This window comes from Bosea sp. PAMC 26642, from assembly GCF_001562255.1.
Lineage (GTDB): Bacteria > Pseudomonadota > Alphaproteobacteria > Rhizobiales > Beijerinckiaceae > Allobosea.
In genome coordinates this window covers 4103015-4158330 of the sequence record NZ_CP014301.1, presented here as the reverse complement: position 1 = coordinate 4158330, position 55316 = coordinate 4103015, and the positions used below count along the sequence as shown (strand labels likewise).

The window sequence follows — 55316 nt, the reverse complement described above, 5'->3', positions numbered from 1 at the left end:
GACAACTGCTTTGGCACCGGCACCTTGCCGTACTCGAAGAGAGACGTCGTGAACGGTATCGGCAATGCAGCGCCATATCGAATGATGTGAATTTGAACCGGTTTGTTGTGCAGGAAGCCGAGATGGAAAGGCAGAAGGCGGAAGTCCGACCCACCGTCGCGCCATAAGGCTTTGTCCCGGCGAAACCGAATTTCCCTGTAGCTGTCATAGGTCAACTTTGAGAGTTCGGCTGGGACGGCAAGTCCTTCCGCATCGAAGGGCCGCTCACCAAGGGTGCGCGCCTGGTTGACCACATCTTCGTACCCAAAGCTCTTTTGCGCCGGATTATCGCCCGGCGCTGCGAATGCGATAGCCGGGGTCAGCCCCACGGCCGACGAGGAAAGGAGCAGCGCAAGTGCTCTGCGGCGGGAGAGCGACAGTGAGCTGACGACTGGACGCTGCAACTGTCCGGATGTGAGCGCTCCCGCATAAAGGCCTTTGCGCGCGCTCATGGGTTTGCAGGCGCCGGATAAACGATCCTGACCTTACGAATTGCGGCAGGGGTCGATTTGGAAGGCTCAGACGGGAGAACCACCACATTCTGCTCGGGCGGGGCGGTTTTGCCGTTCGAAGCCTGCTGTTCGAGCAGGAGCCCGCCAAGGGCGATCGGCATTGCATGCTCCCGCACTATCGCCGTCAGCCTTTCTGCCGATGCAGCGTGCGGCGATAACAACGTCCCGGCGATCGTAAGTCGTACAAGTGTTTGACGGATTGTCATGGCGGGCCCCCGTGGTGCATGTCGAACCATCGAAGACGGCGGATGTTCCGCAGTGAGACCGCGCGGAAGGCCCGCCAGCCGAGGCCGCGATGCGCACCTGTTTGCCGAGCCGGATTCTTTCAAAATCGGCGGCGCCGGCCGCCTCCCAACCTGCAACCTGACGCTGCAATTTCTGCGCGAATACGCTGTTTCTGAATTTAATATGAACAGTTAACAGATAATTCGAGTATAGATACCTTTCAAAGATCCCATACTGAAGGAACATTGGCTGGCAACGTGTGTTTACCCAACCGTTGAACCGAGCGCGGGATCCACCCGTAACCGGAATCACCTGGGAGATTATACCATGTTCAAGAAAATTGCTGTCGTTGCCGCGGTGATGTTTCTTCCCGCAGCCGCATTGGCTCAGAATGCTCCTGCGGCACAGGGGGGTGCCCTCGGCGGAGCTGCAACCGGCGCTGTTGGCGGCGCGATCGTCGGCGGTCCGATCGGGGCGGTTGTGGGTGGTGTCGGCGGAGCCGTCGTTGGTGCCATCATCGGAGACAACACGCCAAAGTTCCAGCAATATGTCGTCCAGCAAAACGTGCCGTCATATGCTTACGCCGAACCGGTAGCTGTCGGCGCGGTGCTGCCGCCCCAGGGTATCCAATACCGCGAAGTGCCCCGTGAATATGGGGAGACCCAGTATCGGTACACCGTCGTGAACAACCGCACCGTTCTCGTCGACCCTCAGACCCGACGCATCGTGCAGGTCATCAATTAGCATCCCCGCTCGCTGCCGGCGACATGCCCAATTGCGCGTTGCCGGCAGCGCTTCGGCCGGGGGGTGAACTGGCTTGGAAACATATGTCGATGCTGATCATAGACGAGGTGCCTCCTGCACCTGCGACAGACGACGTGCCGCCCGATGACATCGACCCGCGTACAGTCGAAAAACTGCTTCTGGGGTCGTTGGCGGCGTTCATGATCATGTGGCTCGCCGCACTTGCCTGGCTCGTCTGGTGGCTATTGCAATGACAGAGAAGGCGCCATCGTTACCTTTGACGATGCTTGCCCTGTCTTCTGAATCCATGGCGACGTGCTCGACTACGCCGAGCAAATTCCGTTGGGACGGCTGCCGACCGAGTCACGTCTGGGATTCTGCAATCCCGAGCGTGGCCCAAAGCTGTTGCTTGTTCATGCATGAAATATCGTAAGTCACCTGCCGGCCCTTGAACTCCGGCCTTTTCGCAAACTGGCTGGTCATCGAACCGACGATCTCATCGACTCGTGCTTCGCAGGCGTCGGCGGTCGTGAAGGTACTATCGCTTATGCGGGCCGACGTGCATTTCATCTCGCCCGAAACGCAAGCGAGAACGACCATCGTAAAGGCATCCATGTGTGCGGCTCCGGATCAATGGTGATGTCCCTGTCGACGCCCGGATCTCCAGCAAAACTCGCGCCAGTATGGGAACCTTCGTGACGCAGTCGTGTTCTGTGGGACGTCGCTGGCGGGGGCCGCATGAAAATTGCCAAACATCCGCTTGCCATCGCGGTTCTGTCAGCCGCTGCCGGCGTGGCCGTTTGGCTGATCGTTGCCAACCTGATGCCTGAGCGGCGAGAGCTGCAACAGCCGCTGCCTCACCATCTTGCATCCTCCGACCCCCAGTTCAAAATCTCGATGGGCGCGTTATTCGGCTCCAACACCGTTCCCGGCAACAGGGTGGAGACGCTCGTCAACGGAAACCAGATTTTTCCGTCGATGCTTCAAGCTGTTCGAAACGCCAAGAACACAATCACTTTCGAAACGTACATCTACTGGCGAGGCGATATCGCGGATCAATTTGCGGATGTGCTTTCTCAAAAGGCGCGCGACGGCGTCAGCGTCAAGGTTCTGCTCGATTGGGTCGGCAGCGTCCCGATGGAGGATAGTCTTATCCGGCGGATGCAGACGGCCGGCGTCGAATTGGTCAAGTTCCGGCCCGTCAAGTGGAACACGCTGGACCGGATCAACAACCGAACCCACCGCAAGCTCCTGATCGTCGATGGACGGATTGGTTTTACCGGCGGCGTCGGAATCGGAGACGAATGGAACGGTGATGCCCGGACGGCGGCCGAATGGCGCGACAATCACTATCGCCTCGAAGGCCCCGTTGTTTCGGAACTGCAGGCAGCGTTTGCGGAGCACTGGATCGAGGCTACCGGCGAATTACTGATGGGGGACCGGTTCTTCCCGGCCATCAAACCCGATGGCGAGCAGGATGCGCAGGTCGTCGTGAGCTCGACGCATCAGCGCAATGCCATGCATCTCATGCTGATGACGGCGCTCGCCGCCGCCGAGAAGACCGTTCGAATTGCCACCCCTTACTTCGTTCCGGACGCCATCACGCGGCGGCAATTGCTGGAAGCGAGGCAGCGCGGCGTCGACATCGAAATCATCGTGCCTGGCCACAGGACGGATGCGCGCGTCGTCCAGAAGGCGTCACGGCATTTCTGGGGAGAAATGCTCGACGCCGGAATCAAAATCTACGAATTCGATCCGACGATGTATCACTGCAAGCTCATCATCGTCGATGATGTCTGGACCTCGGTGGGATCCACGAACATCGACGAGCGCGCCCTCCGCTTGAACGACGAGGCCAATATCAATTTCTACGATAAGCGGTTCGCTGGCCATCAAATTGAAATCTTCAAAGCCGATATCGCGCGCTCGACGCTCTACACAAACACACAGTGGCAACAAAGATCCACTGGCGAGAGACTGACTGATTGGCTCGCGAGCCTCTTGCGATCCCAGATTTAAGTGTCGATCCCGGATGGGGAGGGTGCGGGTCTGTTGACGTTGTCATCTGATGCCGTCTTACGGCCGATGATGCGAACAAGGTAGCCGGCGCGATCGTTGACTCGTCGGTCGGCTCGAAGGAATGCCGCACCCACCTTCACGCGCGGAGCGAGGCCTGCGTCACGGACGCACTTCCTGCTTCCGGCGCGAGCGCCTATGATCTTGCTATGACGCAGGTCAACGACAGACAGGACGCGGCTCATCCGGCGCCCTCGCGCATGAGCATCGCGCTGCTTTCTATTGGTGCCTTCTCGCTGCTGGCGGCCGGCTTGCTGCTGTGGTGGCGCGAGGGCGACCGGCTTTTCACCGACGGTCTCATCGCCGCCCTGATCGCCTGTTTCTGAACCACCACCACATCGGCCGTCTCGCCGCCATCAGGATATTCCGACCGTGAACCGCCGTCTCGTCCTTCCGCTCGTCGTTTTCCTGCTCGGCGCGCTTGCGCTTGCCGCCGCGGCATTCGTTACCTTCTCGCCGCCGCGTACCGGGCAGAGCGGCGTCGCCAGCGTCGGCGGGCCGTTCACCCTGACCACCCAGGAGGGCAAGGCCCTGACCGACCGGGATCTGCGCGGCGCGCCCTTCCTGGTCTTCTTCGGCTTCACCCATTGCCCCGACATCTGCCCGACCAAGCTGTTTGAGATTTCCGAGGCGCTGCGCGCCGCCGGAACCAAGGGCGGAAAGCTCAAGGCGCTCTTCGTCAGCGTCGATCCCGAGCGCGACACGCCGGAGGTGATGAAGAACTATCTCGGCAGCTTCGACCCGCGGATCATCGGGCTGACCGGCGACAGGGCGGCGGTGGACGCCACAATCAAGGCCTATCGCGCCTATGCCAAGAAGGTGCCGCTCAAGGATGGCGACTACACCATGGACCACACGGCCCTGGTCTATCTGATGGACAAGGAGGGCGGCTTCGTCGGCGCCTTCAATATCGAGCGGCCGCCGGCCGAGGCGGCAGCGGAATGGCTGCGGCATCTGTGAGCGGCCGATAGGTCGAACTCCGCTTCAGCCCGTGCGTGGTCTTGTTCCAGGCGTGAGGGCGCCGGACATAGTCGTAAAGCGCGATCCAGGCCGCGATCGAGACCAGTCCATAGTAGAGCGGCAGCAGCGGCAGCCATAGCAACAGGCGCGGCGCCCCGTGCCGCAGCGCGCCGAGGGCTGGCGGCAGAAACAATGCGAAGACGCCGGACACCGAGACGACCAGCGCCAGCGCCGAAGCCAGGCTGCCAACCGGGCCATCCGGCCGCAGGAAGGAGCCGTCATGCCAGGCCACGACCAGTGCGGCGGCGAAGACCGGGTAGCCCAAGGCGGTGAAGACACTGCCAAGCGCCAAGGCAAGGAAGGTCAGCGTCGGGACGATGCCGGCCTCGCGCAGCAGCGTCACGGGGTCGCGCAAATGCGTGACCAGCGTCTGGATATAGCCCTTGATCCAGCGCGAGCGCTGTCTGAACCAGGCCGACAGGGTGATCGGCGCCTCTTCCCAGGTTCGCGACGGCAGGTCGTCCATGCGGTAGCCTGCCCGCGCCAGCCGCAAGGCGAGATCGGCATCTTCCGTCACGTTCCAGGCATCCCAGCCGCCGACCGCGCGCACGGCCTCCGTCCGGAAATGGTTCGAGGTGCCGCCCAGCATGATCGGAAGCTGGCAGCGCAGCAGGCCGGGATTGATCACCTCGAACAACCCGGCATATTCGAGAGCAAACAGCGCCGGGAGCGGACCGTCTCCCGGATTGTCGATGACGAGCCTGGCCTGCAGGCAGGCGAGTTCAGACGGTGCGTTCAGGAAGCGCGCCGCCGCCAGCCGCAGCTGCCGCGGCTCGGGGATGTCTTCCGCGTCGAAGATCGTGAACAGCGTGCCGCGCGCCTCGAGCAGCGCCAGGTTGAGCGCACGCGGTTTGGTGCGCGGCGCGCCGGGAGGCACGATGACGGTGGCGACATGGGCGGGAAGTCCAAAACGTAGCAGTGCCGCGCGCAGGCCGGCATCGTCTTCCTCGACAAGCAGGCGGATATCCAGCTTCGCCGGCGGATAATCCCGGCATTGGGTAGCAAGCTCACCTAAGAGAACGTATGCCAACGTTTTCCGTTGGTCTAGTGTTTTCTGATGTCGGACCCCAACGTTCTCCTCACCCTTCGCCGCCGCCGCGACGCCATCAACGACGCGATCAAGGCGTATGAGGACAAGCTAGAGACAGCACGCCGCGACCTGGCCCATATCGCCGCGACGATCCGGCTATTCGAGGTGGGAGACGAGCCGCTTCAATTCCCGGTCTACATGGACATAGGAAGGCTGTTCAGGCCCCGCGAGATCGGGAAGCTCTGCCATGAGGCGCTGGCGATCGAATCGCCTCTGGACACGCGCGAGTTGGCGCTGCGAGTGATGCGCGCGAAGGGCATGGACGAAAGCGACAAGGTGCTTCGCAGTACCGTCGCGCATCGCGTCGTGCAGACGTTGAGCATGCGGCTTAAGCGCGGGCTGATCGTCTCAGAGGGTAAGCGCGATGGCGTACGGTTATGGACTGGGATCAAGCTCTAGGCCAATGCCCTTTGCATACCTAAGCATCGAAGGCCTTGTATCATCGGAAGACCATAGTCCATTAATGACCCTCTCAAGGACAGCTTTGCTCAAGTCTTCTTTAGGAACATAATACTTCTTATCGACCATCTTCTGAATGTGATGCGCCGGCGATTGAGTCGCAAGACGATACAGCAAGTAGCTTGGATGAACGACAAATGGGTGATCACCAGCCTGCAAAACGCATGCGCCGTCGTGTAACTTCTTAGGATTTATTGATGTCACCATTACTAGGAGGCAGAAGCCATCCTTGCATGGCTCGTTGAGAACGAAAAATAGATGAGGGACGTTGTTATAAGGTATCAGCAGCGTTGCGCCTTGATACGGCTTATATGACATCACTTACCGGCGAGATGAATAAACAGTTCTCTCTCGGCTTGGATGTCATCTGCCAGTTCAGCAGGCGATTCTTTGCTCAAGTTTTTGAAAACCGTCGAAAAATCGATTGGTATAGAGGAGCCGCCAGGGTCTCTCCACTCAGGGCAATATCTATGCGTCCACTCGGCTAATTCAAAGCGATCTACCTCTTTGAATTCCTCCCACGTATCGTCAAGAATTTTGAGGTCTGACCGGCTCAGCTCGTCAAGATCGCCAATATCAATCCTCTTGGTCAGCTCAAGCTCGTTGCCGTTTCGCGGCGCTACGAATTCCGTCCAAGCGTCGGAGTGAGCTGCCCCGTCCATGTAGCTGTAAGTAAACGTATTGACGGGTCCAAACGGCATCGAAACGAAATTGTCCCCCGTAATCGGGTGATCGCGTCGGGACATACTGAGCCGGTCAGACAGGTAGACGAGCTTGGTCGCCTTAAGAATGTTGATTTTGCCACCGGATTTAAGCGCAAAAAACGCCGTCACCTGCGCCGCTCGGCGCGGTTCAAACCATTCCGGAATATTGGGTACAAATCGCTTCATTTAGCTGAAGGTAACACGGCGTGATTCGCCTGGGAATCCCCCCGGGCAAATGTCAACCCGTGCGGCGCTGCCAATAGCCTTTCCACAGCCGGCTGACGGGGTGCGCGAGCGCCGCGCTCGCGATCATCAGGTACTGTTCGCCATTGCTGACACGACGGTGATCTTCGCGCCACGCCATTTCTGACGAGTAGGCGTTGAGGTACGGGCCGGCGATGTGGTGATGCGTGCCGATCTCGGCGCGACGCAGGCGGGAGAAAAAGCTTTCCGCCATGTTGGTGCAGGATTGGCCGTCCGAATAGGCCTCGCTGTGGTTGATGCGCTTCGTCAGATAGAACGTGTGAAGCTCATCCCAATGCAACGCCTCGTCAGCGTGAACCGTAGCCGAGGGGTGCACGCGTCGGCCGATGGTCGCCAGCGAGGCGCCCTCAGACTTAAATACGAATGGCAACGTGCGACCGGCGCGCTCGCGCATGATGACCACGACGCGGCGCTTGCCGTTCTGGTTCTTGGCGAGACGGCGATCGACGCGGTTCTCTTTGAAGTTGGCCGGGCGAACGTGACCACCGAAATAGGCGCCGTCGATCTCGACCTCACCCGAGACAGTCATGTCGGCCATTTCGGCGGACATCGCCTCGCGCAGCTTGTGCGTCAAGACGAAGGCCGTCTTGTACTGGACGTTGATGTCGCGGGAGAGCTGCAAGGCCGAATGGCCCTTGGCGCCGTTGACGAAGATCGCGATGGCCAGGAGGTAGTCGCGGATAGCCAGTTTGCGGCTGGCGAAGATCGTACCAGACGTGACCGAGAACTGGTGCGTGCAGGCTTTGCACTTGTAGAGCTTGCGGGTCTTGAACGTGTAGACCGCACCGCAGTTGCAACGCGGGCAAACCGGCTCGCCGCCAGTGTCGCACCAACGGATCTGGCGAAAGGCGCTATGCGCTTCGTCGTCCGACATGCGGGCGACCGTCACCAAAGAGAGGGTGCGGGCCGCTGCGGAAAGGAGGAAATGCTGTGCCATGCCCACGCCAACGAATATCGTTGACATCAGTGATATCCATGGAAATCAGCGACGTCAACACTTTTCGTTGGGGTTGACTGAAAAACTTTTTGTCACTAGTCATCGTGTATGTCGCCAGAACAGAGCCGCGCCGCGCGCGGGTGGTTGGATTGGACGCAAGATCAGCTAGCGAGCGCTGCAAGCGTATCGCTTTCGACCGTGCGGGATTATGAGAAGGCGCGTCGCGTCCCAATCGCCAATAATTTAAACGCGATGAGGCGCGCCCTCGAAGGCGGCGGGATCAATTTCACAGCGAGTGGAATCACTTACGCCCCGCCAACGAAAAGCGTTGAGGCGCTAGACGCCCCTGCCTAGGTTCGCTATATAAAGGGCGCCCACTTTGCAGTTACCTGCAAAGCGGGCGCTGTGGTGGAGGTAAGGGGACACGAACCCCTGGGCTCGCTGGTGGGAGACCGTTAGCCCGACCATCTACCCCCGCAGAGCGACCCGGATGCGCGAACACCCGAGCCGCCGCGTGGTTATTCAAGTGGGTCGACGGTCAACGTCTTCTCATGTGCCACCTCCCCGACCGGCTCCACGGTCGTGCTGTTGGTTTCAGGAACCTGAGCCCGCTCATTCGTCCCCTCGGACGTTGGATGAGCGGGCTCATTCGTTTCTGGCGCATCGGGCGCCAAACTCCACAAGTTACCCAAGCGGGTAATTTTCCCCTCTGCCTTCAGCCGCGACAACTGCGGGCTCAGCGAAGTCCTAGGGTAGTCAGTATCGAATTTGGCGTTGATGGCCGACAACAGATCCAACGCTGTAAGGCCTGTGCCTAGAACCCCAAGGACTTCCAACACAGCTTCCTTAATCGTCTTCTCGGGGATTGGCCGCCGCGAGACTGTCATGCCTACCCCTTGGGTAGTCGCGCGCCCTTGGGAGGTTCCGACCGACAAGACATAAGTAGCCGGCGGCGGTGGCGGCGCTTCGGTAATGGGCTTAAGGTGCAGCCCTGCCGCTTTTGCAGCCTTTTGAAGCTGCTCTCGCTCTTGTTCATTGAGCGCAAGCTTGCGCCTTAAGCTAGCATCGTCGGTTGCAAGCTCGTTCATCCGGCCGTGTAAGAATTCTTGGAGCGTAGTCATGGCTGCCTCTCCTTGAGTCAACCCATACGTCGAGTCGGCAGCCAAGGCAAGCGCCCAAGCCAAGATTGGGAAGTCTCAGAAAGTTATCCACAGGCACTCTATGGTTAACGGACTCAGCAGTTGGTGAGCTTGCTACCTAATGCCGGATAATCCAGGGCGCACAGAGCCGCGATCAGCTGCGTCAGAACCGCCTCTTCGCGACGCAGCGGGACTGCGACCGTGTAGACCGGAAGGCGACTGTCATCGACGCGCCAGCGATGCGTCCGCCAGAGATCGGCCGTTGCGGGCTCGAACACGGCTGCGAGCCGCAGCACGATCATGCCCAGAAAGACCGGCCCGACCAGCAGCGCCAGAACGGCAAAGGTCTGCAGCGGGGCTCGGGCGCCGAAATACGCGGCGAATCCGATGCAAAGGGCAGCCGCGATACGCTGGCCGCGGCTGGAACCCGTGCGTGCGCTTTGCCGAGCCTTTCCGGCTCCATCGAGCCCTGCGATATGGCAGGCGAGCGCGGCTCCATTGGTCTCGCGCAGGCTGTTCGCGAAGGCTTCAGGCGTCGTCACCGCGACATCCGTGCGGCCCTCCAGCCCTGCGACGAGCATACCACGTAGCGCTTTGCCGGTCGGCGCGATGACGAAGCGCAGGCTGCCCATGGTGTCGGAAGCGACCGCGGCGACGCCTTCGCGCAGGAGCGCGCCATAGCTGCCGCCCGGCCGCAGCTTCAGCTGGCCGTCGTGGAAAGGCAGCCGCAGTTCGGCGGCCAGCGCCCGATAGAAGCGGACCTCGGTGATCAGCCCCGAGGCGATGAGCTGCTGCGCCGGCTCGACGCCCAACCGTTCCGCCTGTCGCGTCGCCGCCGCCAGCGCCTCGACGGGAACGCCATGCCGGGTCAGAAAGGCGATCTCGCGCGGAACCGAAGACGCCGCATCCAGCACCAGCCGCCCCCCTTTACACAACGCTACAAATCAGTGCTCCACATGGTTAGCGGAGCGTTACGACAACCCATGGTTGCCGATTTTGCGAGATGCCGCAAGGTCATGCTGAGGTGTGGCCGGAAGCCATCCTACCGTGTTCCGCCTCACGCCACCCGTTTGTCGGGAGAATCGCACAGGTCGTTCAGCAGGCAGTGGCCGCATTCGGGCCGCAGCGCCTTGCAGGTGTAGCGCCCATGCAGGATCAGCCAGTGATGCGCGTGCCTGCCGAATTCGCGCGGCACGGCCTTCTCAAGGCCGAGTTCGACCTGAAGCACGTTCCAGCCCGGCGCGATGCGCAGCCGGTTGGAAACGCGGAAGACATGGGTATCGACTGCGTGAGTGATTTCGTCGAAGGCGATGTTGAGCACGACATTGGCGGTCTTGCGGCCGACGCCGGGCAAGGTTTCGAGCGCCTCGCGATTGCCCGGAACCACACCGCCGAACTGCGCGATCAGTTTCTCGCTCAGTGCGATCACGTTCTTCGCCTTGGTCCGGAACAGGCCGATCGTCCTGACCAGTTCGCGCACCCGATCCTCGCCGAGACCCAGCATCTTTTGGGGGGTATCGGCGAGTTCGAACAGCTTTCGCGTCGCCTTGTTGACGCCCGCATCCGTCGCCTGCGCCGAGAGCACGACCGCAACCAGCAGGGTGAAGGGATTGACGTGTTCGAGTTCGCCCTTCGGCTCGGGTTCTGCGGACCGGAAGCGCTCGAAGATCTCGCGGATTCCGGCCGCGTCGCGGGCGCGCGCGTTCGTGATCCCGGCCGGGCCCGGGGCGCGGCGTTTGGGCCTGTTCTCTGGCGTCATCGGCGCGTTATAGTGAGGCCATGATCCCCGGCAAGCCCGATTCAGGCGAGAGCGGTGCAGGCCCTGATATGGCGGCCGAGCGCCCTGTCTTCGACGCGACGATCACGCCGCATCGCTCGCTCGGCCAGAACGGCATTCGCATCGTAATGACGCTGGTCTGCCTGTGCAGCGTCGTCTCGTCGATCCCCTTCATCGTGCTCGGCGCCTGGCCGGTGGCAGGCTTCTTCGGCATCGACGTGCTGGCGCTGTTCATCGCCTTCCACGTCAATTTCCGCCACGCCCGCGCCTTCGAGCGCGTGATCGTGACGCCGCTCGAAGTGCTGCTGCGAAAAGTCTCGCATCATGGCCGCGAGGCGGTCTGGCGCTTCAACCCGGCGTGGACCAAGCTGGAGCGCCAGGACGACGAGGATTACGGACTGCTGCGGCTCAGCCTCGTCTCGCGCGGGCAGAGCGTCGCGGTCGCCGCCGCATTGTCGCCGGGCGAGCGCGAGGGCTTCGCCGAAGCGCTGGGCACTGCGCTGGCCAGCGCGCGGCGCGGCGCCGATTTCGGCCCGGCGTAAGCCTCCCTCAGGGTCTGGCGTCCAGAAAGGTCCGGACGAGCTTCACCGTCGCGGTCGGGTTCTCCTCCATGATCCAGTGACCCGAGTCGGGCACGACCGCGCCCTGCACATTGGTGGCTGCGAACTTCATCACCTCGGCCATGGTCAACCCGAAGGACTTCTCCCCGCCGAGCGCCAGTACGGGCATGGTGAGCTTGCCCTCCGCCAGGAACGCCTTGTTGTCGATCGCGTCCTGGTCGAAGGCGGCGAACTGGGCAAAGCCCGCGTGCATCGCGCCCGGCCGGGCGTAGAGCGCGGCATAATGCCTGCGTGAAGCCTCGCTGAAGCGGCTCGGCGTGGCCGAGAACTCGTTCCAGAAGCGGTCCAGATAGATCCGCTCGCGTCCGGCGACGAGGCGCTCCATATCGGGCCCGCCGAAGCGGAAATGCCAAAGCAGCGGGTTCTTGAGGATCTCCTCCCATGGGCCGACGCCCGGCAGCGGCGCATCGATCAGGACGAATTTCGTCACCCGGTCGCGATAGGCGGCGGCAAAGGCGTAGCCGACCATGTTGCCGATGTCGTGGGTGACCAGATCGGCCTTGCCGACCTTCAGGGCGTCGAGCACGCCGGCGACATCTCCGGCCTGGGTTTTCTTGTCGAAACCCCCCTCGGGCTTGGTGGAGAGGCCCATGCCGCGCAGATCGGGAACGATGACGGTATGGTCGCGGACGAGCTCGGTCGCGAGCGGCCCCCACATGTCGCCGGTCTCGCCATAGCCGTGCAGCAAGACCACGGCCGGCCCCTTGCCGCCGACGCGGACATGGATCGTCGTGCCGTTGGTCTCGATCTCCTGAAGGCGGAAATCCGAGGGGAACGGCACGATGCCGTCAGCAGCGAGCGGTGCGGTAGACATGTCGGTGTTCCCCTGGCTGTGATCAGCAGCGGCGTCGGCCGCGATGCTGCCGGAGAATGCCCGCCCCGGAGCCCCAGGGATAGCCGTCCTCTGTGACGAGCAGCGCAGTTCGCGAGCCGGACGGTGCGACTTGCCAGCTTTCGGGTGGAGTCCGCATGGTGCCGGACCTAATTTCGCGTCATGACGAATGATGCGAGGTTCACGACGATGAATGTCCATGGCTCCATGAAAACCGCGATGACGCCGACCCGTTTCTCCAACGCCGTGCTGGCCCGCGCCACCGAGGCGATGCCGGCCGAAGGCGATTTCCCGATGGCAGCGCCAGGCTCCGACTACGACACGGTGCGCAAGATCCTGGCCTTCATCACGGAGCGGTGGCGCGAGCAGCCGACGATCGAGGCGATCGCCGATGCAGCTGGCGCGACCCCGACCGACGTGCACCATCTCTTCCGGCGCTGGTGCGGCCTCACCCCGAAGGCCTTCCTGCAGGCGATCACGCTCGATCATGCCAAGGGCCTGCTCGGCGCCTCGGCCAGCATCCTTGACACCAGCTATGAGGTCGGTCTGTCGGGACCGGGCCGGCTGCACGATCTCTTCGTCACCCATGAGGCGATGTCGCCGGGCGAATGGAAGGCCGGCGGCGGCGGGCTGAAGATGTCCTATGGCTTCCATGCCTCGCCCTTCGGGGAAGCGCTGATCGTCGCGACCGAACGCGGCCTCGCCGGCCTCGGCTGGGTCTCGACCAGCGTCGATGGCGGCAAGGCCATCGGCGGGCGGGCGGAGGCGCTGGCCGACATGATGCGGCGCTGGCCCCATGCCGATTACCACTTCGACCCGGCCACGACGCGCCCCTACGCTGCCCGTGTCTTCGATCCGAAGGCGTGGTGCGAGGAGACGCCTTTGCGGGTGGTGCTGATCGGCACGGATTTCGAGGTCCGGGTCTGGGAGACGCTGCTGCGCATTCCGGTTGGCCGGGCAACGACCTATGGCGATGTCGCGAGCCGGATCGGCAAGCCGAGCGCCGCGCGGGCGGTGGGGGCGGCCGTCGGCAAGAACCCGATTTCCTTCGTCGTGCCCTGCCACCGCGTCATCGGCAAGTCCGGCGCGCTCACAGGCTACCATTGGGGACTGACCCGCAAGCGCGCGATCCTGGGCTGGGAAGCCGGGCAGACGGCGGGTGTGTAGCAGCGGTTCTCAGGGCCGCAGCCACATGTCCCAGCATGGCGACAGCTCCACCAGCCGCCGTCCTTGCAGCGCCGGGGCGAAATGCTTGGCGATCATCGAGCGCGCCGTCGTCGGCGGGCATTTCGGCGCCAGGATCGCGTCCGTCGCGGCGATCGCGGTCAGCGTCGGCGGCGCCAGCGCAGGGGTGCTACGGCCGGGGTCGATCCCGATCGGCACATGGCTTGGAGAGATACGGCCCAGCAGGGGATTGATCGCATCGACGAAGTCGAGCGTGAAGACCCCGTTCAAATGACGGCCGCTGCTGGCCTCCCAGGTACGAATGGCGGTGATGCCCTGCTGGAGTTCGAGCAGCCAGACGCCCTGGTAGTCGATCTCGGAATACAGGATCGGCGAGGGCAGCACGTCGCGTGCGACGAGGTCGCGATAGCTCGCCTGCTGCACGGCATAGTGCGCCAGCATGTCCTTGGCGCGTTCGGCGCTCTCGTTCTTCATGCTGATGCGCCCCAGCGGACCAAGGTCCGGCAAGGAAAGCCCGACATAGGTGGCCGCACCCAAACCCGCCCGCGCACTGCGCTCGATGAAGATCACGGCGCTAGGCAGCGCGACCGCCAGCGCCATGACCAGCACGACCGGCCGCAGCGCCTCGTCACGGCCGCGCCATTCCATGATGACCAGAAGCAGTACCGGCCAGAGCCCGATGAATTCGAGCGAACCGGTGTTCTGCGTCTCGAAGAAGGTCAGTGCCAGGAGCCCGGCGGCGAGCCAGCCGAGCGGGGAGTCGGCCTGCTCGCGCACGCTTGCAACCGAGAGCGCCGGCCGTTGCCGCCAGGCCGCGAGCGCGAGCACGCCGATCAGCAGCAGGCAGGGGCCGACGACATTGAACTTCACCGAGGCAACGGTGAGGAAGCGCGGCAGCAGCGCATTGGTGTTGAGCAAAAGCAGCGTCAGGATGTCTTCGACATAGGCTCGTACCGCCCCGGTTCCGAGATCGACGAGAACCAATGCGGCGATAACCCCCACGGCTGCTAGCACCCCGTCGCGCAGCCGCAGCCGCCCGATCAGCACGGCGTAGCCGACCAGCAGCGTTCCGGTGACCGCGCCGGTGATCTTGACCAGGAACAGCGTCAGCATCAGCGCCCCGACCAGCCCCGCCATCAGCGCGCGGCCGCGCACGAACAGCAGCGTCGCGATCAGCAAATAGAGCAACAGGCTGACATGGCGGTTGTAATGGCCGTAGCCGTCGAAGCCCGGTGCTGGAAAAAGGCTGTGCAGGTTCACCGGCAGCGAGGCGAAGAGCAGGAATGGCAGGAGCAGCGCCAGCGCCTGTCCGCGCGAGCGGGCATCCACATGGGCGATCAGGGCCGCGAATAGCGGCAGCAGCACCGGCAGCAGGGCCCAATTGACCAGCAGCATCGGCTGCGCCTGCGGAAAGAGCGCCTCCAGTCCCGCCGCCAGATAATAGCCGAGCGGCCCGACCGGCGCGAAGAAGTCGAGGCTGGGGACCTGGCCTAGCCCGATCCGGTGGATCGCGTCGAGATAGACGGCGGTGTCCCAGGCATTGGGTCCGAGCGGCAGGCGCAGCGGCAGTACGAGGCCCGCCAGCACGACGAGCGTGAAGGCGGCGAACCAGAACCGGGGCAAGCCGAGCAGGCGGGTGACGGCGCCCGTCGTCGCAGCGCTGCCCGCAACCCCAGCCTTCAGATCGCTCAACGCCATCACCGCCCCGGCATTTGCCCACCGGGAGCTTGGCAGAAAATCCTTACCCGGAGCCTTCCACGATCTCCGAGAACCGGTGCGGCAGTTCAAATCCCCATCCGAGCGGGTCGTCGGCCTCGATCGTGAACATGCCCTCGCCGGAGAAATAGCTGGTGCCGCCGACCTCGACGGTCACCGCGCCGGCCGCCGGGAAGGTCGCCGGCCCGACGACGCGGCCTGAAAAGGTTCCGCCGGTGATGCTGCGGAACAGCCGCTCCTGCCCCTGCCCGATCAGCCCCTTGGCATGGTCCAGCGCCATTCGGGCGGTCACGCCCGAGCCGGTCGGCGAGCGATCGATCTGGCGTTCTGCGAAGACGCAGAGATTGAAGCTCGTCTCGGACGGCCCGGCCTCGTCGGTGACGATCGTGCCGTAGAGAAAGCCGAGATCGGGTTCGGTCGGATGCATGATCGGCGGCCCGGCCCGCACCGCGTCGGTCATCGCGCTTGCCGCCGCGACGATCTCGGCGATGGGCGTCTCGAAGAGGTCTAGCCCGAAACGAGAGGCCGGCAGGATGCAGTAGAACGCGCCACCATAGGCGATGTCGGTGGTGATGGGCCCGAGCCCCGGCACCTCGACGACACGGTCGCGCGCCTGCACGAAGGCCGGTACGCTCTCGAAAGAGACGTGGCCGACCGTGCCGCCCTCGACCTCGCAGGCGAGCCGCACCAGCCCGCAGGGTGCTTCGATCGCGAGGCGCGTCATCGGCTCGACCGTCTCGACGAGGCCGGCCTCGATCGCGTAACGGCCAAGCGCGATCGTGGCGTGGCCGCACATGGTCGAATAGCCTTCGTTATGCGTGAACAGCACGCCGAACGCTGCTTCCGGATGCGAGGCCGCGATCGGGATCGCGCCATACATCCCGGCATGGCCGCGCGGCTCCAGCATCATCGCGCGGCGTAGATGATCGTGGTTGTCGCGGGCGTCGCGGCGCTTCTCCAGGATCGTCGCGCCGCGCAGCACAGGATAGCCGCCGGTGACGATGCGGACCGGCTCGCCACAGGTGTGATAGTCGCGATAGCTCAGGCGGGTCATTCGAGGTTCTCCACCATCATTGCGAGCGTCGCGGCGGATCGCAGCCCGGTTTGGTGCAGCTGTCGGCAGCCACCTCGCAGGCGAATGCGAGCGCCGCTTCGAGATCGCCTCTGGCCGCCTTGGCCAGCCCCGTCCCGAGCCTGTCTCGCGCCGCAAGCACGGCCAGGAAGCCGCCGATGAAGGTGTCGCCTGCTCCCACCGTATCGGCAACCACGACCGAGGGAGACGGCATAGCGAATGTTCCGGCCGGCCCGTCATGGACTGCTCCGTCCATCCCCCTGGTCATCAGGACGATGCGGGCGCCAAGACCACGCCAGTCCATCGACACTTCGTCGGCCGTCTTGCCGGGGTAGAGCCAGTCCAGATCGTCGAGGCTGACCTTGACGATGTCGGCGCGCGCCACCCGCTGCTCGATCAACCGCGTCGCTTCGTCATGCGGCGGCAACGCCGAGGGACGGATGTTCACGTCGTAGCTGGTGCTGGCGCCCCTTCTCCGGGCGCTCTCGATCAACGCCAGCGTCGCTTCACCCGATGGACCTGCCGTCGCGCCGAAGGAGGCGGCGTGAAGATGGAGGACAGCTTCGGGGCACTCGCGCGGCACGCCGTCGGGTTCGCCGTGAGCGGTGCCGTCGAGATAGAGACCGAAGGCCGGCACGCCGTCCGCTCCCAGCGGCGCGACGATGGCGACGGCACTGGGGCGGTCGCTCGCGACAACGCGCCTATCGTCGATGCCCTCCACCGCCAGAGCCGCGCGAAAGCGCTGCCCAAGCGCATCGGTCGAGAGCGCGCCCGCATAGCCGACATCCGCTCCGAAGCGGGCCAGTGCCAGCGCGGCGTTGAAGCCCGAGCCGCCGAGCACCGCCTCGTAGTGCCGGCCCTCGCCGTCGCGCGGGATGAAATCGCCGATCGCCTCGCCAACGACGAGGATCGCCGGACCGCTCACAGCAATCCGCGCTTCGCCAGATTGCGCATCAGATGCGAGGTGCCGAAGGTCCAGTGCTCGCAGGCGTCGCAGCGGCGCATACGATTGACGAGCGCACCCAGCTCCGGCGCAGCGATGGTGACGATGTCGCCCTGCTTGTGGGTAAAGCCGCCGCCGGGCGTGTCGCGGTCCTGGATCGGCGCGAACATGGTGCCGAGATAGAGCGCCGCGCCGTCAGGATACTGGTGGTTGGCATTCAGCATCTGGCCGGCGAGATCGGCCGGGTCGCGGCTGATCTTCGCGATCGAGGACGAGCCTTCGAGCCGGAAGCCGTCCTCGCCTTCCACCGTCAGCGTCACGGTGGTGTTGCGGACATGGTCGAGCGTGAAGCCGGAATCGAAGAGGCGAATGAACGGCCCGACCGTCGCCGAGGCATTGTTGTCCTTCGCCTTGCCGAGCAGCAGCGCCGAACGCCCCTCGACATCGCGCAGGTTGACGTCGTTGCCGAGCGTCGCGCCGACGATGATCCCTGTCGAGGCGACGATCAGCACGACCTCCGGCTCCGGGTTGTTCCAGGTCGAGGCGGGATGGAGGCCCGCGTCGTAACCGGTGCCGACCGAGGACATCGACGGGGCCTTGGTGAAGATCTCGGCGTCGGGCCCGATGCCGACCTCGAGATACTGGCTCCAGGCGCCCTGCTTGATCAGCACCTCCTTGAGATGCATTGCCTCGGGCGAGCCAGGCTTCAGCTTCGAGAGATCGTCGCCGATCAGCTTGCCGATTTCTTCGCGAATGGCGACGGCGGCGGCCGGATTGCCGCGCGCCTTCTCCTCGATGACGCGCTCCAGCATCGAGACCGCGAAGGTGACGCCGGCCGCCTTCACGGCCTGCAAGTCGAGCGGCGAGAGCAGCCAGGGCCTTCTGGCATCGCGGGCATCGACGGGTGTGTTCGCCAGGATGTCGGCAAGCGGACCGATGGGCGTGCCGCTCGCAGCCTTTGCAGCGCCGGCCGGATCTTTCGCCTCGCACAGGTCGCGCGTCGTCGGAAACGTGCGGCTGATGTCCATCAGCTGGCCCTCGCGCAGGACGACCACGGCGGGGCCTGCAACATCCGGCAGCCAGGCGCGGCCGACCAGTGTCGCGCTTGCGGCATCTGCCGGCAGCGTGTTGGCAGGTGTGAGGGATAGCGACATGGCGGACATCCATCGTCGTGGAAAGGAGGGTGCGGAGAACAGCCGCTTCCGGCGCAATGTGCAAGAGCCGAGAGCGCACATCGCATCATCGAGGACCGTCGTCATTTTGTCATTGAAACGTCACCTCGGCTTCATGCTAGCTTGCGCACCAACGACAAGAGCCACCCAAGACGATGCAGGGTGGAAAGGGAGACGAAGATGACCGTGAAATCGATGATCCTGATGTCCGTCGCGACAGTCGCGATGGCCGCTTCCGCTCCGGCGCTGGCGCAGACCGAGATCCAGTGGTGGCACGCGCTGACCGGCGCCAACAACGATGTCGTCGTGAAGCTGGCCGAGGACTTCAACGCCTCGCAGAAGGACTACAAGATCGTTCCGGCCTATAAGGGCTCCTATCCGGACACGCTGAACGCCGGCATCGCCGCCTTCCGCGCCAATGCCGCGCCGCACATCCTGCAGGTCTTCGAGGTCGGCACCGGCACGATGATGTCCGCCAAGGGCGCCGTGAAGCCGGTCTTCGAACTGATGAAGGAAGCCGGCGAAGCATTCGACCCCAAGAGCTATCTGCCCGCCATCACCGGCTACTATTCGACGGCCAAGGGCGACATGCTCTCGATGCCGTTCAACTCGTCGTCGATGGTGATGTGGTACAACAAGGACGCCTTCAAGAAGGCCGGCCTGAACCCCGACGCGCCGCCCAAGACCTGGCCTGAGGTCTTCGAGGCCGGGAAGAAGCTGAAGGCCGCCGGCTTCGACAAATGCGGCTTCACCAATGCCTGGGCGACCTGGGCCAACATCGAGCAGTTCGGCGCCTGGCACAACATCCCGATCGCCACCAAGGCGAACGGGCTCGACGGCTTCGACACGGTGCTGAACTTCAACAGCCCGCTCTTCCTCAAGCACTGGACCAACCTGGTCGAGCTGCAGAAGGACAAGACCTACGACTATTCCGGACGTACCAACACCGGCGAGGGCCGCTTCACCTCGGGCGAATGCCCGATCATGCTGACCTCCTCGGCCTTCTTCGGCAATGTCCGCGCCAACGCCAAATTCGACTGGGCGAATGCGCCGATGCCGTATTATCCCGAAGCCGCCGGCGCGCCGCAGAACTCGATCATCGGCGGCGCCTCGCTGTGGGTGATGGGCGGCAAGTCGGCTGCCGAATACAAGGGTGTCGCCAAGTTCTTCACCTTCCTCTCGGATGTCGATCGCCAGGTGAAGCTGCATACCGAGTCGGGCTATCTGCCGATCACCAAGGCGGCCTACGAGAAGGTCAAGGCCTCGGGCTTCTACAAGGACAAGCCCTATCTCGAAACGCCGCTGCTCGAGCTCAACAACAAGGAGCCGACGGAAAATTCGCGCGGCCTGCGTTTCGGCAGCCTCGTCCAGATTCGCGACATCTGGTCCGAAGAGCTGGAAGCGGCGCTGAACGGCCAGAAGACGCCCAAGGCGGCGCTCGATGCCGCCGTCGAGCGCGGCAACCAGATGCTGCGCCAGTTCGAGCGGACCGCGTCGCGCTGACCCCCTCCTGTCGTTCCGGGGCGGCCCGAATGGGCCGAACCCGGAACCCACGACTGGGCGGAACCTTCAGGTTGCGCCTTTGACAACTCTCACCCGGTCGTGGGTTCCGGGTTCTTCGCTACGCGAAGCCCCGGAATGACACGAGCAGTGCTTGCCATGCAGAAGAACGCCTACTTCACTGGATTGACGGTCCCTCTCCTGCTGCTGGCCCCGCAGCTGGTGATCACCGTGCTGTTCTTCTACTGGCCGGCGAGCCAGGCGGTCTGGCAGAGCTTCCTGCTTCAGGACGCCTTCGGCACCTCGACCGAGTTCGTCTGGTTCGAGAACTACCAGCTGCTGTTCTCCGATCCCGGCTATCTCAAGGCTTTCTGGAACACCGCGATCTTCTCGTCCTTCGTCTGCGTCCTGTCGCTTGGCCTGGCGCTGCTCTTCGCCGTGATGGCCGACCGGCAAATCCGGGGCGCCGAGATCTACAAGACCCTGCTGATCTGGCCCTATGCGGTCGCGCCGGCCGTGGCCGGCGTGCTCTGGCTCTTCATGTTCGATCCGTCGCTCGGGATGCTGGCGCGCGGGCTGTCCAATCTGGGCATCGCATGGAATCCGCGGCTGAACGGCAACGACGCGATGCTGCTGGTCATTCTGGCAGCGACCTGGAAGCAGATCAGCTACAATTTCCTGTTCTTCCTCGCCGGCCTGCAATCGATCCCCAAGAGCGTGATCGAGGCCGCCGTGATCGATGGAGCGCGGCCCTGGCGGCGCTTCTGGACGATCGTCTTCCCGCTGCTCTCGCCGACGACCTTCTTCCTGCTCGTCGTCAACATCGTCTACGTCTTCTTCGACACCTTCGGCATCATCGACACCGTCACCGGCGGCGGCCCCTCGGGCCAGACCGAGACACTGGTCTACAAGGTTTATTCCGACGGCAAGGGCGGCTCCAATCTCGGCGGCTCGGCGGCGCAGTCGGTCATCCTGCTGATCATGGTGATCGGCATGACGGCAGTGCAGTTCCGCTTCATCGAGCGCAAGGTGAGCTACTGATGGCCTCGGTGCTGTGGAGCGAACTCACCGCCGAAGAACTGCGCGCCAGGGCTGCGGCCGACGCCGTCGTGGTGCTGCCGGTCGCCTCGATGGAGCAGCACGGGCCGCATCTGGCCGTCGGCGTCGATACCATCCTGTGCGGGGCGGTCTGCAAGACGGCCGCCGAGCGCGCCGGGGATGTCGAGGTCGTCGTGGCGCCGACGCTGTGGTGCGGCATGGCCGAGCATCACATGGCCTTCGGCGGCACCTTCACCTTCGACATCCCGACCTATCGCGCGGTCCTGCTCGCCCTGCTGAAAAGCATCGAGCGGCACGGCTTCCACCGCGTCGTCATCGTCAACGGCCATGGCGGCAACATCGCGGCCCTCTCGGCCTTCCTGCCGGACTTCGCGAGAGAGACGAAACTGCGCATTCTGGCGACAACCTATTTCCTGCTCGCCCAGAAAGACATGGCGCCGACGATGCAGGACCAGACCAGCGTGATGCATGCCTGCGAGGTCGAGACTTCGATGATGATGGCGTTGGCGCCCGATCTCGTGCGCGAGGATCGCCTGAGCGAGGCGTTCGGTATGCGCGATGCCGACCCGGCCGCCTTGATGGCTCCCACCGTCGTGCGCTATCGCCCGTTCCGGGACATGACGCAGACCGGCGTCATCGGCGATGCCCGCCGCGCCACACCCGAAAAGGGACGAACCTTCATCGACGCGTCGGCCGATGCGCTGGTGCGGCTGTTGCGCGAAACCGGAGGAACGGCCTGATGGTCGAGGACCGCCGCCTGGGCGACATCATCGCCTACATCATCCTGACGATCGGCGTGCTGATCGTCGCCTTCCCGGTCTGGCTCACCTTCGTCGCCTCGACCTGGGATGCGTCCACCATCATCAACGGCCAACTGCCGCTTTATCCGGGACCGTATTTCTTCGAGAACTACTACAAGATCCTCTTTGTCGGCACCTCTGGCACGACGCGCGAACCCGTCGCCGGCATGATGCTGAATTCCTTCATCATGGCGATGGCGATCGCGCTGGGGAAAATCCTCATCTCGGTGCTGTCGGCCTATGCCATCGTCTATTACCGCTTCCCGTTCCGGATGGCGGCGTTCTGGATCATCTTCGTCACGCTGATGCTGCCGGTCGAGGTCCGCATCTTCCCGACCTTCAAGGTCGTCTCCGACCTGCGGATGCTCGACACCTATCAGGGGCTCGCCATCCCGCTGATCGCGTCGGCCACCGGCACGCTGCTGTTCCGGCAGTTCTTCATGACCATCCCCGACGAACTGCTGGAGGCCTCCAGGATCGACGGCGCCGGCCCCTTCAGGTTCTTCAAGGACACGGTCATCCCGCTCTCGATCACCACGATCGCGGCGCTGTTCGTGATCCAGTTCATCTATGGCTGGAACCAGTATCTCTGGCCGCTGCTGGTGACGACCAAGGACTCGATGCAGACCATCGTCATCGGCATCAAGAAGATGATCGTTACCTCCGACGCCCTCACCGAATGGCAGCTCGCCATGGCCACCGCCATGCTGGCGATGCTGCCGCCCGTCCTCGTCGTCGTCCTGATGCAGCGGCTCTTCGTCAAGGGCCTGGTGGAGACGGAGAAGTAAGTTCGGCAATGGGCAGTCGGCAGTAGGCAGTCGAGCGCCCATCCTTCCAACCCGACTGCCTACTGCCGATTGCCTACTGCCCAGGAATCCCATGGCCCAGGTCACCCTCACCAACGTCAAGAAGGTCTATTTCGGCGGCGTCGAAGCCGTGAAGGGCGTGTCCTTCGACATTCCCGATGGCGGCTTCTGCGTGCTCGTCGGCCCGTCCGGCTGCGGCAAGTCCACGCTGCTGCGCATGGTGGCGGGTCTGGAGACGATCTCGGCCGGCGAGGTCTCGATCGGCGATCGCGTCGTCAACGAGATCGGGCCGGCGGAACGCGACATCGCCATGGTCTTCCAGAACTACGCGCTCTACCCGCATATGAGCGTCTACGAGAACATGTCCTATGGCCTGCGCAATCTCGGCACCCCCAAGGACGAGATCGACAGGCGCGTGAAGGAAGCCGCGCGCATTCTCGCCATCGAGCCGTTGCTCGACCGCCGCCCGCGCCAGCTTTCGGGCGGTCAGCGCCAGCGCGTCGCCATGGGCCGCGCCATCGTGCGCAAGCCGCAGGTCTTCCTGTTCGACGAGCCGCTTTCCAACCTCGACGCCAAGCTGCGCGTGCAGATGCGTGTCGAGATCAAGAAGCTGCAGCGCGCGCTCGGCGTCACCGCGATCTACGTCACGCACGACCAGGTCGAGGCGATGACACTGTCGGACAAGCTCGTGGTGATGAATGGCGGCCAGGTCGAGCAGATCGGACTGCCGGCCGAGGTCTACAAAAAGCCCGCCAGCAAGTTCGTTGCGACCTTCATCGGCTCGCCGCCGATGAACATCCTGCCCGGCACGATCGACGGCCCCGGCATCGTCGCGCTCGGCGATGCGATCCTCGAGGCGCGCGACCTGCGCGAGGATCTGACGACGGGGTCCGCCGTCGAGGTGGGCCTTAGGCCCGAGGATGTCGAGATCGCCTCGGAGGGCGCCGCCGGCTCGCTGCCCTTCGACGTCGAGTTCATCGAGGAACTGGGCGCGACGCAGCTTTTCCACGGCCAGTTGTCTGGCCTGCCCTTCGTCATGCAGGCGGCGACCGACGTCGTCTCGGCCAAGCCCGGCCGTCTGTGGATCACGGTCGACCCCGACCGGGTGCACGTGTTCGACGTGACGACGGGTGCAAGGCTGGGGCGGACGTAAGCTCGCTGCCGCTCGACAAAAACTTGCCGTCATTCCGGACAAGCGGCGAAGCCGCGCCGATCCGGAATCCATCGAAGGGCATTGCGCTCTACGATGGATTCCGGGTCTCCGCTTCGCTGCGCCCGGAATGACGGCGCGTATGAATGCAGTCGTTGGTCCTTACGAGACCGGCGCGTACTTCACCGCGCAGCCATAGGACTTCGTGCTCGCCTCGCTGACCGGCTTGCCAGCCTTCAGCTCGGCTACGGCCTGCCGGACATAGCTCTTGGCGCCGGTCAGGCTCGCGGCGCTAGAGGACGGCTTGTCGTCGATCGCGCCCATATAGGCGAGCGTCCCCTTCGGATCGACGATATACATGTGCGGCGTCGTCGTTGCGCCATAGGCGCGGGCGACCTTGCTGTCGGGGTCGAGCAGCACGGCGGCAGGAGCGGCGTCACGCTTGGCGGTCAGCTCCTTGGCCATGGGTCCCTCGACATGGCCCTGCTCGCCGATGGGCGAGGAGATCACCGAGAGCCAGACGACGCCCTCCTTTGCCATGTCCTTCTGCAGGCCCTGCATGGTGGCGCTGTTGTAGTGCTTCCGGACATAGGGGCAATCGTGGTTGGTCCATTCCAGGATCACGGTCTTGCCGGCGAACTCAGCAAGATTGCGGGTCTTGCCGTCGGCGTCGATGGCCTGGAAGGCGGGGGCGGGCGCCCCGACCTTGGCGGCGCCTTGCGCCAGAACAGGGCCAGCTGCGAATGCGAGACTGGCAAAAGCGAGGCCGGCGATGAAGGTCTTGCAGGTCTGATGGGCCGTCATGGTGCGTCTCCTCCGGTTTGGGGTGAAGTTCAAGGCCGGTTCGCGACCGTCTTGAGATCGAGCCCGGCCGCGCGCCTTGCGGCCGTGATCAGCGAGTCGGGTGTCAGCAGTTGCGGCAGGATCTCGGCCTGACCGTCGCGCTTGCCCGGATAAAACAGATAGAGCGGCACGCCGGCCCGGCCCTGCTCTGCCAGCGCCTGGGCGATCGCGGAATTGCGGTTGGTCCAGTCGGCCTTGAGATAGGCGACCTTGAGTTCGGCGAAGGCCTCCTTGACCTCCTGCCGCGAGAGCGCGACGCGCTCATTGGCCAGGCAGGTGATGCACCAGGCGGCGGTGAAGTTGACGAAGACCGGCCGCCCTTCCGCCTGCAGCGCCATGACGCGCTCGGGCGTCCAGACCTGCGTATCGGCGGCGCGCGCCTCGCTCGTGGCGCTCGGCACCGCGCTCTGCAGCACGAACCAGCCCGCGCCGAACGCTGCGACGACGCCGAGAGCCGAACCGATGAGACGGGCCCGGCCGGAGTCGCGCGACACGCCCGACAGCCAGACGATGAAGCCCGCCGCCAGCACCGCGACCAGCGCCGCCAGCACGCCGCCCGGACCACTCTGTACCGAGGCGACCCAGATCAGCCAGATCGCGGTCGCAAACATCGGGAAGGCGAAGGCCTGTTTCAGGACGACCATCCAGCGGCCCGGCTTCGGCAGTAGCCTCAGCAGCCCCGGCGCGAAGGAGAGCGCAACGACGGGCAGCGCAAAACCCAGCGCCAGCGCCATGAACACGGCAAGCCCCAGCGCAGGCGGCTGCGTCACCGCATAACCCATCGCCGCGCCCATGAACGGCGCCGTGCAGGGCGTGGCGACGACGACCGCGAGCGCTCCGGTCATGAAGGCGCCGACACGCCCCCCCCGGCTCGCCAGCCCATGGCCGACACCCTGCACCGAAGTGCCGACCTCGAAGGCGCCAAGCAGATTGAAGCCGATCAGCGTCATCACCACGGCAAGCGCGATCACCAGCGGCGGCGACTGCAGCTGGAAACCCCAGCCGACGCCCGAACCGAGCGCCGCGAAGCCGATCACGATGCCGGCCAGAACCATGAAGGTGGACACGACACCAGCGAGGAACAGCAGCCCCTGCTCGCGCACCTCGCTGCGGCTGGCCCGCGCCAGCTGCGCGAAGCCGAGCGCCTTGATGAACAGCACCGGCAGCACGCAGGGCATCAGGTTGAGGATCAGCCCGCCGAGAAAGGCAAAGGCGAGCGCAGCCCAGAGCGTCAGATCGGCGCCCTCGACGGGCATCGGCAGGCGCACTACGGCCGGACGCGGCGCGGATGCGGCTTGTCCTGCCGCCGTCACCAAAGCAGGCGCCGCCTCGGCGGTGAGCGCGAGCGAGCGCGGCACGCCGCCGTCCTTGTAGGTCAGGACACCCGACAGCTCGGCATTCGTCAGCTTGAACGCGCTCGATCGCGCCAGCTGCAGCGTCACGCCATTGCTGTCCGCCGTCATCGGCTGCGGCGCGGCATGGTCGATCAGCGTGTCCGACAACGGAAAGAAGCGCAGGTCGCGGATATCGGCGGCGATGCCCGGCAGCGCCAGCAACAATGACTCACCCTCTGCGCTCAGCCTCCCCTTGAAGTCGGCCGGTTGCGGCAGAATTGCCCGTGCCTGATCGATGCGCGCCTGCGCTGACTCGTCGACGACCGCGGCCTGCGCCACCGGCAGATCGAGCGTGAAGGAGCCCTCTTCGGGAATGCAGATCTTTTCGCAGACCAGCCAGGTCGCGTTCGCCTTCAGGGTGATCGTCTGCCCGGGCTTGGCGTCGGCCGGCACGGCAATCTCGACCGGCAGCAGCAATGTGCCCTCGAAGCCAAAATTCACCAGCGGCTCGACCGGCAGCGCCTTCGGCGCCGGCCACTGGATCTCGCCGGCGCTCAGGCCCGCCGGCAGCGCCCATTCGATCCTCGTCGCCTCGCCCGAATCGCCGGGGTTCTGCCAATAGGTGTGCCAGCCCTTGGAAATCTTCTGGACGAGCGCGACCTGGAAGCGCTCGCCGGGAGTCACCGTATCGCGGCTCGACAGCAGCGTCGCGGAGACGCGCGGCGTCGTCACGGCCGCCGATTCCGCCGCCGGCGCAAGGCCGGGCGCCAGCAGCGCGAGGACGAGCGCCGCCTGCCGCAAGAAACCGTGTCGGGACATCAAGGCCATGAGCTGCGTCGTCATCCTGTCGAGTTCAGCGTCCAGATGCCGGATTTCACGCCTGAAATCCAATGACAAGCCGGTGATGCCCGAAAAACGCGGTCATTTTCAGGCAATGCGGGCGATCGCGCAAAGCGCCATGATGTCGCCGCGCGCCATGGTCTTAGCTGCGTGTCCCGACAGTCCGAGTCGTGAAAGCCATATCATGACCGCATCGCTCCCGGCCCTTGCTCCAGACCATGTCGCCGTCGTCACGGGCGCGGCCTCGGGCATCGGCTTTGCCGCCGCGCGCGCCTTCGCCGGCCGCGGCATGAAGGTCGTGATCGCCGACCGCGACGCCGAGGCGCTGAAGGCGGCCGGCCAGATTCTGGAAACGCTGGTCGGCGCGGAAAACGTGCTCGCCGTCCCGACGGACGTGGCCCGCCGCGAAGCGATCCAGGCGCTGCACGAGCAGGTCGTCGCCCGTTTCGGGGCGGTCCATGTGCTGATGAACAATGCCGGCATCCAGCCTGGCAGCACGATCTTCGGCCCGTCCGAGAGCTGGGAACAGATCCTTGCGGTCAATCTCGGCGGCATCGTCCATGGCACGCAGGTCTTCGCGCCGGCCATGATCGCGTCGGGCGAGCCCGGTCTGATCATCAACACCGGCTCCAAGCAGGGCATCACCACCCCGCCGGGCGACCCCGCCTACAACGTCTCGAAAGCCGCCGTGAAAGCCTTCACTGAGGCGCTGCAGCACGAACTGCGCGAGACGGAAGGCTGCGCAGTCACGGCCCACCTGCTGATCCCCGGCTTCGTCTTCACGCCGCTGACCGCCAAGGGCCGCATCGAGAAGCCGGCCGGCGCCTGGACGCCCGAGCAGACGGTCGATTTCATGCTGGAGCGGCTGACAGCCGGCGATTTCTACATCCTCTGCCCTGACAATGACGCGACCCGCGCGCTCGACGAGAAGCGCATGGCCTGGGCGATGGGCGACATCATCGAGAACCGCCCGCCGCTCTCGCGCTGGCATCCGGGCTTCGCGGAGGCGTTCAAGGCGCATGTCGAGGGGCGGTGAGCGCCTGCCGTCATTCCGGGGCATCGCGCAGCGATGAGCCCGGAACCCATAACCACTGCCCTCGGCGAGCCATGCGACCGGCCTCGGTACCATGTCCGGCACGCTCCGAGGTTATGGGTTCCGGGCTCAGGCCTTCGGCCTGCCCCGGAATGACGGCAAGCTCAGATCGCAGCCCCGTCCGTCACCGTATCGGCACCGAGCCCGAGCCGCACCGCCCGAACGATCTCGGCTTCCGCCGCCTCGCCGCGCTTGCGCGGACGGGCTGCCGAAATCCGGTGCTCGGCGATGATCTGGCCCGGCGCGCCCGAGAGGATCACCACCCGGTCGGCGAGATAGGCCGCCTCGTCGATGTCGTGGGTGACGAACAGCACCGTCTTTCCGGTCCGCTGCCAGACCCGGATCAGCTCATCCTGCAAAGTCTCGCGCGTCAGCGCGTCAAGCGCCGAAAAAGGCTCGTCCATCAGCAGGATTTCGGGATCGACCGCCAGCGCGCGGGCCAGCGAGACGCGCTGGCGCTGCCCGCCCGAGAGCTGATGCGGCCAGCGCTGCGCTTGCGGTGCCAGTCCGACGAGATCGAGCATCTCATGCGCCCTGGCCAGCCGCTCGGCGCGCGTCATCTGCCCTTCGAGTCCGAAGCCGACATTCGAGACGACCTTGCGCCAGGGCAGCAGGCGCGAATCCTGGAAGACCAGCGCGACCGGCCGGCGCGTCGAATCGTCCGCGTTGATCACGACCTCGCCGCCGCTCGGCTGCGCCAGTCCCGCGATCACCCGCAGCAGCGTCGACTTGCCGACACCGGACGGCCCGACGATCGCTAGGAACTCGCCGCGCGCCACCTGCAGGTCGAGCTTGCGCAGCACTTCGGTCTGCTCGCCATCGCGCGTGAAGGTCAGCGACAGGCCCAGAATCTCGATCACGGTCTTCTCGATCACGCTTTCCATCGCAGCACCCATTTCTGGAACGCCACGAACAGCGTGTCGAGGAAGCCGTAAAGCCCGGCCATGGTCAGCATGTAGACCACGACGATATCGGTCGCGAGCAGGCTCGATGCCTGCATCATGCGCTGGCCGACGCCGGCGACGCCGAAGATTTCGGCCGCGACCACCGCCATCCAGGCCTGTCCCAGCGCCGTGCGTACTCCCACGAGAATGCCGGGCATGGCGGCGGGCAGCAGGATCTTGGTCAGCCGCTGCCAGGGCGAGCGGAAGCCGAAGGCGTCCGCCACCTCGATCAGGTCGCGGTCGACGCCGCGGATCGCGCCCTGGGCCGCGAAGAAGACGATCCAGAACACGCCGATCGCGATGATGAACACCGCAGCCGACGGGTTCACGCCGAACCAGATGATGGCGAAGGGCACCCAGGCGAGGCCGGGGATCGGCCGGAGCACTCGCACCACCCAGGCCGTCGCCTCCTCGGCGATGCGCGACATGCCGACCAGCACGCCGAGGCCTGCACCGAGCACCGAGCCGACGATCAGGCCGGTGAAGTAATGCCCGAGCGAGCCGAGGATTGCGGTGAGCCAAGCGCCCGAGGTGACCTCACGCCAGAACGCCTTCGGAAGCACGCTCGGCCCCGGCAGGAAAGCCGGATTGACGATGCCGAAAAAAGGTATCGCCTCCCACAGCAGCAGGAAGGCGACAAGGCCGAGACAGGCGAGGGCCGGAGCCCGGAGGGAATGCGCAGTCAACTCACTCTGGCCTCAAAATCATACCGCCGTCATTCCGGACCAGCGGCGAAGCCGCGCCGATCCGGAATCCACCATAAGGCACAGTCGGCTCTATACGATGGATTCCGGGTCTCCGCTTCGCTGCGCCCGGAATGACGGCGGGTTTCCGCTCAAAGGCCGAATGCTAGCCGCCCGCCTTGATCGCGCGCTCGTAGTACTGCGTCTCGAACAATCCGTCGAACGGCAATTCCTTCTCGAGCGAACCGAGCTTGACCTGATAGGTCTGCATCGCCCGCGACGGCTCAATGATCTTGCGCGGATCGATCTCGAAGGTCGACGCCGGCGATGTCAGCGCCTGCCGGATCAGGCCCGGATCGACGATGCCCTTGCCGAGCGCGGCGCCGATATGCGGCGCCGCCCGGTCCGGCTCCTTGGCGATCAGCGCGGCGGCACGTACCAGGCTGTCGACGATCTTCTGGACGGCTTCGGGGTTCCTGGTGACGAAGGCGCCCGAGGCGGCAAGGACGGTGCCCGGCTGACCCGGAAACAGCTCCTGTCCGCCGGCGATCAGCTTGATGCCGGGATTGCGGGTCTGGACGATGGTCAGCGCCGGCTCGCGCACGATCGCGCCCTCGACCGCGGCGGCGAGTACCGCCTGCTGCGTCGCGTCGATGCCCATGGGGACGATCTCGACATCGGCCTTGTCGGCCTTGGCGACCTCCCAGAGCCAGTATTGCAGCACCGTGTTGGGCACCGAACCGGCCGGCTGGGTGGCAAGCCGCGCCGCCTTGCCGGTGGCAGCCTTATGCGCCTTGAAGGCGGCGGCGGGCGCTGTGCCGGGCGTGAAGAACTTCGCCAATGCCGGCGCCGCGACGAAGACGTTCTCGGCGATCGCGGTCGCGGCGACGACGCGGACATCGACATTGCGCGAGCGCGCCACCGCCAGCGGCGCGATGCCGGCGAGATAGAAGTCGATCGTGCCCGAGGCGAAAGCCGCGATCATGTTGGGGCCGGATTCGAACACCGTGAAGGTCGGCGCGATACCGGCCTCCTTCAGCCAGCCCTCGCCGTTGGCGACGAAGACCGGAGCCGTGCCGATGATAGGGATGTAGCCGATGCGGGCCGCGACCGGGGCCTGCGCACGCGCCGGGGCGAGCGTCCCGGTTGCGAGAAGCGAAGAGCCGGCGAGCAGGAACTGGCGGCGGTCCATCGATAAAATCCTTCGTGGCGGCGGCGCCAAAACGCGCCCTCTTGACTGTTTGAGAAAAGGATTTTCTATCTGAAAACAAGAGAGCAACCTCAAAAAGATAATTATTCTACCTAAGTGGCAGACGGCAGAATAATTCATCTCCTAATCGACGGATTGCAAGATGGATCAGATCGACCGAAAAATCCTGACGGTGCTGCAAGGCGACGCCAACATCTCGATCGCCGAACTGGCCGACAAGGTCGGCCTCTCGCAGACCCCGTGCTGGAAGCGAATCCAGAAGCTCGAGCAGTCCGGCGTCATCATCAAGCGTGTCGCACTGGTCGCGCCGGAAAAAATCGGGCTGGGGCTCACCGTCTTCGTGCAGATCGAAACGGCCGACCATTCCGGCCCATGGCTCGATAAATTCGCCGAGATGGTCTCCTCGATGCCCGAGGTGATGGAGTTCTACCGGATGGCGGGCGATGTCGACTACATGCTGCGCGTCGTGGTCGCCGACATGGCCGCCTATGACGGCTTCTACAAGAAGCTTATCGAGACGATCCCGCTCAAGAACGTCACCTCACGCTTCGCCATGGAGCGGATCAAGTCGACGACGGCCTACCGCGTCCCGGATCTGCCGAAACCCTGAGCGCCGCCCGCAGGGAGCGCGTCGCGGCCGTGACGTCGTCGCCTCCGAACATGGACCCGATGACGGCGATGCCGTCGGCGCCGGCCGCCATAACCGACGCCGCATTCGCCGCGGTGATCCCGGCGATCGCGCCGATGGGGAGCGTTCCCAGCCCCCGGCGCGCCGCATCGCGCAGGGCATAAAAGCCGTCGAGACCGAGCGGTGCACCGGCATTGTCCTTGTGCTGTGTCGGAAACACCCCGCCGATGCAGGCATAGTCGATCCGGGCGGAGGCCAGATACGGCAGTTCGCCGGCATTCTTCAGCGTCGCACCGATGATGGCGTCCTCGCCGAGCAGCCGGCGCGCGTCAGCGAGGTCCATGTCGTCGGCGCCGAGGTGGACGCCCTCGGCGCCCGCCGCGAGCGCGACGTCGATGCGGTCGTTGATGAGGAGCGGCACAGCCGTGCCCGCTAGCGCCGCGCGAATCGCCCGGGCCTCGCGGACCATCTCGCGGGTAGAGGCCTCCTTGGCGCGGTACTGGATCAGCGTCGCGCCACCAAGCGCTGCCGCCCGCGCCAGATCGGCGAGCGGCCGTCCTTGCGCGATCTGCGGATCGATGATGCCGTAGAGGAGGATGTCGAGGATCATGCCGCCATTCTCGCCTGTAGTGTCGCTTCGTCCATCGCCGCCACCGCGTCGATCAACTCCATCTCGAACGAGCCCGGCCCCCGGCAGCGCTCCGCCGCGATCTCGCCGGCGATCCCATAGGCCGTGAGCGCGGCCGTGGCGGCGAAAGCGAAATCGCTCTCCACCGCGCAAGCCGCTGCGATCAGCGCGCCCGCCGCGCAGCCGACGCCGGTGACCTTCGTCATCAGCGGGTGGCCATGCGCGACGGAAAACGAGCCGCCCGCGCCTTCGATCCGGTCGACCTTTCCCGTCGTGACCAGCGTCAGATTGCGGTCGGTCGCCGCCTCGATCGCGGGCGCGATCGCGGCCATCTCGGTCGCGTTGCCGCGCACCACGATATCCTTGAGCCGCAGCACCTCGCGCGCCACATGCTGGCGCAGGGGCGAAAGTTCGACGAAGACCGGGTCGAACACCAGCGGCTTTCCCCTGTCGCGCGCCACCTCCAGCAGCTTGGGGATGGCGAGTTCGCTCTCGGCGTTGATCGTGCCGATGTTGATCAGGATCGCGCCGGCACCATCGGCCATCGCCGCGACCTCGTCGACATGGATGGCCATGGACGGGATCGCGCCGAAGGCCAGCAGCATGTTGGCGGTGATGTTCTGCGCTACGGTGTTGGTCAGGCACTGCACGCGCGGCCTCTGCGTCGCCACGCGCCCCAGGATGGCCGCGACGGCTGCGGCGTCGAGGCGGTTGGTCGTCATGCTCATGCTCATTCGGCTGCCGGCAGGTAAAGATTGCCGCCCTTCGAGAGGAATTCCCTGGACTTGTCCGCCATCCCCTTGGCCGCCATGCCTTCCAGCGCCGCGCGCTCATTGTCGCCCATTGCCAGCACCTCGGCGCGCAGATCCTGCGTGATCTTCATCGAGCAGAATTTCGGCCCGCACATCGAGCAGAAATGCGCGACCTTGTGCACGTCCTTCGGCAGCGTCTCGTCGTGATAGGCGCGGGCCGTATCGGGATCCAGCGCCAGGTTGAACTGATCCTCCCAGCGGAAGTCGAAGCGGGCGCGGCTGACCGCGTCGTCGCGCAGTTTGGCTGCCGGATGGCCTTTTGCGAGGTCGGCGGCGTGGGCCGCGATCCGGTAGGTGATCACGCCGGTCTTGACGTCGTCGCGATTGGGCAGGCCGAGATGCTCCTTGGGCGTGACGTAGCAGAGCATCGAGCAGCCGAACCAGCCGATCATCGCCGCGCCGATGCCCGAGGTGATGTGATCGTAGCCCGGCGCGATGTCGGTCGTCAGCGGTCCCAGCGTGTAGAACGGGGCCTCGCCGCATTCGCGCAGCTGCTTGTCCATGTTCTCCTTGATCTTGTGCATCGGCACATGGCCGGGGCCCTCGATCATCACCTGGCAGCCCTTGTCCCAGGCGACCTTGGTCAGTTCGCCCAGCGTCTCCAGCTCGGCGAACTGGGCCCGGTCGTTGGCGTCGGCGATCGAGCCCGGACGCAGGCCGTCGCCGAGCGAGAACGAGACATCGTATTTGCGCATCAGGTCGCAAATCTCGTCGAAGCGCTCGTAGAGGAAGCTCTCCTTGTGATGCGCCAGGCACCAGCGCGCCATGATCGAGCCACCGCGCGAGACGATGCCGGTCACGCGCGATGCCGTCAGCGGCACGTAGGGCAGGCGGACGCCGGCATGGATAGTGAAGTAGTCGACGCCCTGCTCCGCCTGCTCGATGAGGGTATCCTTGAACACCTCCCAGTCGAGCTTGACCGGGTCGCCGCCGACCTTCTCCAGCGCCTGGTAGATCGGGACCGTGCCGATCGGCACCGGGGAGTTGCGCAGGATCCAGGAGCGGATGTTGTGGATGTTGCGGCCCGTGGACAGGTCCATCACGGTATCGGCGCCCCAGCGGATCGCCCAGACCAGCTTCTCGACCTCCTCGGCCGCGCCCGAGGTCACGGCGGAGTTGCCGATATTGGCGTTGATCTTGACCAGGAAGTTGCGGCCGATCGCCATCGGCTCGAGTTCGGGATGGTTGATGTTGGCCGGGATGATGGCGCGGCCGCGCGCGATCTCGCTGCGGACGAATTCCGGCGTGACGAACTCCGGCACGCTCGCGCCAAAACTCTCGCCATCGGCATGGCGCTCGCGGGCACCCTCCAGCATCGCGGCGCGTCCGAGATTCTCGCGATGGGCGACATAGATCATCTCGGGCGTGACGATGCCGGCCCGGGCGAACTCGAACTGCGTCACCATCTGGCCGTCGCGGGCGGTCAGCACCGGGCGCTCTGCCGGGCAGGCCGGGACCAGTGCGTCCGCCGAGATGTTGCCGTTGTCAGCGGCGGTGACGATGCGGCCGGGGATCGTGTCGAAGCCGCGGCGGCTCAGCCAGTCGCGCCTGACCTGCGGCAGGCCGGCATTCAGATCGATCGCAACGTCGGTCTCTGTGAACGGCCCGGAGGGATCGTAGATCCGCACCGGCGGTTCGGAGTCGGTGGTCAGCTGCACCTCGCGAAACGGCACCCGGATCGCGGGGTCTTCCGGCGTCGGCACATAGATCTTGCGCGAGCCGATGATCGGCCCGGTGGTGACGCCGGTCGGCGCGCCGAATTTGCCCGCGGCCTGGGTAATGTCTTTAGGAAGTTTGGTATGGCTGTTCATGGGGATCTCCGCCTTGGTTCAAGGGTCAGGAGATCCGGCGTCGAAGCGGTTCGTCGCTGTGATGCGGACGCAAGGGTGCCGGCGCCGCGTTCCAGTCCCTCCGCCGGTATGACCCGGATCAGGTTCGATGGGTTCGGCGGTGAAGCCGTCTCAGCTCTTGCGAGCACCCCTCGGAACGGGAACGAAGTTATGCGGGATGAGCTGCGGGCGCAACAGGCAAGGGATCAAGCCGTCATTGCGAGCGAAGCGAAGCAATCCCGGAGGGTGTAAAGCGCCAGTCTGGATTGCCTCGCTTCGCTCGCAATGACGGGTGGCGCTCAGGCCAGAATATCCACGGCCTGCCCCTGCCCGCCCGGCAGCAAAGCCTTCGCCTGCTCGGCGCTCTGCTGCAGCAGTTCGACCACCGCCTGGTCCTGCCCGGCCTGCTGACGCAGCATTTCGGTCTGCAGAGCCTGCTGGGTCAGGGTCGCCTGCGTCACGGCCGCGCTTTGCGCAATCGCCAATGCGTCGCTCATGACAACCTCCGGTTACTCTGCGAACTGATCCCGTCCTAGACGCAATTCCTTGCCCAAGCCTGAACGAAAGCAAGACAATGCGCTCCGGCGCGGCCTAGGACCGCCGCGCCGGGCTTACAGCCACTATTGCGGCGCGTTCTGGCCGGCCAGCAGCGGCGTGATCCGGCGCAATGTCACGCGCCTGTTCTCGCGCGCGGCCTCCTGCGTCGCGACCTTCAGGTATTGCTCGCCATAGCCCTGCGTCGTCAGGTTCTCGGGCGGCACGCCGAAATCCTTGGTCAGGATTTCCGCGACCGACTGGGCCCGGCGGTCCGACAGCGACAGATTGTCGATGTCGGGGCCGACCGCGTCGGTGTGTCCCTCGACCAGGAAGACCTCGTTGGGCGAGGCCTGCAGCGCCTGCCGGATCGACTGCGCGAGCACCGAAAGCCGCTGCACCTGTCCCGGCGCGATATCCCAGGACGCGGTCTCGAAGGTCACCGTATCGATATCGACGCTGCGCATCCGCGCCCTCAGATCGGGCGAATAGCGCACCTCGTCGAGCGTATAGCGACGCGGGATCGGCGCGATCGGCGGCGCGATGATCGTCTCGTAGATCAGGCGCTCATCGGCCTGGTCGGCATCGACGACGTAGCGGTCGCGCGGGATGGCCAACGGCGGACGCTCCAGCACGACGATCTCGTCGGAGAAGCGGTCATTGGGCCGGTCGCGACGGGTGTTGTCGATGATGACGAACTCCTCGCCGCCGCGCGTCTGCCGGGTCCGGCGGATCAGCCGACCCTCCTCGTCGGTGATCGTCACAACACGCGTGCCGTCCGGACGCTCGAAGACCGTGCGATTTTCGTCGCCGCGGCGTTCCGTGCGGCCGTCATAGCCAAGCTCGCGGAAGCGCTGCGACTCGTCGCGCCGGATGATGACCCGGTCGTCGTCGCGGATGATCGTGCGGCCGGGCTCGCGGATGATGGTGACGTCGCCCTCGCGACGCTCCTCGCGCCGGCTGCGAACATCGTCGAGCCTGTCCGCTCCTTGCGTCGCCATGATGCCGCCGAGCACGCCGGCACCGAGACCGATCGCGGCCGCGCCGCCCAGACCGATGCCGCCGCGACGGCCCTGACGGTCGGGCGCGGGCGGAACGGCAGGCGGCTGGCCGGGAGCCGGCTGCGGGCGCGCATCGCCGGGCACGCCTTGGCGCAGACCGTCCGGAGCGACAATCGGCGCGGCGGGACGCGGCATCGCGGGCTCAGCGCCAAGCGGACGCTGCGCCGGCGGGATGGCCGGGGGCTGACCCGGAGCGGGATCGGTCCGCAATCCGGGCGGAACAGCCTGGCGCTGCGCATCCGGAGCGACTTGCGGTGCAGGAGCAGCTTGGGGCGCCGGTGCCGTCTGAGGCGCAGGCGGAACGACGGGTGCGCGGTTGGCCGGCGGTACCGGTGCTGCCTGCGGCGCGGCGGAGGGCGGCGCAGGCGGCGCCCGATTAACCGGCGGAACCGGAGCGGCTTGCGGAGCAGCGGGCGCGGCCTGCGGGGCGACGGGCGGAATCGGACGTGCGGGTGCCGCGGCGGGGGGCACGGGAGCAATACCCGGCGCCGGGCGCGGCTGTGCCGGATCGGCTCCCGGCGGGCGCGGCGGCGTCGGACGGACGGCCGGAACCTCGCTGGCGGGGGGCACGGGAACCGGCCGCGCGGCCGGAGCACCTGGAACCTGCGAGCCCGGCGCCATGACGGGCGGGGCCGGGCGCGGCATCGGCGGGGTGCGTTCCGGCTGCGGCGCAGGCGCTGCGCCGGCGGGCGGGCGGGGAGCGACGGGCGGGGCGGCGTTCGGCACGGCGGGAGGCATGGGCCGCTCGGCGCCGGGCTGGCGCTGCGGATCGGGCGCACGGGGCACTCCGGGGGCGCGCTCGCGAGCCGGCTGGTCGGGACGCTGCTGGCCGGCGGGGCCTCTTTGCCGCTCGCGTGGATCACGGCCCGGCTCGTCGGCGGGTGCGGGAGCCTGCGCGAGTCGAATGTCGCCTGGCTGCAGGGCGAAGCCGCTTTGCGACAGGGCAAGAGCCGGCAGGATGGTGCCGACCAGAAGCCAGCTTTTGGTACGCGTCATGAGATCCGTTTCCGTTTCAGCGACGGGCATCAGCGCGTCTGCGTGCTGAACCCGGCATGAAGCGAAAACGGCCGAAATCGGGCAGTGTTCCCTCCGACCCTGCTACAGCCCGGCCTGGGCCTTCACATAGGCCGCGATCTCGGCATGGGTGGCGAACCAGACATCGCCCTTCGCCTTGGCATGGCGAACAAGCTCCTCGAGCAGCCAGAACCGCGAGCGATAGGTGATGACATGCGGGTGCATCGTCAGCAGGAACAGCCCGCCGTCACGATAGGCGCCGTCGAACTCGCGGCGGAATATCTCCAGCACGGCTTCGGGCGCCGTATAGGGTCTGAGCGCCTGGAAGCGGTTCATGTTGAAATAGACCGCGTCGTCCCGGATCCATTCGACCGGCAGTTCGACCATGCCGGTCGGCTCGCCCTTGTCGATCAGTTCATAAGGATCGTCGTCGGCGAAGAGCGACGTATCGTAGAGGAGCCCCAGCTCGCGCTCGATCGCCAGCGTGACCTCCGAGAAATCCCAGGATGGCGTTCGCATCCCGACCGCCCTGACGCCGGTCACCTTTTCCAGCGTATCGGCCGCGCGCAGATGCAGCTCGCGCTCATTGGCAGGCGGCACCGCGGTGTTGACCTCGTGGATCCAGCCATGCAGGCCGATCTCGTGGCCCTCGGCGATGACGCGGCGCTGTTCGTCCGGGTAGAGCAGTGCCGTCACCGCCGGCACGAAAAAGCTCGCCTTGATGTCCTCGCGCTTCATCAGATCGAGAATGCGCGGCATCCCGACGCGATTGCCGTACTGGCCCCAGGACAGGCGCCCGACCGACTTGCCACCGTCGCGCAACTCGTTGGTCTCGTGGTCGACGTCGAAGGACAGCGCCACCGCGCAGCGCGCCCCGCCGGGCCAGCTTGTCGGCTTCAGATTGCGACCGGCCCGCACGAGATCGACCTTAGCGCGCCAGGTCTCTTCCGGCCATTGCCAGGGGAGAAGTTCGGATTCGGTCATCGCTGTCGTCTCCTTGCTCGCGTTTCTCCGTCATTGCGAGCGCAGCGAAGCAATCCAGGGGGACGTCGAGCACAGCGGCTCTGGATTGCTTCGCTTCGCTCGCAATGACGTTTCGGTATGCTCACGCCACCGGCAGCACCGGCACGGCGGCGAGCAGCCTTTGCGTGTAGGCGTGCTGCGGGTTGTCGTAGATCTCGGCGGCGCTGCCCTGCTCGACGATGCGGCCGCGATACATGATCGCGACCCGGTCGCAGAGATGGCGCACCACGGCGAGGTCGTGGGAGATAAACAGAAGGGTCAGGCCGAGCTCCGCCTGCAGCTTCATCAGCAGGTTGATGATCTGCGCCTGGATCGAGACGTCGAGCGAGGCGACCGGCTCGTCGCAGACCACGACCTCGGGCTGCATGGCGAGCGCGCGCGCGATCGCGACGCGCTGGCGCTGGCCGCCCGAGAACTGGTGCGGGTAGCGCGCGGACAGGCCGGGATCGAGCCCCACGGCGGCAAGCCACTGCGCGACATAGGCCGCCGACTGCGCCCGCGTCACCAGCCCATGGGCGAGCGGCCCCTCGGCAATGCTGTCGCCGATCTGCTGGCGCGGATCGAGCGAGGCGAACGGGTCCTGGAAGATCGTCTGCACATGGGTGGTGATCTTGCGCGCCGGCGGCCCCGCCGCCATCACCGGTTCGCCCTGGAGCAGCACGCTGCCGGCGCTTGGCGCATAGATGCCCGCCGCCATCCGCCCCAGGGTCGATTTGCCCGAGCCCGATTCGCCGACGAGCCCCAGTGCCTCGCCGCGCAGCAGCGTCAGGCTGACCCCGTCGACTGCCTGCACCGCGGGCAGTGGCTGCACCACGCCGATCCGCTGCGCGAAGAGCCGCACCATGCCGGGCGTCTGGCTGAAGCGCTTTTCGAGGCTGTCGAGCACGAGATGCGGCGAGCCGGGCGTCGGCTGTGTGTATCCCGGCGCGACGGCCTTGCGCGGCGGCGGCGCGGCGTCCACCTCGTCGCTGCGTCCCAGCGGCTGGCCGGGCGTGCCACGTGAGGGCAAGGCGTCGAGCAATGCCCTCGTATAGGCGTGCGTCGGCCGCGTCAGCACGTCGAGCATCGGCCCGGTCTCGACGATGACGCCCTTGCGCATGACCGCGACCTTGCTCGCGATCGTGGACACGGTGGCGAGGTCGTGGCTGATCCAGATCAGCGCAGTGCCGAGTTCCGCCACGATCTCGCGCATCTCGCCGAGGATCTCGGCCTGGATCGAGACGTCGAGCGCCGTCGTCGGCTCGTCGCAGATGATCAGCCTGGGGCGATGCAGCAGCGCGATGGCGATGGCGACGCGCTGGCGCATGCCGCCGGAGAACTGGTGCGGATAGAAGTCGATCTTGCTCGCCGCATCGTCGATCCGGACCTGTTCCAGCGCGGCGATGGCACGTGCGCGCGCCGCCTCGCGCGGGACGTTCTCATGCGCCTGCAGCGCCAGGTCGATCTGCTCGCCGATCGTCAGGACCGGGTTCAGCGTCATCAGCGGGTCCTGGAAGACCATCGAGATCGCCTTGCCGCGGATCGCGCGCAGCTCGCGCGAGGCCAGGCCGATGAGTTCGCGCCCCTCCAGCTTGACCGAGCCCGAGACGATCCGCCCGGGCGGATCGACCAGGCCGATCAGCGAGAAGCCGGTGATGCTCTTGCCCGAGCCCGACTCGCCGACGAGACCCATCACCTCGCCCCGTTCCAGCGAGAAGGAGACGCCATCGACCGCCTTCACCACGCCGGCGCGGGTGAAGAAATGGGTGGCTAGGTTCTCGACCTGAAGCAGGGGGGCGATCATGAGCCGACCCTCTCGCCGTCATTGCGAGGAGGCGTAGCCGACGAAGCAATCCAGAGGTCGGCGCGAGCCCTCTGGATTGCTTCGCTTCGCTCGCAATGACGGGATGGCCTCATCGCTTCAGCCTCGGATTGACCTGGTCGCGGATCTGGTCGCCGACGAGGTTGATCGCGACGATCAGCACGATCAGCGCGATTCCGGGATAGATCGAGATCCAGTAACGCCCCGACAGCATGTACTGGAAGCCGTTGGCGATCAGCGCGCCGAGCGACGGCTCGGTCACCGGCAGCCCGACGCCGAGGAACGACAGCGTCGCCTCCAGCGCGATGGCGTTGGCGACCTGCACCGTCGCCACCACGATCAGCGGCGGCAGGCAATTGGGCAGGATGTGGCGCCAGACCACGCGCAATCCCGGCAGCGGCGTCGAGAGCGCGGCCTCGACATAGTCCTTGCCGCGTTCGGCAGCGGCTGCACCATGGGCGGTTCGGGCGAAATAGGCGTATTGGGCCGCTACCAGTGCGGTGATCAGCTGCGCCTTGCCCTGTCCGAGCAGGGCCGAGAGCACGAGCGCCAGCAGGATCGCCGGGAAGGCGAGCTGCAGGTCGATGATCCGCATGATGAACGCCTCGCGCCGGCCCCCGACATAGGCCGCCCCAAGTCCGAGCGAAACGCCGATGACGAAGGCGACGAAGCCGGCGATCAGCCCCATCTGCAGCGAGATCCGCAGGCCGTAGAGGATTGCCGAGAACAGGTCGCGTCCCTGGGCGTCCGTGCCCAGGAGATGCGTATAGCCGTTCGAGCCGACGAAGCCCGGCGGCCGGCGTGCATCCATCAGCACGAGACCCGCGAGATCGTAGGGGTCCTGAGGCGCGATCAGCGGCGCCGCGAGCGCGACCGAGATCATCGCGACGACGACGACGAGCGCGACGAGCGCGATCCGGCTCTCGCGGAATTCGGCCCAGAACAAGGCGAAGGGAGAGGCTGGCTTCATCAGGCGCGCGCCTTGCGCAGGCGCGGATCGAGCGCGAGATAGGTCAGGTCGACCAGGAAATTGATCGTGATGAAGACGAAGGCGACCAGCATCAGATAGGCGACCATCACCGGCCGGTCGAGCGAGGTGATCGAATCGATGATCAGCTTGCCGATGCCGGGCCAGGAAAAGATCGTCTCGGTGACGACGGCGAAGGCCAGAGTCGAGGCGAATTCGAGGCCGAACACGGTGACGATCGGGATCGCGATCAGTCTCAGCACATGCCGGCGCAGCACGGTCCATTCGGACAAGCCCGCCGCACGGGCGAACTTCACCGTGTCTGTCAGCATCACCTCGCGCGTCCCGGCCCGCGAGAGCCGCGTCATCAAGGCGAGCTTGAAAAAGGCGAGGTTCAGCGCCGGCAGCAGCAGATGGGAGAGCCCGTTCAGCGTCAGGAAGCTCCACTGCACGCCGAAGAGCGCGACCGTGTCGCCGCGCCCGCCTGCCGGCAGCCATTGCAGTTCGACGGCGAAGGCCAGGATCAGCACGAGGCCGATCCAGAATGTCGGCACCGAGAAGCCGAGGATCGAAACCGCCATGATGATTTTTGCGGCGATACCGTCGGGCCGGTAGCCGGCATAGATGCCGGCCGGGATGCCGATGAGCGCCGCCCCGCACACCGCCAGCAGCGTCAGCTCCAGCGTTGCCGGCAGCCGCGACAGGATCAGGTCGAGCACCGGCATGCCAAAGACGAAGGAGCGCCCGAAATCACCGTGCAGGATGCGCCCGAGGAAGGTGAAGTACTGGCGGTAGAGCGGCTGGTCGAGCCCGTAGCGCGCGATCGTGTCGAGCCTGATGTCTTGACTGACATCGGGCCCGATCAGCACGTCGATCGGGTTGCCGATGGCATAGACGCCGACGAACACCAGCGCCGACATCACCAGCATGACGGCAAGCGCCTGGACCAGCCGTTCGAGGATATGGCCTAGCATGGGGTGGGCCGATGCCGGGCGGCGCGTAAATCGTCATTGCGAGCGCAGCGAAGCAATCCAGGAGGGCGTAGCGCGAGACGCTGGATTGCTTCGCTGCGCTCGCAATGACGGCGGAGCCGGTCGCGAGGGCAGTGGGAGGGGTCGTCCCTCAAGGCCAGTCCTCCACCATCACCGCCCGCGTCTCCTCGACGCCGACCTGCCAGAGGCTGAGCATCTCGCTGTCGGGGCGCTGGTAGCGGCCTAGGAAATTGCCGTCGCCGAGAATCTCGCGCTTCTTTTCCGGATTCGCGGCCTGATAGAGGGCAGCGTTGAAGGGCGGCTTGGCGCCATCGGGCATCGCCACGCCCTCCAGCCGCGTCCATGGGAAATTCTCCATCCATGAGGCGTGCGAGGCGTCCGGGTCGATCGCCTTCACTGCTACCTGGAAGCGCGGCCCTGCCCACCAGTTGTGCATCTTGACGCTCGCATCGGGACGCGCACCCATCCATTCCGTGCAGAATGTCATCACCGGCGCATTGCCGCCATGGCCGTTGACGAGAACGATGCGGCGGAAGCCCGAGCGGTAGAAGCCTTCGAGCATGTCCTCCAGCAGCGCGACATAGGTGCTCATCCGCAGCGAGATCGTTCCCGGATAGGCGGCAAAGCCGGGCGTCATGCCGTAGGCGAGCACAGGGAACACGGGGAGGCTCAGCGGCCCGGCGGCATCATTGGCGACCTTTTCGGCCAGGATCGCGTCGGTCGCCAGGCTCAGATAGGCGTGCTGCTCGACGCAGCCGAGCGGCAGCACGCAACGGTCGTCGCGCCTGGCTTGCGCCTCGACCTGCATCCAGTTCATTTCGGCGACGCGCACGGCCTGATCCTTGCTGTAGAGCGGAAGCCACCTGCTATGCGCGCTGGCAAGCTATTTTGAATAGTGAAATCGGCCTCTACTTTGTTATCCTTGACTCCCGCCATCATCGGGGTCAAGTTCCATTTGGAACTAAAAAGGGGGCCAAACGATGCGCCGCGCGCCGACAGCCCTATCGCGAGTCGATCACGAGCGCGAGGCTGCGCTGCGCGATCTTGACCCGCTGACCATCACCAAGCTCTGGGACAATCCCTGCTGGCTGTCCTTCCGGCTCAACTTTATCGCCTTTCGCTTCAACGATCCGGTCTATCGCTGGATCGAGACGCGCTACGGCCTGGTCCGGCCGGAATTCGTCGCGCTTTATGCGGTCGGCCTGAAAGAGGGCGTCGCGGCCAAGAATATCGTTTCCTCCTCGGGTTTGCCGAAGAACACGTTGTCGCGCGCCATCCAGAAGCTGCTGCAGCGCCGGCTGCTCAAGCGCGAAACCGACCGCGACGACCTGCGCAGCTACGTGCTGCGCCTGACGAGCGCGGGCCGCGCCATTTTCGACGAAACCATGCCGCTGATGGTCCGCCAGCAGACCGCCATGCTGTCGGGCCTGACCGATGCCGAACAACGCCAGCTCTGCGAACTGATGGACAAGCTCGTCATCGACTCGCCGACCTGGCCAAGCGATCTCGAACCAGAGGGAACATCACCATGACCATCGCAAGCGGCTTCCGTCTCGCTGCCTTCGCCGCCCTGCTCGGCGCCTCGGTGTCAGGCGCCGCACTGGCACAGAACCTGACCATCGGCGTGCGGGCCGGGCCGGATTCCATCGACCCGCACTTCACCGCGACCGGCACCCATGCCGAAGCGCTCAAGCATGTCTTCGACACGCTGACCTGGTCGGGCGACAAGCTCCAGATCGAGCCGCGGCTGGCGACGAGCTGGAAGGCGATCGAGCCGACCGTGTGGGAGTTCAAGCTGCGTCCCGGCGTGAAATTCCATGACGGCTCCGATTTTACCGCCGAGGACGTCAAGTTCTCGATCGAGCGCATCCCGGTCGTCGCCGGCCCCAACCCGACCACTATCTATGTCCGCCGCGTCAAGGAGGTGAAGATCGTCGATCCGCTCACCGTCCACATCGTCACCGACGGCCCGGCGCCCAATCTCCCCAACGATTTCATCCGCCTGTTCATCGTCTCGGCCAAGGCCGCCGCCGGCCTGACCAAGGACAACGCCAACGAGGCCTTCAATTCGGGCAAGGCCGCCCTCGGCACCGGGCCCTACAAATTCGTGTCCTGGACGCCCAAGGACCAGATGATCATCGATCGCTTCGACGGCTACTGGGGTCCCAAGGAGCCCTGGGCCCGCGTCATCCGCAAGGAACTGCCCAACGACGCCGCCCGCGTCGCCCAGCTCAAGGCCGGCCAGGTCGACATCATCGTGCGGGCGCCGTCCTCGGACGTCGCGACGCTGAAGCGCGATCCCAAGCTCTCGGTCTCGACCATCGACACGGTCTACGTCTTCAACATGGAGCTCGACATGCGGGACAAGTCCCCGCAGATCAGCGCCAAGGACGGCTCGGCCCTGGCCAAGAATCCGCTGCAGGACCCGAAGGTGCGCGAGGCGATCGACCTTGCTATCGACCGGCCGGCACTGGTCGAGATCGCGATGGAAGGCCTCGGCGCTGCGGTCAACCAGCTCGTCACCTCCAGCATCGCCGGCTTCAACACCTCGCTGCCGCCGCTGAAGCCGGATCTCGCCAAGGCCAAGAAGCTGATGGAAGAGGCCGGCTATCCCAACGGCTTCAAGGTGACGTTCTCCTTCACCAACGACCGCCTGCCGGGCGACCGCCAGGTCGGCACCTCCATCGCCCAGATGCTGGCCCGCATCGGCATCGAGGTGAACGCCAACGCGCAGCCTGGCGCCGTCTTCTTCCCGGCCCGCACCCGCGCCGAATTCTCACTCGCCATGTCGGGCTGGGGCACGCTGACGGGCGAGGCGAACTACACGCTCTCCTCGGTGGTGCATTCGAACGATCCGGCGAAGAAGCTCGGGCCCTTTAACGTTCTCGGCTACAAGAACGAGACGCTCGACAAGCTGATCGAGGACGCCGGCATCGAGATGGACGAGGCGAAGCGCAACAAGCTCCTCTCCGACGCCAACGCCATCGTCGCCACGGACCGGCCGCGCCTGCCGATCGTCGCCGTCGGCTCGGCCTGGGCGATGCAGAAGGACAAGGTCACGATCGCCCCGCGCGTCGACGAGGACACGCTGGCGATGGACATCAAGCCCGCGAAGAAGTGACCTGAAATCCTTCTCCCCTCGGGGGAGAAGGTGTCTGCGAAGCAGACGGATGAGGGAAGTCTCGTACCGACCTCATCCGTCCTTCCCTCATCCGTCAGCGCTGCGCGCTGCCACCTTCTCCCCCGAGGGGAGAAGGATTCCCCGTCGAGGTTTCCCATGCCAATCGCCCTCGCCATCCATGGCGGCTGCGGCACGCTGCCCAAGGCCGAGATGACCGATACCGAATGGGCCGAGGCGAAGGCCGATCTCGCCAAATCCCTGCGCGCCGGCTGGGCGATCCTGACCAAGGGCGGCCCGGCGGTCGATGCCGTCGAGGCGGCCGTGCGCGTCATGGAGGATTCAGCCCATTTCAACGCCGGCCACGGCTCGGCCTTCAACACCGAGGGCGAGCATGAACTCGACGCCTCGATCATGGACGGCGCGACGCTGGCGGCAGGCGCGCTCGCCGGCGTCAAGCGCATCAGGAACCCCATCAGCGCCGCCAAGTCGCTGATGCTGCGCGGCGACCCGCTGCTGCTGGCCGGCGCGGCCGGCGACGTCTTCGCCGATCACGAAGGGCTCGACATGGTCGAGAACGAGTATTTTTCGACCGACCGCCGCCGCAAGAACCTGTCCTCGATGAAAATCCGGGAGCTGGTCGGCACCGCATCCGACGCCAGCGAGGCCGAGAAGCACGGCACGGTCGGCGCAGTGGCCTGCGATGCGAAGGGGCATCTCGCCGCCGCGACCTCGACCGGCGGCTACACCAACAAACCAGCCGGCCGCGTCGGCGATTCCCCGATCATCGGGGCCGGCACCTATGCCCGCGACGGCCGCTGCGCCGTCTCGGGTACCGGCAAGGGCGAATACTTCATGCGCTACTGCGTCGGCCACGAGATCGCGTCGCTGATCACCTATAAGGGCTTGAACCTGAAGGACGCGACCGACACGGTGCTCGCCGAATTGACGCAGCACGGGATCGGCGCGGGCCTCGTCGCCGTCGGCGCCGACGGCGGCATCGTCGCGCCCTACAACTCGGAAGGCATGTACCGCGGCTGGGTCTCGCCGGACGGCCTCGCCTATGTCGCGACCCATGCCGACGTCGAAGTGGCGGGGCAGGCGTGACCCCCGAACCCATCCTGATCTGGGGTGCCGGCGCCATCGGCGGTACGCTCGGCGCTTACTGGGCACGCGCCGGCATCCCCGTCCTGCTCGTCGATATCGTGCCCGAGCATGTCGAGGCCTGCCGCACCGTTGGGCTCGCAATAAGCGGCCCGATCGAGGAATTCCGCCAAATCGTGCCGGCTGTAACGCCTGCCGAACTGACCGGCACCTACAAGCACATCGTGCTGGCGGTGAAGGCCGGCGCCACGGAAGCCGCGCTTAGCGCTCTGAAGCCTCATCTCGCCGATGACGGCTTCGTCCTCTCCGCCCAGAACGGCCTCAACGAACTGACCATCGCCGAACATGTCGGCGCGGCCCGCACCATGGGCTGCTTCGTCAATTTCGGCGCCGACTGGCACGGCCCCGGCGACATCCTCTACGGCAATCGCGGCGCCGTCGTCGTCGGGGAACTGGACGGCGCGACGACCCCACGCGTCCGGGAGATGTTCGAGCTTCTGACGCTCTTCGATGCCGATTCGATCCTGACCGACAACATCTGGGGCTATCTCTGGGGCAAGCTCGCCTATGGCGCGATGCTCTTCGGGACGGCGCTGACCGACGACTCCATGTCCGCCAACTTCGCCGATCCGCAGCGTCTGCCGGTCTGGCTCGCGCTCGGCCGCGAGGTCGGCGCGGTCGCCGCCGCGCGCGGCGTGAAAAGCCTCGGCTTCGGCGAATTCGATCCGATGGTCTTCGCGCCCGGCGCGCCCGAAGCGCCGCAGATCGCCACCATCGCCTGGCTCGCAGACTACACCTCGAAGACCGCGAAAACCCATTCCGGTATCTGGCGCGACCTCGTCGTGCGCAAGCGCAGGACCGAGGTCGATCCGCAGATCGGCATCATCGCGACGCTCGGACGCGAGGCTGGTGTCGCGACGCCCGCGCTGGAAACCCTCGTTTCCCTCATCCACGACATCGAGGACGGCAGGCGCCCGCTCTCCCTTTCAACCCTGAAAGTGCTGCTCGACCGATGCAGATCCGTTTCGACGACCGCGTAGCCCTCGTCACCGGCGCGGCCCAGGGCATCGGCAGGGCCATCGCGACCGCCTTGGTCGAGGCCGGAGCCAACGTCCATCTCGCCGATATAGACGATCAAGGCGTGACCGCGACGGCCAAGGCGATCGGGGCCACGGCCCATGCCGTCGATCTCGGCTCGCCCGAGGCGGCGCAGACCCTGGTCACCGACATCGTCTCGGAGAGGGGCCGGCTCGACCTGCTCGTCCATGCCGCCGGCGGCGTGCGCGGCCAGGTCGGCCGGCCCATCGCGGAGATTTCCGAGGCCGACTGGCGCGTCATCTTCGCCGCCAATGTCGATGCGGCCTTTTTCCTGGCGCAGGCAGCGGCGCCGGTGATGAAGCAGGCTGCTTACGGCCGCATCGTCACCATCTCGTCGGGGGCGGGGCTGAGACCCAGCCTGACCGGCATCCAGGCCTATGCCAGCGCCAAGCACGCGCTGGTTGGGCTGACCAGGCAGTTGTCCTGGGAGCTCGGCCCTCATGGCATCACCGTGAATTCGGTCGCGCCCGGCTTCGTCCGCTCTAATCCGGCAACCGAGAGGCAATGGGAGGCGTATGGCGCGGAGGGCCAGAAGCGCCTGGTGGAGGGCATCCATACCCGCCGGCTCGGTTCGGCCGCCGATATCGCGGCGGCGACCCTGTTCTTCCTGAGCGAGCAGGCCGGCTGGATTTCCGGGCAGGTGCTCTCCGTCGATGGCGGGCGGTCCTGACCGGTTGCGGCGCTATTGCGTCGGCGCCAGTTGCAGCGGCGGCGGGGCCGTCGGGCGCGGTCTCGGCTTCGGCTTGGCCGCAGCTTTCGGCGGCGGATTGCTGCCGCCGAGCCGGGCCCTGATCGAGGCGGCCTTGGCCTCTGTCAGGCGCGCGCCGCAAAAGCCGAGCGTGCCCTCGCGCTGGAAATCGCGGCAGGTCTGTTCGCGCTCGGCCGAGAAGCTGGCCTGCTCGCGGGCGATCGCCCGCTGCTCGACCGCATCGGCGCGCGCGGTCAGGACGCGATAGCCCTCGCGCACCGCCTTCTCGGCGGTGACGCGCGCCGACTCGATCTCCTTTGCGCGCGACGTTAAAGTGCGGGCGTCCGGCCCCCACAGGCCGCGCGGATCGATCCGGCAGGCGGCCGCCTCGACCACGCAAGGCTGAACCGGCTCGACGACGAGGATCGCGCCGTCCAGCACATCGAAGACGATCGGGCAGATCGGGGCCTCGAGCTTGTAGCGCGGTACGCCGGCCGGCCGGCCCTGCGGCGTCACCGGCAGCGGCGTCTCGCCGAAGGAGATGGCGCAGGGCTCGACGAGATCGGCCGCCTGGAACCCCTCGGCATTGAGCTTGAGGCCATAACCGGCCGCGGTCTTCTCGAACACGGCCTCTCCGAAGCCGCCATTGCGCCGGAGCGGGCGGCCGATGATCGCCTCCTCGCCCACCACCTTGATCGCAGGCATCTTGGCCTGTCGCGGCGCGGCCGGGGCTGCACCCGGGGGCGCGGCGCTCTGGGCCCCGCTGGAGTTGAAGGGCTGGGCGCCGGGCAGCTGCAGCGGCTGGGCATCGGCGCGCATGGCGCTGCCGGCCATGGCCAGAACGGCCAGGAGCGGAGCGGCGAGCCTGAGAGCGGGGGGCGTCGATCGTGTCACGTGGAGACCATGAGGCAACCGGAACAGGGCTCTTGCATGAAATGTCATGGCCTTGCGCGCAAGAGCACATTCGCCACACCGCCCCCGGAATGATCGGCCGACCCGGTCCCGCCACGCGGCAGGGCTGCGATTCTTAATCGGCTCGCGTGTCTTGCAAGCGATGGAACACCCTCCCTATATACGCCGCCAAGAGGCGGTTTCACCACCGCTCGACGTGGAATGCCGGTTTCGCTCGCCGCAGCAGGCGGGGGTGGCCCGGTCCATGGGCCGGAAGGTGACGTCCAGGCGTCGCGGGCCGGCGATCTGCTCACTCGAAAGGGATCCCCTCCATGGGTAAAGTTATCGGTATCGACCTCGGCACGACCAATTCCTGCGTCGCAGTGATGGAAGGCTCCACGCCGAAGGTCATCGAGAATTCTGAAGGCGCGCGTACCACGCCCTCCATCGTCGCCATCACGGATGACGGCGAGCGGCTCGTCGGCCAGCCGGCCAAGCGCCAGGCCGTTACCAATCCCGAGCGCACCTTCTTCGCGATCAAGCGCCTGATCGGCCGGACCTTCGACGATCCGATGACGCAAAAGGACATGAATCTCGTCCCCTACAAGATCAAGAAGGCCGCAGCCGGCGACGCCTGGGTCGAGGCCGACGGTACCGATTATTCGCCCTCGCAGATCTCGGCCTTCACCCTGACCAAGATGAAGGAGACGGCCGAGGCCTATCTTGGCCAGCCCGTCACCCAGGCCGTCATCACGGTCCCGGCCTATTTCAACGACGCCCAGCGCCAGGCCACCAAGGACGCCGGCCGCATCGCCGGCCTCGAGGTGCTGCGCATCATCAACGAGCCGACCGCCGCGGCGCTCGCCTACGGCCTCGACAAGAAGTCGAACGGCATCATCGCGGTCTACGACCTCGGCGGCGGCACCTTCGACGTCTCGATCCTCGAGATCGGCGACGGCGTCTTCGAGGTGAAGTCGACGAATGGCGACACCTTCCTCGGCGGCGAGGATTTCGACATGCGCCTGGTCGAATACCTCGCGGACGAGTTCAAGCGTGAGCAGGGCATCGACCTCAAGAAGGACAAGCTCGCGCTGCAGCGCCTGAAGGAAGCGGCGGAAAAGGCCAAGATCGAGCTCTCGACCACGGCCCAGACCGAGATCAACCTGCCCTACATCACGGCCGACGCCTCGGGGCCGAAGCACCTCGCCATCAAGCTCTCGCGCGCCAAGTTCGAAAGCCTGGTCGATGATCTGGTCCAGCGCACCATCGAGCCGTGCAAGAAGGCGCTCAAGGATGCCGGCCTCTCGGCCGGGCAGATCGACGAAGTGGTCCTGGTCGGCGGCATGACCCGCATGCCCAAGGTCCAGGAGGTCGTGAAGCAATTCTTCGGCAAGGAGCCGCACAAGGGCGTCAATCCGGATGAAGTCGTCGCCATCGGCGCCGCGATCCAGGCCGGCGTGCTGCAGGGCGACGTCAAGGACGTGCTGCTGCTCGACGTGACCCCGCTCTCGCTCGGCATCGAGACGCTGGGCGGCGTGTTTACCCGTCTGATCGACCGCAACACCACGATCCCGACCAAGAAGAGCCAGGTCTTCTCCACCGCCGAGGACAACCAGCAGGCGGTGACGATCCGGGTCTTCCAGGGCGAGCGCGAGATGGCGGCCGACAACAAGATGCTGGGCCAGTTCGACCTGATGGGCATCCCGCCGTCGCCGCGCGGCATGCCGCAGATCGAGGTGACCTTCGACATCGACGCCAACGGCATCGTCTCGGTGACCGCCAAGGACAAGGCGACCAACAAGGAGCAGCAGATCCGGATCCAGGCATCCGGCGGGCTCTCCGAGGCCGACATCCAGAAGATGGTCAAGGACGCCGAGGCCAACGCGACCGAGGACAAGAAGCGCCGCGAAGTCGTCGAAGCCAAGAACCAGGGCGAAAGCCTGGTCCATTCGACCGAAAAGTCGCTGAAGGACTATGGCGACAAGGTCTCGGCGGCCGACAAGGCTGCAATCGAGACCGCGCTCGACGCGCTGAAGTCGGCGCTCGCCGAGGATGACGCCGAAGCGATCACGGCGCGCACCACCGAGGTGATGCAGGCCTCGATGAAGCTCGGCGAAGCCATGTATGCGGCAAGCCAGGCCGAGGGCGCCGAGCCCGGAGCCGAAGCCGAAGGCGCCAAGAAGGACGACGTCATCGACGCCGACTTCAAGGATGTCAGCGACGACAAGGGCGACAAGAAGAAGAGCGCCTGAGCGCGCTCGTTCTCACCATCACGACGACATGGCCGGGCTTGACCCGGCCATGTCATTCGGGGATGGCCTCGTGAAGACAAAGTCGCTGTCCTGCGGGAGGTACCGGGTTGAGTCCCGGCCTGACGTGCAAGGGAGCGAAGGGGCGGCTGTTTGATGTCCAAGCGCGACTACTACGAAATCCTGAGCGTCTCGAAGACCGCCGGCGAGGCTGAACTCAAGAGCGCCTTCCGCAAGCTCGCGATGCAATGCCACCCCGACCGCCACCCCGGCGACAAGGAGGCAGAGGCCAAGTTCAAGGAGTTGAACGAGGCCTATCAGGTGCTGTCGGACGAGCAGAAGCGCGCGGCCTATGACCGCTACGGCCATCAGGCCTTCGAGAATGGCGGCGGCCAGCAGGGGCCGGAATTCTCCGACTTCATGTCGGACATCTTCGACTCGTTCTTCGGCGATGCCCGCCGCGGCGGGGCGCGCGGGGCCAATGGCCGTGAGCGCGGCGCCGATCTGCGCTACAACCTCGAGATCGGCCTCGAGGACGCCTATGCCGGCAAGAACGCCTCGATTCACGTGCCGACGTCTATCGCCTGCGAGGTCTGCTCGGGGACCGGCGCCAAACCGGGCTCGAAATCGCGGCAATGCCCGACCTGCGGCGGCCATGGCCGGGTGCGTGCCAACCAGGGCTTCTTCTCGGTCGAGCGCACCTGCCCGACCTGCACGGGACGCGGCGAGATCATCGACGACCCTTGCAAGAACTGCCAGGGCGCCGGCCGCGTCACGCGCGAGCGCACGCTCTCGGTCAACATCCCCGCCGGCGTCGAGGACGGCACCCGCATCAGGCTCGCAGGAGAGGGCGAGGCGGGCCTGCGCGGCGGACCCGCGGGCGACCTCTACATTTTTCTCTCGATCAAGCCGCACGCGATCTTCCAGCGCGACGGCGCCGATCTGTTCTGCCGCGTCCCGCTCGGCCTGACTTCGGCTGCGCTCGGCGGCGAGATCGAGGTGCCGACGCTGACCGGCGAGCAGGCCCGTGTAAAGATCCCGGAAGGCACGCAGACCGGCAAGCAGTTCCGGCTCAAGGGCAAGGGCATGAGCGTCCTGCGCTCGCGCGAGGCCGGCGATCTCTACATCCAGGTCCTGATCGAGACCCCGCAGAAACTCACCGCACGCCAGCGCGAATTGCTGCTGGAGTTCGAGCGCGAAAGTTCGGGCGCGACCCACCCCGAGGCCGCCGGCTTCTTTGGCCGGGTAAAGGAGTTCCTCGGCAGCTTGGGCGGAGCGGCCTGAGCCCTTCCCGGCACCCGAACAATCCTCGACGTCATCCCCGACAAACCGCGTCAGCGGCGCCGATCCGGGATCCATGCCTGAACGTCTCCGATCAAGGTTCAGGAATGGATCCCGGGTCTCCGCTACGCTGCGCCCGGGATGACATCGCGGATTGAAAATCGGCTTGAACGCATAAAAAAACGGGCCACCTCGCGGCAGCCCGTCTTGGTCAGGCTCTGATCGTGATCAGGCCTTATCGACCACTTTCTTGACGGCATCCTTGCCCTTGCCGAGAGCCTGCTGGGCTTCGCCCTTGCGCTCCTGAGCAAAACCCTCTGCCTCGAGCTCAGGCTTGTCGAGCGCCTTGCCGGCGGCCTGCTTGACGTTGCCGGTGGCCTCGTTGGCCATGCCCTTGACCTTGTCCATGGTGCTACCCATCGTCTTGATCCTTATGCTGAATTTCGTGCCGCCCTGTGCGGCTTGCGACGAAGAAACCAGCGGCCGGACGGAAGGTTCCAAATAAATTTCGTCCTGCCCCGTGTGGTCTCAAGGCTCATGAGAGGCCGCAGCCATGGCGTGCAACGCCTGCGCGGTTGCCGCATCGGCCGGAAAGAAAGTCTCCAGCGCCAGCTCCGACAGGGTGATGTCGACCGGCGTGCCGAAGACCGTCGTCGTCAAGATGAAGGACAGGGTCGCCTCGCCCACGCGCAGGCGCAGCGGCACCACGATGGCCGGCTCGGCTTCGACGGCCGGTGCCTGCCCCCTCCGCAGGGACGGGCTCGGCGCGTCGTAGGACAGAAGCTCGGTCAAAAGCTCCGCCAGCACCGGATCGGCCGTCGCCCTGACCTGCTGGCGCAGGCGCGCCAGAAGGTGCGAGCGCCATTCCTCCAGATTGACGATCGCCGGGGCCAGGCCGCCCGGATGCAGCGACAGCCTCAGCACATTCACGGGCGGGCGCAGCAGGTTGGGATCGGCGACGAGACTCAGCAGTGGCGCGACAGCGGCATTGGCCGCGAGCAGGATCCAGTGCCGATCGACTGCGAGCGCCGGATAAGGCTCATGGCCCTTCAGGACGAGGTCGATGGCCGATTTCGCGGCCTGTAGGCCGGGGTCCTCCAGCGAGCGCTCCAGATAGACCGGCGCGTAGCCCGCCGCGAGCAGGAGCGCGTTGCGCTCGCGCAACGGCACGCCGAGATGCTCGGCCAGCAGCAGAACCATGTCGCGGCTCGGCTGCGAGCGGCCGCTCTCGACGAAGGAAAGATGCTTCTGCGAGATCTCGGCTTCGAGCGCGAGGTCGAGCTGGCTGAGGCGGCGCAGCTGCCGCCAGTCGCGGATGAGGTGGCCGACGCTGGGCTGATGATGCCTGTTCATGAGCACAAACCTAGCCGTCGATTGGGTCCGTTCCAATTACCTCCCGCTTAATCGACCCGCCAGCCCGATCCCGTCAGCATGCCCTCCATCGACCCCGAGGCGCCTCAAGCCTCCCAGCCAATGGAGACCGACCATGTCCATGATCCAGTCCTCGCGCTTCCTGCGGAACGCTCTCGCCCTCGATGCTGCCGCCTGCGCCGCCACCGGCCTGTTGCTTGCGCTCGCTGCCGGCCCGCTTGCCGGCCCGTTCGGCTTTCCCGAAGGGTTCCTGCGCGGCGCGGGGCTCGTCCTGCTGCCTTGCGCCGCGGCGCTTGCCTGGTTCGCCAGCCGTGGAAGCCTGCCGAGGCTCGCCGTCTTCGCCGTGATCGGCATCAACCTGCTCTGGATCGCCGACAGCATCGCGATCCTGGTGGCTGGATGGTTTTCGCCGACGGGACTTGGCATCGGCTTCGTCCTGGCCCAGGCTGGCGCGGTGGCGGTGATCACCGAACTTGAGGTGATCGGCCTGAAGCGCTCGGTTCCCGGCGGTGGCGTGGCGACCGCCGGCCTCTGATCGCAGACCGTGATCGCAGTCTCTAGAGCCGTGCCGTCCGCTGCTTGGGATGGCCGGCTTTTGCGTTACCCGGCCGGCAAACCGTCACGAAATCGTCGCCTGCGCTCACTAGCCGATCAGCCTGCCAGTTTCACGCTCCAGCCGGACAGGATCGTTCCATGCGCAACCCCTTCGTTCTCGCCGCCCTTGCATCCCTGCTGCTCGGCGGCACCGCTTTGGCCGAGCCGATGTTCAACCGCATCGCGACCTTCTCGGTGCCATCGAACCTGCCGGCCGATAGGGATGCGTCCAAGAAGACCGTCGCGGAAATCATCGCCGCGAACGAGGACGGCACCCTGCTCGCCTACACCGATGGCGAGCAGAAGGCGCTGGGTCTCATCGACCTCACCACCGCCCAAGCCCCGAAGCCCGCCGGCTTCGTGCCGCTCGGCGGCGAGTCCACCTCCGTCACCATCCTCGGTGACAAGGCCTTCGTGGCAGTCGTCACCTCCGGCGACAACTACAAGGAGCCGGCCGGCCATCTCGCGACCGTTGACCTGAAGACGAAGCAGGTCGTCGCGACCTGCGATCTCGGCGGCCAGCCGGACTCCGTTACGCTCACCAAGGACAAGACCAAGATCGTCATCGCGATCGAGAACGAGCGTGACGAGAAGCTGAACAAGGGCGCCCTGCCCCAGCTGCCGGCCGGCAATGTGACGCTGATCGGCATCAAGGACGGCGCCATCGACTGCGCCTCGCGCCAGATCGTCGATATGACCGGCATCGCGGCCGTCGAGCCCACCGATCCGGAGCCGGAATTCGTCGACGTCAACCAGGACGGTCTCGCCGTCGTGACCCTGCAGGAGAACAACCACCTCGCCCTCATCGACACGAAGACGGGCAAGCTGGTGGCGCATTTCCCGGC

57 protein-coding genes and 1 riboswitch (2 of these 58 running past the window's edge) are annotated in these 55316 nt (G+C 65.7%); of the genes, 25 read left to right on the top strand and 32 right to left on the bottom strand.

The features are described from left to right. Together AXW83_RS20040 and AXW83_RS27220 are read right to left on the bottom strand one after the other, a co-directional pair. On the bottom strand, positions 1 to 491 hold the start of the coding sequence (locus tag AXW83_RS20040; protein ID WP_066616353.1) for an OpgD/OpgG family glucan biosynthesis protein. 1180 nt of this gene lie to the left of the window's left edge; 491 of the gene's 1671 nt are visible here — the first part of the coding sequence; its start codon is at positions 489 to 491; its stop codon lies off the left edge, out of view. After that, positions 488 to 652, bottom strand: coding sequence for a hypothetical protein (locus tag AXW83_RS27220; RefSeq protein ID WP_156640215.1), 165 nt, complete (start codon positions 650 to 652; stop codon positions 488 to 490). The genes AXW83_RS20040 and AXW83_RS27220 overlap by 4 nt, the downstream gene beginning before the upstream one ends. A gap of 451 nt (positions 653 to 1103) precedes the next feature. On the opposite strand from AXW83_RS27220, the gene AXW83_RS20035 reads away from it, so the two are divergent. Next, positions 1104 to 1520, top strand: a complete 417-nt coding sequence (locus tag AXW83_RS20035) for a DUF1236 domain-containing protein (protein WP_066616352.1) — start codon at positions 1104 to 1106, stop codon at positions 1518 to 1520. 89 nt (positions 1521 to 1609) lie between these two features. Further along, a complete protein-coding gene (locus tag AXW83_RS27215; RefSeq protein WP_156640213.1) occupies positions 1610 to 1774 on the top strand; it encodes a hypothetical protein in 165 nt (54 codons plus the stop codon). 109 nt (positions 1775 to 1883) lie between these two features. On the opposite strand, the gene AXW83_RS20030 is transcribed toward AXW83_RS27215, so the two are convergent. Beyond that, complete coding sequence (locus AXW83_RS20030) at positions 1884 to 2135, bottom strand: hypothetical protein (RefSeq protein ID WP_066616349.1); 252 nt, start codon at positions 2133 to 2135, stop codon at positions 1884 to 1886. 123 nt (positions 2136 to 2258) lie between these two features. Here AXW83_RS20030 and cls point away from each other — a divergent pair, with 123 nt between their 5' ends. From cls to AXW83_RS20020, 3 genes are all read left to right on the top strand, one after another. Then, positions 2259 to 3539, top strand: coding sequence for a cardiolipin synthase (gene cls / locus AXW83_RS20025; RefSeq protein ID WP_082767267.1), 1281 nt, complete (start codon positions 2259 to 2261; stop codon positions 3537 to 3539). A gap of 206 nt (positions 3540 to 3745) precedes the next feature. Continuing rightward, complete coding sequence (locus tag AXW83_RS27210; RefSeq protein ID WP_156640211.1) at positions 3746 to 3922, top strand: hypothetical protein; 177 nt, start codon at positions 3746 to 3748, stop codon at positions 3920 to 3922. 46 nt (positions 3923 to 3968) lie between these two features. Then, a complete protein-coding gene (locus tag AXW83_RS20020) occupies positions 3969 to 4556 on the top strand; it encodes an SCO family protein (RefSeq protein WP_236841724.1) in 588 nt (195 codons plus the stop codon). On the opposite strand, the gene AXW83_RS20015 is transcribed toward AXW83_RS20020, so the two are convergent. Continuing rightward, a complete protein-coding gene (locus tag AXW83_RS20015; RefSeq protein ID WP_066616346.1) occupies positions 4501 to 5646 on the bottom strand; it encodes a glycosyltransferase family 2 protein in 1146 nt (381 codons plus the stop codon). The genes AXW83_RS20020 and AXW83_RS20015 overlap by 56 nt on opposite strands. A gap of 27 nt (positions 5647 to 5673) precedes the next feature. Between AXW83_RS20015 and AXW83_RS20010 the strand changes: the two genes are divergently transcribed. Further along, on the top strand, positions 5674 to 6105 hold the full coding sequence (locus AXW83_RS20010; protein ID WP_066616344.1) for a hypothetical protein: 432 nt from the start codon (positions 5674 to 5676) through the stop codon (positions 6103 to 6105). 377 nt (positions 6106 to 6482) lie between these two features. On the opposite strand, the gene AXW83_RS20005 is transcribed toward AXW83_RS20010, so the two are convergent. Both AXW83_RS20005 and AXW83_RS20000 read right to left on the bottom strand, forming a co-directional pair. After that, complete coding sequence (locus tag AXW83_RS20005) at positions 6483 to 7055, bottom strand: Panacea domain-containing protein (RefSeq protein ID WP_082767265.1); 573 nt, start codon at positions 7053 to 7055, stop codon at positions 6483 to 6485. Between the two features lie 52 nt (positions 7056 to 7107). After that, positions 7108 to 8070 carry an IS1595 family transposase gene (locus tag AXW83_RS20000; RefSeq protein WP_066620908.1) on the bottom strand — a complete coding sequence of 321 codons (963 nt, stop codon included), beginning with the start codon at positions 8068 to 8070 and terminating at the stop codon, positions 7108 to 7110. Between the two features lie 108 nt (positions 8071 to 8178). Between AXW83_RS20000 and AXW83_RS26695 the strand changes: the two genes are divergently transcribed. Next, complete coding sequence (locus tag AXW83_RS26695; protein WP_082767263.1) at positions 8179 to 8424, top strand: helix-turn-helix domain-containing protein; 246 nt, start codon at positions 8179 to 8181, stop codon at positions 8422 to 8424. A 164-nt stretch (positions 8425 to 8588) separates the two neighbouring features. On the opposite strand, the gene AXW83_RS19995 is transcribed toward AXW83_RS26695, so the two are convergent. From AXW83_RS19995 to nth, 3 genes are all read right to left on the bottom strand, one after another. Next, on the bottom strand, positions 8589 to 9191 hold the full coding sequence (locus tag AXW83_RS19995) for a hypothetical protein (RefSeq protein WP_066616331.1): 603 nt from the start codon (positions 9189 to 9191) through the stop codon (positions 8589 to 8591). Positions 9192 to 9304: 113 nt separating this feature from the next. Next, positions 9305 to 10123 (bottom strand): hypothetical protein, encoded by an 819-nt coding sequence (locus tag AXW83_RS19990; RefSeq protein ID WP_066616328.1) that lies wholly within the window; start codon positions 10121 to 10123, stop codon positions 9305 to 9307. Positions 10124 to 10266: 143 nt separating this feature from the next. Next, positions 10267 to 10968 (bottom strand): endonuclease III, encoded by a 702-nt coding sequence (nth, locus tag AXW83_RS19985; RefSeq protein ID WP_082767262.1) that lies wholly within the window; start codon positions 10966 to 10968, stop codon positions 10267 to 10269. A gap of 20 nt (positions 10969 to 10988) precedes the next feature. Between nth and AXW83_RS19980 the strand changes: the two genes are divergently transcribed. After that, complete coding sequence (locus AXW83_RS19980) at positions 10989 to 11528, top strand: DUF2244 domain-containing protein (protein WP_066616326.1); 540 nt, start codon at positions 10989 to 10991, stop codon at positions 11526 to 11528. 7 nt (positions 11529 to 11535) lie between these two features. Here AXW83_RS19980 and AXW83_RS19975 read toward each other — a convergent pair whose 3' ends face one another. Then, positions 11536 to 12420 (bottom strand): alpha/beta fold hydrolase, encoded by an 885-nt coding sequence (locus AXW83_RS19975; protein WP_066616323.1) that lies wholly within the window; start codon positions 12418 to 12420, stop codon positions 11536 to 11538. A 288-nt stretch (positions 12421 to 12708) separates the two neighbouring features. Here AXW83_RS19975 and AXW83_RS19970 point away from each other — a divergent pair, with 288 nt between their 5' ends. Continuing rightward, a complete protein-coding gene (locus AXW83_RS19970) occupies positions 12709 to 13605 on the top strand; it encodes a methylated-DNA--[protein]-cysteine S-methyltransferase (RefSeq protein WP_066620903.1) in 897 nt (298 codons plus the stop codon). A gap of 9 nt (positions 13606 to 13614) precedes the next feature. Here AXW83_RS19970 and AXW83_RS19965 read toward each other — a convergent pair whose 3' ends face one another. Genes AXW83_RS19965 through AXW83_RS19950 form a run of 4 tightly spaced genes read right to left on the bottom strand, consistent with a single transcriptional unit; the run spans position 13615 to position 18508 of the window. Further along, positions 13615 to 15321, bottom strand: a complete 1707-nt coding sequence (locus tag AXW83_RS19965; protein WP_066616320.1) for a hypothetical protein — start codon at positions 15319 to 15321, stop codon at positions 13615 to 13617. A gap of 43 nt (positions 15322 to 15364) precedes the next feature. After that, positions 15365 to 16393 (bottom strand): proline racemase family protein, encoded by a 1029-nt coding sequence (locus AXW83_RS19960; RefSeq protein WP_066616316.1) that lies wholly within the window; start codon positions 16391 to 16393, stop codon positions 15365 to 15367. A 16-nt stretch (positions 16394 to 16409) separates the two neighbouring features. Further along, positions 16410 to 17336 carry a carbohydrate kinase family protein gene (locus tag AXW83_RS19955; protein ID WP_066616315.1) on the bottom strand — a complete coding sequence of 309 codons (927 nt, stop codon included), beginning with the start codon at positions 17334 to 17336 and terminating at the stop codon, positions 16410 to 16412. Continuing rightward, positions 17333 to 18508: a fumarylacetoacetate hydrolase family protein gene (locus AXW83_RS19950; RefSeq protein WP_066616313.1), complete on the bottom strand. Its 1176-nt coding sequence runs from the start codon at positions 18506 to 18508 to the stop codon at positions 17333 to 17335. The genes AXW83_RS19955 and AXW83_RS19950 overlap by 4 nt, the downstream gene beginning before the upstream one ends. 198 nt (positions 18509 to 18706) lie before the next feature. On the opposite strand from AXW83_RS19950, the gene ugpB reads away from it, so the two are divergent. From ugpB to AXW83_RS19925, 5 genes are all read left to right on the top strand, one after another. Continuing rightward, entirely contained in the window at positions 18707 to 20029 is a 1323-nt protein-coding gene (gene ugpB, locus AXW83_RS19945; RefSeq protein ID WP_066616311.1) for a sn-glycerol-3-phosphate ABC transporter substrate-binding protein UgpB, read from the top strand. Between the two features lie 156 nt (positions 20030 to 20185). Then, positions 20186 to 21067 (top strand): sn-glycerol-3-phosphate ABC transporter permease UgpA, encoded by an 882-nt coding sequence (gene ugpA, locus AXW83_RS19940; protein ID WP_066616309.1) that lies wholly within the window; start codon positions 20186 to 20188, stop codon positions 21065 to 21067. After that, complete coding sequence (locus AXW83_RS19935; protein ID WP_066616305.1) at positions 21067 to 21825, top strand: creatininase family protein; 759 nt, start codon at positions 21067 to 21069, stop codon at positions 21823 to 21825. The genes ugpA and AXW83_RS19935 overlap by 1 nt, the downstream gene beginning before the upstream one ends. Further along, positions 21825 to 22673, top strand: a complete 849-nt coding sequence (gene ugpE / locus AXW83_RS19930) for a sn-glycerol-3-phosphate ABC transporter permease UgpE (protein WP_066616302.1) — start codon at positions 21825 to 21827, stop codon at positions 22671 to 22673. Before AXW83_RS19935 ends, ugpE begins: the two co-directional genes overlap by 1 nt. Before the next feature lie 91 nt (positions 22674 to 22764). Beyond that, entirely contained in the window at positions 22765 to 23844 is a 1080-nt protein-coding gene (locus AXW83_RS19925) for a sn-glycerol-3-phosphate import ATP-binding protein UgpC (protein ID WP_066616300.1), read from the top strand. 159 nt (positions 23845 to 24003) lie between these two features. On the opposite strand, the gene AXW83_RS19920 is transcribed toward AXW83_RS19925, so the two are convergent. Beyond that, on the bottom strand, positions 24004 to 24645 hold the full coding sequence (locus AXW83_RS19920; protein ID WP_066616297.1) for a thioredoxin family protein: 642 nt from the start codon (positions 24643 to 24645) through the stop codon (positions 24004 to 24006). Between the two features lie 29 nt (positions 24646 to 24674). Continuing rightward, positions 24675 to 26861, bottom strand: coding sequence for a protein-disulfide reductase DsbD family protein (locus tag AXW83_RS19915; RefSeq protein ID WP_210179615.1), 2187 nt, complete (start codon positions 26859 to 26861; stop codon positions 24675 to 24677). A gap of 181 nt (positions 26862 to 27042) precedes the next feature. Between AXW83_RS19915 and AXW83_RS19910 the strand changes: the two genes are divergently transcribed. Then, a complete protein-coding gene (locus AXW83_RS19910; protein WP_066616291.1) occupies positions 27043 to 27894 on the top strand; it encodes an SDR family NAD(P)-dependent oxidoreductase in 852 nt (283 codons plus the stop codon). A 161-nt stretch (positions 27895 to 28055) separates the two neighbouring features. Here AXW83_RS19910 and AXW83_RS19905 read toward each other — a convergent pair whose 3' ends face one another. The 3 genes from AXW83_RS19905 to AXW83_RS19895 form a co-directional block, all read right to left on the bottom strand. After that, positions 28056 to 28847, bottom strand: coding sequence for an ABC transporter ATP-binding protein (locus AXW83_RS19905; protein ID WP_236841723.1), 792 nt, complete (start codon positions 28845 to 28847; stop codon positions 28056 to 28058). Next, positions 28823 to 29581 carry an ABC transporter permease gene (locus tag AXW83_RS19900; RefSeq protein WP_066616286.1) on the bottom strand — a complete coding sequence of 253 codons (759 nt, stop codon included), beginning with the start codon at positions 29579 to 29581 and terminating at the stop codon, positions 28823 to 28825. Before AXW83_RS19900 ends, AXW83_RS19905 begins: the two co-directional genes overlap by 25 nt. A gap of 163 nt (positions 29582 to 29744) precedes the next feature. Beyond that, positions 29745 to 30770 carry an ABC transporter substrate-binding protein gene (locus tag AXW83_RS19895; RefSeq protein WP_066616284.1) on the bottom strand — a complete coding sequence of 342 codons (1026 nt, stop codon included), beginning with the start codon at positions 30768 to 30770 and terminating at the stop codon, positions 29745 to 29747. Positions 30771 to 30930: 160 nt separating this feature from the next. Between AXW83_RS19895 and AXW83_RS19890 the strand changes: the two genes are divergently transcribed. After that, positions 30931 to 31398, top strand: a complete 468-nt coding sequence (locus AXW83_RS19890) for an Lrp/AsnC family transcriptional regulator (protein ID WP_066616281.1) — start codon at positions 30931 to 30933, stop codon at positions 31396 to 31398. Here the strand turns inward: AXW83_RS19890 and thiE are convergent. The 10 genes from thiE to AXW83_RS19835 all read right to left on the bottom strand — a co-directional run bounded on the left by thiE (position 31352) and on the right by AXW83_RS19835 (position 42909). Beyond that, entirely contained in the window at positions 31352 to 32026 is a 675-nt protein-coding gene (gene thiE, locus AXW83_RS19885; RefSeq protein ID WP_066616278.1) for a thiamine phosphate synthase, read from the bottom strand. The genes AXW83_RS19890 and thiE overlap by 47 nt on opposite strands. Next, entirely contained in the window at positions 32023 to 32766 is a 744-nt protein-coding gene (locus tag AXW83_RS19880; protein ID WP_156640207.1) for a hydroxyethylthiazole kinase, read from the bottom strand. The genes thiE and AXW83_RS19880 overlap by 4 nt, the downstream gene beginning before the upstream one ends. Positions 32767 to 32774: 8 nt before the next feature. Beyond that, entirely contained in the window at positions 32775 to 34667 is a 1893-nt protein-coding gene (gene thiC / locus AXW83_RS19875; RefSeq protein ID WP_066616272.1) for a phosphomethylpyrimidine synthase ThiC, read from the bottom strand. A gap of 77 nt (positions 34668 to 34744) precedes the next feature. Then, a riboswitch (TPP riboswitch) is annotated at positions 34745 to 34848 on the bottom strand. Positions 34849 to 34984: 136 nt separating this feature from the next. Then, positions 34985 to 35182 (bottom strand): hypothetical protein, encoded by a 198-nt coding sequence (locus AXW83_RS19870; protein ID WP_066616269.1) that lies wholly within the window; start codon positions 35180 to 35182, stop codon positions 34985 to 34987. A gap of 123 nt (positions 35183 to 35305) precedes the next feature. Further along, complete coding sequence (locus AXW83_RS28095) at positions 35306 to 37276, bottom strand: OmpA family protein (RefSeq protein ID WP_082767259.1); 1971 nt, start codon at positions 37274 to 37276, stop codon at positions 35306 to 35308. Between the two features lie 102 nt (positions 37277 to 37378). After that, entirely contained in the window at positions 37379 to 38278 is a 900-nt protein-coding gene (locus AXW83_RS19855) for a polysaccharide deacetylase family protein (protein ID WP_066616259.1), read from the bottom strand. Positions 38279 to 38399: 121 nt separating this feature from the next. Continuing rightward, positions 38400 to 40100, bottom strand: a complete 1701-nt coding sequence (locus AXW83_RS19850) for a dipeptide ABC transporter ATP-binding protein (RefSeq protein ID WP_066616258.1) — start codon at positions 40098 to 40100, stop codon at positions 38400 to 38402. Between the two features lie 109 nt (positions 40101 to 40209). Next, positions 40210 to 41088, bottom strand: a complete 879-nt coding sequence (locus AXW83_RS19845; protein ID WP_066616256.1) for an ABC transporter permease — start codon at positions 41086 to 41088, stop codon at positions 40210 to 40212. Further along, complete coding sequence (locus AXW83_RS19840) at positions 41088 to 42059, bottom strand: ABC transporter permease (protein WP_066616244.1); 972 nt, start codon at positions 42057 to 42059, stop codon at positions 41088 to 41090. Before AXW83_RS19840 ends, AXW83_RS19845 begins: the two co-directional genes overlap by 1 nt. A gap of 148 nt (positions 42060 to 42207) precedes the next feature. After that, on the bottom strand, positions 42208 to 42909 hold the full coding sequence (locus tag AXW83_RS19835) for a creatininase family protein (RefSeq protein ID WP_066616241.1): 702 nt from the start codon (positions 42907 to 42909) through the stop codon (positions 42208 to 42210). 148 nt (positions 42910 to 43057) lie between these two features. Here AXW83_RS19835 and AXW83_RS19830 point away from each other — a divergent pair, with 148 nt between their 5' ends. The 5 genes from AXW83_RS19830 to AXW83_RS19810 all read left to right on the top strand — a co-directional run bounded on the left by AXW83_RS19830 (position 43058) and on the right by AXW83_RS19810 (position 48067). Further along, positions 43058 to 43609, top strand: coding sequence for a MarR family winged helix-turn-helix transcriptional regulator (locus AXW83_RS19830; protein WP_156640205.1), 552 nt, complete (start codon positions 43058 to 43060; stop codon positions 43607 to 43609). Continuing rightward, complete coding sequence (locus tag AXW83_RS19825; RefSeq protein WP_066616238.1) at positions 43606 to 45198, top strand: ABC transporter substrate-binding protein; 1593 nt, start codon at positions 43606 to 43608, stop codon at positions 45196 to 45198. The genes AXW83_RS19830 and AXW83_RS19825 overlap by 4 nt, the downstream gene beginning before the upstream one ends. A 156-nt stretch (positions 45199 to 45354) precedes the next feature. After that, a complete protein-coding gene (locus AXW83_RS19820; protein WP_066616230.1) occupies positions 45355 to 46302 on the top strand; it encodes an isoaspartyl peptidase/L-asparaginase family protein in 948 nt (315 codons plus the stop codon). Further along, positions 46299 to 47339 (top strand): ketopantoate reductase family protein, encoded by a 1041-nt coding sequence (locus AXW83_RS19815; protein ID WP_066616228.1) that lies wholly within the window; start codon positions 46299 to 46301, stop codon positions 47337 to 47339. The genes AXW83_RS19820 and AXW83_RS19815 overlap by 4 nt, the downstream gene beginning before the upstream one ends. Next, the gene (locus AXW83_RS19810) at positions 47312 to 48067 is read left to right on the top strand and encodes an SDR family NAD(P)-dependent oxidoreductase (RefSeq protein WP_066616225.1); all 756 of its coding nucleotides are present in this window, start codon (positions 47312 to 47314) and stop codon (positions 48065 to 48067) included. The genes AXW83_RS19815 and AXW83_RS19810 overlap by 28 nt, the downstream gene beginning before the upstream one ends. Before the next feature lie 12 nt (positions 48068 to 48079). On the opposite strand, the gene AXW83_RS19805 is transcribed toward AXW83_RS19810, so the two are convergent. Further along, entirely contained in the window at positions 48080 to 48979 is a 900-nt protein-coding gene (locus AXW83_RS19805) for a hypothetical protein (RefSeq protein WP_156640203.1), read from the bottom strand. A 329-nt stretch (positions 48980 to 49308) separates the two neighbouring features. On the opposite strand from AXW83_RS19805, the gene dnaK reads away from it, so the two are divergent. Together dnaK and dnaJ are read left to right on the top strand one after the other, a co-directional pair. Then, complete coding sequence (gene dnaK / locus AXW83_RS19800; protein ID WP_066616220.1) at positions 49309 to 51228, top strand: molecular chaperone DnaK; 1920 nt, start codon at positions 49309 to 49311, stop codon at positions 51226 to 51228. Positions 51229 to 51381: 153 nt separating this feature from the next. After that, on the top strand, positions 51382 to 52509 hold the full coding sequence (gene dnaJ, locus AXW83_RS19795) for a molecular chaperone DnaJ (RefSeq protein ID WP_066616217.1): 1128 nt from the start codon (positions 51382 to 51384) through the stop codon (positions 52507 to 52509). Between the two features lie 225 nt (positions 52510 to 52734). Here the strand turns inward: dnaJ and AXW83_RS19790 are convergent, their stop codons facing one another. Together AXW83_RS19790 and AXW83_RS19785 are read right to left on the bottom strand one after the other, a co-directional pair. Continuing rightward, complete coding sequence (locus AXW83_RS19790) at positions 52735 to 52926, bottom strand: CsbD family protein (RefSeq protein WP_066620899.1); 192 nt, start codon at positions 52924 to 52926, stop codon at positions 52735 to 52737. Between the two features lie 108 nt (positions 52927 to 53034). Then, positions 53035 to 53859, bottom strand: a complete 825-nt coding sequence (locus AXW83_RS19785) for a helix-turn-helix domain-containing protein (protein ID WP_066616214.1) — start codon at positions 53857 to 53859, stop codon at positions 53035 to 53037. Positions 53860 to 53992: 133 nt separating this feature from the next. Between AXW83_RS19785 and AXW83_RS19780 the strand changes: the two genes are divergently transcribed. Both AXW83_RS19780 and AXW83_RS19775 read left to right on the top strand, forming a co-directional pair. Beyond that, the gene (locus AXW83_RS19780; RefSeq protein ID WP_066616211.1) at positions 53993 to 54412 is read left to right on the top strand and encodes a hypothetical protein; all 420 of its coding nucleotides are present in this window, start codon (positions 53993 to 53995) and stop codon (positions 54410 to 54412) included. A gap of 158 nt (positions 54413 to 54570) precedes the next feature. Further along, a protein-coding gene (locus tag AXW83_RS19775; RefSeq protein ID WP_066616208.1) for an esterase-like activity of phytase family protein crosses the window boundary here: on the top strand, positions 54571 to 55316 show its start. 1456 nt of this gene lie beyond the right edge of the window; only the first 746 of its 2202 coding nucleotides appear in the window; its start codon is at positions 54571 to 54573; the stop codon falls past the right edge of the window.

Coding starts and splice junctions, on each gene's coding strand:
- AXW83_RS20035 (WP_066616352.1), top strand. CDS start 1,104: ATGTTCAAGAAAATTGCTGTCGTTGCCGCGGTGATGTTTCTTCCCGCA.
- AXW83_RS19830 (WP_156640205.1), top strand. CDS start 43,058: ATGCGCCGCGCGCCGACAGCCCTATCGCGAGTCGATCACGAGCGCGAG.
- AXW83_RS19780 (WP_066616211.1), top strand. CDS start 53,993: ATGTCCATGATCCAGTCCTCGCGCTTCCTGCGGAACGCTCTCGCCCTC.
- AXW83_RS19925 (WP_066616300.1), top strand. CDS start 22,765: ATGGCCCAGGTCACCCTCACCAACGTCAAGAAGGTCTATTTCGGCGGC.
- AXW83_RS28095 (WP_082767259.1), bottom strand. CDS start 37,276: ATGACGCGTACCAAAAGCTGGCTTCTGGTCGGCACCATCCTGCCGGCT.
- nth (WP_082767262.1), bottom strand. CDS start 10,968: ATGACGCCAGAGAACAGGCCCAAACGCCGCGCCCCGGGCCCGGCCGGG.
- thiC (WP_066616272.1), bottom strand. CDS start 34,667: ATGAACAGCCATACCAAACTTCCTAAAGACATTACCCAGGCCGCGGGC.
- dnaK (WP_066616220.1), top strand. CDS start 49,309: ATGGGTAAAGTTATCGGTATCGACCTCGGCACGACCAATTCCTGCGTC.
- AXW83_RS19905 (WP_236841723.1), bottom strand. CDS start 28,847: ATGGGTGCTGCGATGGAAAGCGTGATCGAGAAGACCGTGATCGAGATT.
- AXW83_RS19790 (WP_066620899.1), bottom strand. CDS start 52,926: ATGGGTAGCACCATGGACAAGGTCAAGGGCATGGCCAACGAGGCCACC.
- AXW83_RS19810 (WP_066616225.1), top strand. CDS start 47,312: ATGCAGATCCGTTTCGACGACCGCGTAGCCCTCGTCACCGGCGCGGCC.
- AXW83_RS19920 (WP_066616297.1), bottom strand. CDS start 24,645: ATGACGGCCCATCAGACCTGCAAGACCTTCATCGCCGGCCTCGCTTTT.
- AXW83_RS19845 (WP_066616256.1), bottom strand. CDS start 41,088: ATGAAGCCAGCCTCTCCCTTCGCCTTGTTCTGGGCCGAATTCCGCGAG.
- AXW83_RS19840 (WP_066616244.1), bottom strand. CDS start 42,059: ATGCTAGGCCATATCCTCGAACGGCTGGTCCAGGCGCTTGCCGTCATG.
- cls (WP_082767267.1), top strand. CDS start 2,259: ATGAAAATTGCCAAACATCCGCTTGCCATCGCGGTTCTGTCAGCCGCT.
- dnaJ (WP_066616217.1), top strand. CDS start 51,382: ATGTCCAAGCGCGACTACTACGAAATCCTGAGCGTCTCGAAGACCGCC.
- AXW83_RS19820 (WP_066616230.1), top strand. CDS start 45,355: ATGCCAATCGCCCTCGCCATCCATGGCGGCTGCGGCACGCTGCCCAAG.
- AXW83_RS19785 (WP_066616214.1), bottom strand. CDS start 53,859: ATGAACAGGCATCATCAGCCCAGCGTCGGCCACCTCATCCGCGACTGG.
- AXW83_RS19935 (WP_066616305.1), top strand. CDS start 21,067: ATGGCCTCGGTGCTGTGGAGCGAACTCACCGCCGAAGAACTGCGCGCC.
- thiE (WP_066616278.1), bottom strand. CDS start 32,026: ATGATCCTCGACATCCTCCTCTACGGCATCATCGATCCGCAGATCGCG.
- AXW83_RS19980 (WP_066616326.1), top strand. CDS start 10,989: ATGATCCCCGGCAAGCCCGATTCAGGCGAGAGCGGTGCAGGCCCTGAT.
- AXW83_RS19895 (WP_066616284.1), bottom strand. CDS start 30,770: ATGGACCGCCGCCAGTTCCTGCTCGCCGGCTCTTCGCTTCTCGCAACC.
- AXW83_RS19995 (WP_066616331.1), bottom strand. CDS start 9,191: ATGACTACGCTCCAAGAATTCTTACACGGCCGGATGAACGAGCTTGCA.
- AXW83_RS19850 (WP_066616258.1), bottom strand. CDS start 40,100: ATGATCGCCCCCCTGCTTCAGGTCGAGAACCTAGCCACCCATTTCTTC.
- AXW83_RS19915 (WP_210179615.1), bottom strand. CDS start 26,861: ATGACGACGCAGCTCATGGCCTTGATGTCCCGACACGGTTTCTTGCGG.
- AXW83_RS26695 (WP_082767263.1), top strand. CDS start 8,179: ATGTCGCCAGAACAGAGCCGCGCCGCGCGCGGGTGGTTGGATTGGACG.
- AXW83_RS20000 (WP_066620908.1), bottom strand. CDS start 8,070: ATGGCACAGCATTTCCTCCTTTCCGCAGCGGCCCGCACCCTCTCTTTG.
- AXW83_RS19825 (WP_066616238.1), top strand. CDS start 43,606: ATGACCATCGCAAGCGGCTTCCGTCTCGCTGCCTTCGCCGCCCTGCTC.
- AXW83_RS19870 (WP_066616269.1), bottom strand. CDS start 35,182: ATGAGCGACGCATTGGCGATTGCGCAAAGCGCGGCCGTGACGCAGGCG.
- AXW83_RS20030 (WP_066616349.1), bottom strand. CDS start 2,135: ATGGATGCCTTTACGATGGTCGTTCTCGCTTGCGTTTCGGGCGAGATG.
- AXW83_RS19880 (WP_156640207.1), bottom strand. CDS start 32,766: ATGACGACCAACCGCCTCGACGCCGCAGCCGTCGCGGCCATCCTGGGG.
- ugpB (WP_066616311.1), top strand. CDS start 18,707: ATGACCGTGAAATCGATGATCCTGATGTCCGTCGCGACAGTCGCGATG.
- AXW83_RS19855 (WP_066616259.1), bottom strand. CDS start 38,278: ATGACCGAATCCGAACTTCTCCCCTGGCAATGGCCGGAAGAGACCTGG.
- AXW83_RS27220 (WP_156640215.1), bottom strand. CDS start 652: ATGCCGATCGCCCTTGGCGGGCTCCTGCTCGAACAGCAGGCTTCGAAC.
- AXW83_RS27210 (WP_156640211.1), top strand. CDS start 3,746: ATGACGCAGGTCAACGACAGACAGGACGCGGCTCATCCGGCGCCCTCG.
- AXW83_RS19890 (WP_066616281.1), top strand. CDS start 30,931: ATGGATCAGATCGACCGAAAAATCCTGACGGTGCTGCAAGGCGACGCC.
- ugpA (WP_066616309.1), top strand. CDS start 20,186: ATGCAGAAGAACGCCTACTTCACTGGATTGACGGTCCCTCTCCTGCTG.
- AXW83_RS19950 (WP_066616313.1), bottom strand. CDS start 18,508: ATGTCGCTATCCCTCACACCTGCCAACACGCTGCCGGCAGATGCCGCA.
- AXW83_RS19960 (WP_066616316.1), bottom strand. CDS start 16,393: ATGACCCGCCTGAGCTATCGCGACTATCACACCTGTGGCGAGCCGGTC.
- AXW83_RS19910 (WP_066616291.1), top strand. CDS start 27,043: ATGACCGCATCGCTCCCGGCCCTTGCTCCAGACCATGTCGCCGTCGTC.
- AXW83_RS20010 (WP_066616344.1), top strand. CDS start 5,674: ATGTCGGACCCCAACGTTCTCCTCACCCTTCGCCGCCGCCGCGACGCC.
- AXW83_RS20005 (WP_082767265.1), bottom strand. CDS start 7,055: ATGAAGCGATTTGTACCCAATATTCCGGAATGGTTTGAACCGCGCCGA.
- AXW83_RS27215 (WP_156640213.1), top strand. CDS start 1,610: ATGCTGATCATAGACGAGGTGCCTCCTGCACCTGCGACAGACGACGTG.
- AXW83_RS19965 (WP_066616320.1), bottom strand. CDS start 15,321: ATGGCGTTGAGCGATCTGAAGGCTGGGGTTGCGGGCAGCGCTGCGACG.
- AXW83_RS19975 (WP_066616323.1), bottom strand. CDS start 12,420: ATGTCTACCGCACCGCTCGCTGCTGACGGCATCGTGCCGTTCCCCTCG.
- ugpE (WP_066616302.1), top strand. CDS start 21,825: ATGGTCGAGGACCGCCGCCTGGGCGACATCATCGCCTACATCATCCTG.
- AXW83_RS19970 (WP_066620903.1), top strand. CDS start 12,709: ATGCCGGCCGAAGGCGATTTCCCGATGGCAGCGCCAGGCTCCGACTAC.